General features: G+C 40.2%; 49 protein-coding genes, 3 pseudogenes and 1 riboswitch (1 of these 53 running past the window's edge). Of the genes and pseudogenes, 13 read left to right on the top strand and 39 right to left on the bottom strand.

The window, feature by feature from the left end:
• The 4 genes from RB214_RS04325 to RB214_RS04310 all read right to left on the bottom strand — a co-directional run.
• Positions 1–339 carry the start of an ATP-binding protein gene (locus RB214_RS04325; protein WP_309168455.1) on the bottom strand. Its footprint begins 1,806 nt before the window's first position, so only the first 339 of its 2,145 coding nucleotides appear in the window; its start codon is at positions 337–339; its stop codon lies beyond the left edge, outside the window.
• Between the two features lie 73 nt (positions 340–412).
• The gene (locus RB214_RS04320) at positions 413–1,222 is read right to left on the bottom strand and encodes a phosphate/phosphite/phosphonate ABC transporter substrate-binding protein (protein ID WP_309168454.1); all 810 of its coding nucleotides are present in this window, start codon (positions 1,220–1,222) and stop codon (positions 413–415) included.
• 204 nt (positions 1,223–1,426) lie between these two features.
• Positions 1,427–1,852: an START domain-containing protein gene (locus RB214_RS04315; protein ID WP_309168453.1), complete on the bottom strand. Its 426-nt coding sequence runs from the start codon at positions 1,850–1,852 to the stop codon at positions 1,427–1,429.
• A gap of 122 nt (positions 1,853–1,974) precedes the next feature.
• Positions 1,975–3,498, bottom strand: a complete 1,524-nt coding sequence (locus RB214_RS04310; RefSeq protein ID WP_024596277.1) for a CYTH and CHAD domain-containing protein — start codon at positions 3,496–3,498, stop codon at positions 1,975–1,977.
• A gap of 307 nt (positions 3,499–3,805) precedes the next feature.
• Here RB214_RS04310 and RB214_RS04305 point away from each other — a divergent pair, with 307 nt between their 5' ends.
• Positions 3,806–4,411 carry a TIGR04211 family SH3 domain-containing protein gene (locus RB214_RS04305; protein ID WP_002958928.1) on the top strand — a complete coding sequence of 202 codons (606 nt, stop codon included), beginning with the start codon at positions 3,806–3,808 and terminating at the stop codon, positions 4,409–4,411.
• 49 nt (positions 4,412–4,460) lie between these two features.
• Here RB214_RS04305 and RB214_RS04300 read toward each other — a convergent pair whose 3' ends face one another.
• The gene (locus RB214_RS04300) at positions 4,461–5,834 is read right to left on the bottom strand and encodes an IS4 family transposase (protein WP_024598303.1); all 1,374 of its coding nucleotides are present in this window, start codon (positions 5,832–5,834) and stop codon (positions 4,461–4,463) included.
• A gap of 183 nt (positions 5,835–6,017) precedes the next feature.
• On the opposite strand from RB214_RS04300, the gene RB214_RS04295 reads away from it, so the two are divergent.
• Entirely contained in the window at positions 6,018–7,211 is a 1,194-nt protein-coding gene (locus RB214_RS04295; RefSeq protein WP_309168452.1) for an HD-GYP domain-containing protein, read from the top strand.
• A gap of 53 nt (positions 7,212–7,264) precedes the next feature.
• On the opposite strand, the gene RB214_RS04290 is transcribed toward RB214_RS04295, so the two are convergent.
• The 6 genes from RB214_RS04290 to RB214_RS04265 all read right to left on the bottom strand — a co-directional run bounded on the left by RB214_RS04290 (position 7,265) and on the right by RB214_RS04265 (position 12,709).
• Entirely contained in the window at positions 7,265–8,302 is a 1,038-nt protein-coding gene (locus RB214_RS04290; RefSeq protein ID WP_309168451.1) for a general secretion pathway protein GspB, read from the bottom strand.
• Positions 8,303–8,313: 11 nt separating this feature from the next.
• Positions 8,314–9,231, bottom strand: a complete 918-nt coding sequence (locus tag RB214_RS04285; protein ID WP_165744853.1) for an ExeA family protein — start codon at positions 9,229–9,231, stop codon at positions 8,314–8,316.
• A gap of 165 nt (positions 9,232–9,396) precedes the next feature.
• On the bottom strand, positions 9,397–9,915 hold the full coding sequence (locus RB214_RS04280) for a DUF1566 domain-containing protein (RefSeq protein ID WP_182672540.1): 519 nt from the start codon (positions 9,913–9,915) through the stop codon (positions 9,397–9,399).
• A gap of 9 nt (positions 9,916–9,924) precedes the next feature.
• Positions 9,925–11,580, bottom strand: coding sequence for a DUF1566 domain-containing protein (locus RB214_RS04275; RefSeq protein WP_309168449.1), 1,656 nt, complete (start codon positions 11,578–11,580; stop codon positions 9,925–9,927).
• A gap of 69 nt (positions 11,581–11,649) precedes the next feature.
• Positions 11,650–11,982: a hypothetical protein gene (locus RB214_RS04270; protein WP_002958746.1), complete on the bottom strand. Its 333-nt coding sequence runs from the start codon at positions 11,980–11,982 to the stop codon at positions 11,650–11,652.
• 22 nt (positions 11,983–12,004) lie between these two features.
• Positions 12,005–12,709 (bottom strand): DUF2982 domain-containing protein, encoded by a 705-nt coding sequence (locus RB214_RS04265; protein ID WP_309168447.1) that lies wholly within the window; start codon positions 12,707–12,709, stop codon positions 12,005–12,007.
• Between the two features lie 246 nt (positions 12,710–12,955).
• Here RB214_RS04265 and RB214_RS04260 point away from each other — a divergent pair, with 246 nt between their 5' ends.
• The 3 genes from RB214_RS04260 (at position 12,956) to msrA (ending at position 17,732) form a co-directional block, all read left to right on the top strand.
• On the top strand, positions 12,956–14,008 hold the full coding sequence (locus RB214_RS04260) for an efflux RND transporter periplasmic adaptor subunit (RefSeq protein WP_039484841.1): 1,053 nt from the start codon (positions 12,956–12,958) through the stop codon (positions 14,006–14,008).
• Positions 14,009–14,011: 3 nt separating this feature from the next.
• Positions 14,012–17,110, top strand: coding sequence for an efflux RND transporter permease subunit (locus RB214_RS04255; protein WP_309168446.1), 3,099 nt, complete (start codon positions 14,012–14,014; stop codon positions 17,108–17,110).
• 85 nt (positions 17,111–17,195) lie between these two features.
• Positions 17,196–17,732: a peptide-methionine (S)-S-oxide reductase MsrA gene (gene msrA, locus RB214_RS04250; protein ID WP_309168445.1), complete on the top strand. Its 537-nt coding sequence runs from the start codon at positions 17,196–17,198 to the stop codon at positions 17,730–17,732.
• 236 nt (positions 17,733–17,968) lie between these two features.
• On the opposite strand, the gene RB214_RS04245 is transcribed toward msrA, so the two are convergent.
• The 3 genes from RB214_RS04245 to RB214_RS04235 form a co-directional block, all read right to left on the bottom strand.
• The gene (locus tag RB214_RS04245; RefSeq protein ID WP_309168444.1) at positions 17,969–19,819 is read right to left on the bottom strand and encodes a TonB-dependent receptor domain-containing protein; all 1,851 of its coding nucleotides are present in this window, start codon (positions 19,817–19,819) and stop codon (positions 17,969–17,971) included.
• A gap of 36 nt (positions 19,820–19,855) precedes the next feature.
• Positions 19,856–20,040: riboswitch (cobalamin riboswitch) on the bottom strand.
• A gap of 54 nt (positions 20,041–20,094) precedes the next feature.
• A complete protein-coding gene (locus RB214_RS04240) occupies positions 20,095–20,889 on the bottom strand; it encodes an ABC transporter substrate-binding protein (RefSeq protein WP_309168443.1) in 795 nt (264 codons plus the stop codon).
• A gap of 203 nt (positions 20,890–21,092) precedes the next feature.
• Complete coding sequence (locus RB214_RS04235; RefSeq protein ID WP_309168442.1) at positions 21,093–21,575, bottom strand: YajQ family cyclic di-GMP-binding protein; 483 nt, start codon at positions 21,573–21,575, stop codon at positions 21,093–21,095.
• A gap of 152 nt (positions 21,576–21,727) precedes the next feature.
• Here RB214_RS04235 and RB214_RS04230 point away from each other — a divergent pair, with 152 nt between their 5' ends.
• Both RB214_RS04230 and RB214_RS04225 read left to right on the top strand, forming a co-directional pair.
• Complete coding sequence (locus RB214_RS04230; protein WP_007581666.1) at positions 21,728–22,081, top strand: VanZ family protein; 354 nt, start codon at positions 21,728–21,730, stop codon at positions 22,079–22,081.
• The gene (locus RB214_RS04225; protein ID WP_309168441.1) at positions 22,074–22,976 is read left to right on the top strand and encodes a 2-dehydropantoate 2-reductase; all 903 of its coding nucleotides are present in this window, start codon (positions 22,074–22,076) and stop codon (positions 22,974–22,976) included. Before RB214_RS04230 ends, RB214_RS04225 begins: the two co-directional genes overlap by 8 nt.
• Before the next feature lie 25 nt (positions 22,977–23,001).
• Here RB214_RS04225 and thiI read toward each other — a convergent pair whose 3' ends face one another.
• Together thiI and RB214_RS04215 are read right to left on the bottom strand one after the other, a co-directional pair.
• Positions 23,002–24,459 carry a tRNA uracil 4-sulfurtransferase ThiI gene (thiI, locus tag RB214_RS04220; protein ID WP_309168440.1) on the bottom strand — a complete coding sequence of 486 codons (1,458 nt, stop codon included), beginning with the start codon at positions 24,457–24,459 and terminating at the stop codon, positions 23,002–23,004.
• A 97-nt stretch (positions 24,460–24,556) separates the two neighbouring features.
• Positions 24,557–25,210: a TetR/AcrR family transcriptional regulator gene (locus RB214_RS04215; protein ID WP_309168439.1), complete on the bottom strand. Its 654-nt coding sequence runs from the start codon at positions 25,208–25,210 to the stop codon at positions 24,557–24,559.
• A 198-nt stretch (positions 25,211–25,408) separates the two neighbouring features.
• Here RB214_RS04215 and coaD point away from each other — a divergent pair, with 198 nt between their 5' ends.
• Positions 25,409–25,900: a pantetheine-phosphate adenylyltransferase gene (coaD, locus tag RB214_RS04210; RefSeq protein WP_309168438.1), complete on the top strand. Its 492-nt coding sequence runs from the start codon at positions 25,409–25,411 to the stop codon at positions 25,898–25,900.
• Between the two features lie 32 nt (positions 25,901–25,932).
• On the opposite strand, the gene RB214_RS04205 is transcribed toward coaD, so the two are convergent.
• From RB214_RS04205 to argC, 7 genes are all read right to left on the bottom strand, one after another.
• Positions 25,933–26,451 carry a hypothetical protein gene (locus RB214_RS04205; protein ID WP_309168437.1) on the bottom strand — a complete coding sequence of 173 codons (519 nt, stop codon included), beginning with the start codon at positions 26,449–26,451 and terminating at the stop codon, positions 25,933–25,935.
• Positions 26,452–28,034: 1,583 nt separating this feature from the next.
• A complete protein-coding gene (locus RB214_RS04200) occupies positions 28,035–28,229 on the bottom strand; it encodes a hypothetical protein (RefSeq protein WP_101164309.1) in 195 nt (64 codons plus the stop codon).
• Between the two features lie 258 nt (positions 28,230–28,487).
• On the bottom strand, positions 28,488–30,353 hold the full coding sequence (gene argH, locus RB214_RS04195) for an argininosuccinate lyase (RefSeq protein ID WP_149602222.1): 1,866 nt from the start codon (positions 30,351–30,353) through the stop codon (positions 28,488–28,490).
• 51 nt (positions 30,354–30,404) lie between these two features.
• Entirely contained in the window at positions 30,405–31,607 is a 1,203-nt protein-coding gene (locus RB214_RS04190; protein WP_007377844.1) for an argininosuccinate synthase, read from the bottom strand.
• On the bottom strand, positions 31,604–32,536 hold the full coding sequence (locus RB214_RS04185; RefSeq protein WP_002958764.1) for an ornithine carbamoyltransferase: 933 nt from the start codon (positions 32,534–32,536) through the stop codon (positions 31,604–31,606). The genes RB214_RS04190 and RB214_RS04185 overlap by 4 nt, the downstream gene beginning before the upstream one ends.
• Before the next feature lie 7 nt (positions 32,537–32,543).
• Positions 32,544–33,311, bottom strand: a complete 768-nt coding sequence (argB, locus tag RB214_RS04180; protein WP_165744981.1) for an acetylglutamate kinase — start codon at positions 33,309–33,311, stop codon at positions 32,544–32,546.
• Positions 33,312–34,322, bottom strand: a complete 1,011-nt coding sequence (argC, locus tag RB214_RS04175; RefSeq protein ID WP_024596072.1) for an N-acetyl-gamma-glutamyl-phosphate reductase — start codon at positions 34,320–34,322, stop codon at positions 33,312–33,314. It lies immediately after the preceding gene.
• A 224-nt stretch (positions 34,323–34,546) separates the two neighbouring features.
• Here argC and argE point away from each other — a divergent pair, with 224 nt between their 5' ends.
• Both argE and RB214_RS04165 read left to right on the top strand, forming a co-directional pair.
• The gene (argE, locus tag RB214_RS04170; protein ID WP_309168436.1) at positions 34,547–35,695 is read left to right on the top strand and encodes an acetylornithine deacetylase; all 1,149 of its coding nucleotides are present in this window, start codon (positions 34,547–34,549) and stop codon (positions 35,693–35,695) included.
• Between the two features lie 130 nt (positions 35,696–35,825).
• On the top strand, positions 35,826–37,199 hold the full coding sequence (locus RB214_RS04165) for an IS4 family transposase (RefSeq protein WP_024598303.1): 1,374 nt from the start codon (positions 35,826–35,828) through the stop codon (positions 37,197–37,199).
• 45 nt (positions 37,200–37,244) lie between these two features.
• Here RB214_RS04165 and RB214_RS04160 read toward each other — a convergent pair whose 3' ends face one another.
• Entirely contained in the window at positions 37,245–38,177 is a 933-nt protein-coding gene (locus RB214_RS04160) for a hypothetical protein (protein WP_165744835.1), read from the bottom strand.
• Between the two features lie 75 nt (positions 38,178–38,252).
• A complete protein-coding gene (gene radA, locus RB214_RS04155; protein WP_076923598.1) occupies positions 38,253–39,638 on the bottom strand; it encodes a DNA repair protein RadA in 1,386 nt (461 codons plus the stop codon).
• Positions 39,639–40,002: 364 nt separating this feature from the next.
• Between radA and RB214_RS04150 the strand changes: the two genes are divergently transcribed.
• Positions 40,003–42,480 carry a PilZ domain-containing protein gene (locus RB214_RS04150; protein ID WP_309168435.1) on the top strand — a complete coding sequence of 826 codons (2,478 nt, stop codon included), beginning with the start codon at positions 40,003–40,005 and terminating at the stop codon, positions 42,478–42,480.
• Here the strand turns inward: RB214_RS04150 and serB are convergent.
• Entirely contained in the window at positions 42,477–43,505 is a 1,029-nt protein-coding gene (serB, locus tag RB214_RS04145) for a phosphoserine phosphatase SerB (RefSeq protein ID WP_309168434.1), read from the bottom strand. The two genes, RB214_RS04150 and serB, sit on opposite strands and share 4 nt — an antisense overlap.
• 152 nt (positions 43,506–43,657) lie before the next feature.
• Here serB and RB214_RS04140 point away from each other — a divergent pair, with 152 nt between their 5' ends.
• Complete coding sequence (locus RB214_RS04140) at positions 43,658–44,278, top strand: AhpA/YtjB family protein (RefSeq protein ID WP_309168433.1); 621 nt, start codon at positions 43,658–43,660, stop codon at positions 44,276–44,278.
• Here RB214_RS04140 and RB214_RS04135 read toward each other — a convergent pair.
• The 5 genes from RB214_RS04135 to RB214_RS04115 all read right to left on the bottom strand — a co-directional run bounded on the left by RB214_RS04135 (position 44,245) and on the right by RB214_RS04115 (position 50,307).
• Positions 44,245–45,012, bottom strand: a complete 768-nt coding sequence (locus RB214_RS04135) for a TatD family hydrolase (protein WP_309168432.1) — start codon at positions 45,010–45,012, stop codon at positions 44,245–44,247. The genes RB214_RS04140 and RB214_RS04135 overlap by 34 nt on opposite strands.
• A 21-nt stretch (positions 45,013–45,033) precedes the next feature.
• Positions 45,034–45,672, bottom strand: coding sequence for a pyridoxamine 5'-phosphate oxidase (gene pdxH / locus RB214_RS04130; protein WP_002958774.1), 639 nt, complete (start codon positions 45,670–45,672; stop codon positions 45,034–45,036).
• Between the two features lie 339 nt (positions 45,673–46,011).
• Positions 46,012–47,754: an arginine--tRNA ligase gene (argS, locus tag RB214_RS04125; RefSeq protein ID WP_309168431.1), complete on the bottom strand. Its 1,743-nt coding sequence runs from the start codon at positions 47,752–47,754 to the stop codon at positions 46,012–46,014.
• A gap of 60 nt (positions 47,755–47,814) precedes the next feature.
• Entirely contained in the window at positions 47,815–49,404 is a 1,590-nt protein-coding gene (prfC, locus tag RB214_RS04120) for a peptide chain release factor 3 (protein ID WP_165744826.1), read from the bottom strand.
• 255 nt (positions 49,405–49,659) lie between these two features.
• A complete protein-coding gene (locus RB214_RS04115) occupies positions 49,660–50,307 on the bottom strand; it encodes a LexA family transcriptional regulator (RefSeq protein ID WP_024603822.1) in 648 nt (215 codons plus the stop codon).
• 117 nt (positions 50,308–50,424) lie between these two features.
• Between RB214_RS04115 and RB214_RS04110 the strand changes: the two genes are divergently transcribed.
• Positions 50,425–50,613 (top strand): YdaS family helix-turn-helix protein, encoded by a 189-nt coding sequence (locus RB214_RS04110; protein WP_309168430.1) that lies wholly within the window; start codon positions 50,425–50,427, stop codon positions 50,611–50,613.
• 36 nt (positions 50,614–50,649) lie between these two features.
• Here the strand turns inward: RB214_RS04110 and RB214_RS04105 are convergent.
• From RB214_RS04105 to RB214_RS04070, 8 genes and pseudogenes are all read right to left on the bottom strand, one after another.
• Positions 50,650–51,719: pseudogene (locus tag RB214_RS04105) on the bottom strand (IS3 family transposase).
• Positions 51,720–51,936: 217 nt separating this feature from the next.
• The gene (locus tag RB214_RS04100) at positions 51,937–52,239 is read right to left on the bottom strand and encodes a putative quinol monooxygenase (RefSeq protein WP_165744824.1); all 303 of its coding nucleotides are present in this window, start codon (positions 52,237–52,239) and stop codon (positions 51,937–51,939) included.
• A gap of 78 nt (positions 52,240–52,317) precedes the next feature.
• Positions 52,318–53,470 (bottom strand): annotated as a pseudogene (locus RB214_RS04095) (IS3 family transposase).
• A gap of 284 nt (positions 53,471–53,754) precedes the next feature.
• Positions 53,755–54,951 (bottom strand): low temperature requirement protein A, encoded by a 1,197-nt coding sequence (locus tag RB214_RS04090; protein WP_165744823.1) that lies wholly within the window; start codon positions 54,949–54,951, stop codon positions 53,755–53,757.
• 170 nt (positions 54,952–55,121) lie between these two features.
• Positions 55,122–55,557 (bottom strand): annotated as a pseudogene (locus RB214_RS04085) (alcohol dehydrogenase catalytic domain-containing protein); the annotation flags it as partial.
• Positions 55,558–55,583: 26 nt separating this feature from the next.
• Positions 55,584–56,039, bottom strand: a complete 456-nt coding sequence (locus tag RB214_RS04080) for a PaaI family thioesterase (protein ID WP_024606408.1) — start codon at positions 56,037–56,039, stop codon at positions 55,584–55,586.
• A 69-nt stretch (positions 56,040–56,108) separates the two neighbouring features.
• Positions 56,109–56,519 carry a GNAT family N-acetyltransferase gene (locus tag RB214_RS04075; protein WP_050582239.1) on the bottom strand — a complete coding sequence of 137 codons (411 nt, stop codon included), beginning with the start codon at positions 56,517–56,519 and terminating at the stop codon, positions 56,109–56,111.
• Positions 56,520–56,641: 122 nt separating this feature from the next.
• Entirely contained in the window at positions 56,642–57,649 is a 1,008-nt protein-coding gene (locus RB214_RS04070) for a zinc-dependent alcohol dehydrogenase family protein (RefSeq protein ID WP_197098102.1), read from the bottom strand.
• Positions 57,650–57,671: the final 22 nt, after the last annotated feature.

Genomic DNA, 57,671 nt, shown 5'->3' with positions numbered 1-57,671 from the left:
GTTAATTTCATTCGTAAAATTAACAACCAAGCTAATATTAGCCAGCGGTTTGTCTAAAAATACCACCTGTTGAGATAACAGCATGTCGCCGTTTTCATTTGCTCCAACCCAATTCTCAAGCGGATACAATTGGTTTTTTGAATCAACATCAACAATTTTAATACTTTTCCAATTAGGGCGAGTTTGAAGTTGACTGTCTATTTCTTCATATAGCTCTGCATATTGCCTAGTTAACAACGGAGTCGTTATAGAAGTCGATAACTGCGCTAAAGAACGCTGAGCAGCCTTTGAAAGGCCATCGTTTACCCAACGCGCTTGTTCCGGTAAGGCGTAAAACATAAAAAGACAGGCCATAAGCAAGCCACAAAGCAATACCACAATAAAGCTTTGTGCTCTTAGGCTACGAAACCCACTAATTTTCAACATAAAAAGAGCGTAAGCCCCACTGAGTTAACTGCTGATACTCAGCTAAAGCTGCAATACTAGGTTTAATAATTGGGATACCTGCAAGCAAATGTTTATGCTCTGGGCTTTGCCCTATATCTAAAATAGCTTGTTGCACTTTTAACTGTATTGCAGCATCAACCCTTGGGTGGGCGACAATTGGGTGGCGACTAATTTCACGCGTTTTATAAAGAATTTTGAGTTTATTTTGTAAGCTTTCTGGTTGTTGTTTAAATGTGCCCATTACACCACCGCCCGCCATTGTTGAGTGCAGTGCTACATTTAAATATACCGATGGATGAGTTTGGACATATACAGGCTTTATTGTTAGCCCGTATAACAATGCTAAATCAGCCCTCATTAATAATGACGCACCTAATGCGTTAGGTGCAGGGAATGCTATTTCAGCGCCCTCTAGTTGGCTTAAATTATCAATATCACTGTCTTTGTTTACGAGCAAAATACCTTGCAGCTTTCGCCCTGCATCTTTTATTAGTGGTAAATATCCCTGTTTTTCGTATGCTACAACACTATGCCATGGGTTCATATATGCAAAGTCGTACTCACCATTAGCAAAGGCTTTTTCAAATACAGGAATAGACTCAACTGTAATTAGCTTTATTGTTACTCCCGTTTGCTTACTTACTTGCTTTAACAAAGGTTGCCAAATAGTATTTAGCTTTTGCGGCTCGTATTGCGGCACTACACCAAAGGTATATTCTTGAGCTAATAAGAATGGGCTGTGTATCAAACATAATATAGCCACTAAATACTTCATCAATTCTCCAAATAATAGCGTGTCATTATTGCTTAAGCGTAGTTAAAGACTACTCAACACAGCATTAAATTATTATATATTCGATATTTAGCATTGACCTGCTTTGATTACAGGTAGTTTTGGAGTGTATTTTTTATCTGTGAGCATATGATGCAAGTTCATAAATGTGGTGTAAGTACTTTTCAATCCGACCTTATTGCTTAGTCAAGTAGGTATTGCCCCATCAGGCAAAGCATATACTTGGTACTCAATATCAAGGCGGCCTTTGTCCTCACTCAGTAGCCAGCGTGCATTTAAAGTAGTAATTCTTATAACGCCATTGTTTTTGGGCTGCTTATTAGGGCGAGCACTAATAAGCAATTGGCTTTTATTTGCAGTTAACTGTGAATAACAAGAATAAGTAATGCTATCTCTATCTCTAACAGGCCAAGGGGAATTAAAATAACTGTACACTAAATTTTCTGGTGGGCTTATGTGCTTAATAACCTTTACCTGAGATATATTTTCGAGCCATTGGGGTGCGGCATCGGTATCACTAAGTAATTCTAAAAACTCATTGGTGGATACGCCTTTCACGCTCATCTGCGCTTTTACTTCAAAGGTATTATCACTGTGGCTTTGATAATACACACTTACGCCATTTTTGTTTTTATACAAATGCCATATGGGCTCAGCGTAAGTGTTAAAACTAACTAATAAAAAATAACGAATAAACACTTTTGCAACTGAATTTTATTACAAAAGCGCATCATTTATTTTTGCCAGTAAGGTTCTATGTCAAGTGAAGCAAGGCGACTTTGCTCCATGGCACTGACCAAATATTCAGACTTTTGTTCAAGCCATGACTGGATTTTAGCAAGCTGTTCGTCTTCTTGCCCTGCACATAATTGCTTTAAATACTCAAGCGTACTTAATTCATAAATACCATGAGAAATATCAAGCCAAGGCAATCTAAACTCTAGGCGCTCTTCTTTATCAAATAACGATCCTAAACAGTTACCGCTCAGTAGGCTATTTTCAAGCTGAGTTCGCAGGTTTAAATACGAAGCGACATCGAGTGTTTGCTCCTTTGGAAGCAACTCGTGCAGGTTTTTCCAGTCTTTATTAAAAAGCCTATTGGCAATAGACGATACATTTTGCTCAGCCGCTTGAAGCTCTGCTTGCCCCCAGTCTTTACGCCATTGCTTATCGATTAACCAGGTAGTTAACGACAGTAATAAACGATTATAACGTGCGCTGTGAAACAGTGCATTTATATCGTCAATGCTTGGCTGTAACTCTTTTAAGTCTCCAATGACTTGAGCAAGTGCTGGCGCCGCATTAATTTTTTTATAAAAAGCATGGCGTTTAGACGTGTACGTTTTTAATTGAATCGCGTTTTCTACCCACGCTAATTCACTTAATAACCATTTAAGTTCGGTACGTAAGTGCTCTGTACTTTCTTTAGATACTATATCGTCGTATAGCCAAAAAGTATGGCGGATTAAACTGATGCCGTCAGTTACGCGTTTAAGTGTTTTTAAACTTGGCTTATCGAAATAGCACTGCTCGTGCTTTTGTACAAAGCGAATGCCAAAGTTCATGGCTTCAACTAAAGCACGCTCTTGAGTAGTCGACTTTGGTAATTGTACAAAACCAATAGATTTGCTTGGCATTAAAGGTTTTTCATCAGCAAGTCGATAACCACGCGCGGCCTTAGAATACAAACCCAAGCGTATGCAGTTTTGGCTAACTAGTATATCTGCAAATGCAAACAGCTCATTACGACTGCCCTCAACTAGCTCAATTTCTAGCTCGCTAATAATTTCAATTTTACCCGAAGCCGCAATTTCACCTTTATCGAGTACGACTTCAATTTTAGCGCCACTTTCGGTTTCAATTAACCAAGTACGACGAATAAAGTTAGTACTAAATATTGGATACAGGTTTTTTGAGATGGCGCTTATTTGCATGCCATGAGGCCAAATATCAGCATCAAACGCCATTAAATTAGGGCGGCTTGATTCAATTGGTAAATTGTACTCTGGACGTTGGTGTAAACCACCTACCACTTCACCTGCAAGCTTTATAGTTTGCTCGCATTCGCTGTCAGAACAACGCGTTCTAAAGCCTATATCAAGCGCTCTAAGCTCTCTGCTTGGCGTATCGTAGTATGCATTTTGTAAGCTGCGAGACGGTTTATTCTTCACCGTTTTTGCAAATTGAGTAATTAACGAGGGGATCAGTGGAATAACGGCATCTGATACCAAAAATTTCAGTTCTATCTCAGTATCCATTCGGTTTGCGGATTACCTTTAAAATAAATAAGTGCTCAAAATAAACAAAGCGCCTTAACAATGCAAATTTTTTAACCTTATTTTAGGGCTTGATGACCTTTGTGGATTAAAATTCGTTCTATCTAGGAGCAATTTAATCATAGCGTGAGGCTTGTAACCTAGTGGACTCGATAACTACTCCTGCGTTACCGTACTGGGTTACAATATCAGTCTTGCTATTGATCTATTTAATCCATACTATCTAACTACTTATGTGAAATAAAAATCACGTTCATAACGGACGCAGTTAGATCAACAAGGTAGATAAATGCTAAAACATTGTTTATTAGGGCTACTTTTAACAGCCACCACATTCATGAGTTATGCACAAGAAGCACAACCTGCAAATTCAACGAATGCAAACACCGCTTATATTATCGATAATCTATACACTTTTATGCGCTCTGGGGCGAGTAAAAATTATCGACTACTCGGCTCTGTAGATGCTGGAACAAAGTTAACCTTGTTATCAAATGAAGAAAACGGCTTTATAAAAATTAAAGATGATAAAGACCGCGAAGGCTGGATAGAAACTAAGTTTATTACTAAAACAGCGGGCTTACACCAACAGTACAAAACACTAAGTAGCGAAATGAGCACTATGCAAGAAAAGCTACGTCAAGCTCAAATAGAACTTCCACAGCTACAAGAACAAAATCAAACTTTAACAGATCAAAATCTGCAGTTATCTGCTCAAATTACTAAGCTTAAAACAACGCTAGAGCAAGAGCGCACTCAAAAAGAAGCTGCTAGCTCAAAAGAGAAACGCCAGCTACTGACTTACGGTGGTGCTATTGCGTTTTTAGGCCTGTTTTTAGGTATTATATTAACGATAGTGCTGTCACGTCGTAAGCGCTACGAAGGTTGGGCGTAAAGCTCCATCCAACTAAATACAAAAAAGCCGCTTTATTGCTGTCTCTTGATCACAAGTCTGACTCAAGAGATTTTGCTAAATCGTAGCCTTCCAGGATGGCTTGTAACTTAAGCCATCCTTTCCATAACACTTTCACAGATGCACGCCCTGTGCGCTTGGTATCTTTCCAGCCTCCTAACTTTGCCAGTTCCTGATACGCCCATGACATATTTGGAGCAGTTTCAGGCAATGGTGTTTTTATTCTCTTTAACCACAATAACTTCCATGCTTTGGGAGATAACAGTTGTTCACAACTTGGAGAATCAGGCTGCTCATTGGTGAACTTTAGTTGCAATATTCGCGTCGCAATAAAGCCATTAATCGTCACCAATCTTTCCATGTTATCTTGGCTTTGAAGGCGTAAACTTTCGATATCCGTACCATCACTTTTCCAGACTTTATGGTATTCCTCTACAAGCCAACGGTGCTCATAGTAGGTGATGATAGCTAAGGCGTCTTCTTTGCTGGTGACTGGTTCACTGGTTAATAGGTGCCAGCTTAAGCCATTCTTAGCGTTTCCTCGCTCTGTACAGCCGACATAGTAAACTGGGAGGGAGTGTCCTTTCTTATTGTAAGGCGCTTTGAGTGTCACTGGCGCATAGGTGATATCCAGTGTTGCGCTTCGGGCTTTTCTTCCTCCTTTTTGTGCAATGTGGATGTGTTTGGTGCCTGCACTCATCAGCTCGCTTGCAAACGCATAGAGCTTATCCTCACCTTCTTCAATATGACGACTTTGCATCGAGCGTACGACGAATCGTTGCTGCTCGGTCAGTTTATACTGCAAGTATTCGTAGATGTCCGCTTCGCGGTCACACACCGATATCACGTTCGCCATTTGTCCTTGCAGCCGCTCTGCCATCGCTCGTGACGCTGACTCCCACTTGTAACTTTCTTTTTCTTCGTAAGAAGTCGTCGCGTGTTTTTCTCTTTTTCCAATCGTGTTGATATCACGACTCCAGCGAGACTGTTCAATTAATCCCACAACTTGCTTTGTGTCTGGCGCAAACAGTAATACGCTATGAGCTAACAAGCCTCGTTGTTTTGCTCCTCGTCCGACATGACCCAAATCATCTCGAATGGAGGAATGCTTATAAATTAGTGTGGTCGTGTCTTCTAATGCGAGCAATAAGTTATGACTTTTTGCTTGTTCAACCGTGGCTTTAAAGCCTGACTCTGCTATAGCCGTTGCGTCAATATTCTCGTTGCGAATAAAGCGGTAGGCACCTTCCATATCGGCGGGGGATTGAGTGATGTTCACAAGTGGTTTTCCTGGTTCATTTGCAAGCGTTGATGCTAACTTTACCAGACGCGCTGTTCTTCTTGGATCACCTAAGTCCGATTTACCGAATTGTTGTTTTGCCCAATGAGTATGTTCGTTAATCATAATGTGCCCTCAAACAAGATTTGAAGATCTGATCATGACATTGAGATTTAGTTCAAAAAAATCCCCGCTAATTTCTTAGCAGGGATTTGTGTATAAGAGACAGCTAAAATAGCGGCTTTTTTATTTGGTCGTTACGTATAAGTTTGTTAGTTTAAAAGTAGATTAACAACTGAAGTCGTAAAATTGAAAACCATTCCTATTACTAAGTTAGTCCCAGGTATGTTTGTGCAAAGCGTTACCAAACAAACTGGCAGTATTAAAATTAAAAACCAAGGCTGGGTTAAAACTCAAGCTGGTATTAATAACCTGATAAAAGCAGGTATTTTAGAAGTAGAAATCGACCCAGATAAAACCCTCATTGATTCAGTCCCTGAAAAAGATCCTATCGCTACACCTACAACAAAAATAAAGCGTGATCCTTGGCAAAAAATAAACAGCGCTGAGCAAGAAATGGGAAAAGCAAAAAAGCTTTATGACGAAGCAAAAACACTGCAAATAAAAGCATTTAAAGATATAAAAGCTGGCCGTGATATAGATATAGGGCCGTTTAGAGAACTGGCAAGTGGCTTTATGGATTCTGTTTTTAGAAATCAAGATGCCCTAGCCTGCCTTACCCAAATGCGCCAAAAAGATGCCTACCTACTTGAGCACTCAATTAATGTATCAATTTTAATGGGTATTTTTGCAAAACACTTAAATATAGAGAAAGACACTATTGTTGAGCTGACTACCGGCGCACTATTACACGACATTGGTAAAATAAAAATCCCTGATGAAGTGCTAAACAAACCTGGCCGCTTTACAGACGACGAATTTAAAATAATGAAAATGCATTCGCTTTTCAGTAAAGAGATATTAGAAGACTCTGGCTTAACAGGAATCGCGGTAGATATTGCAGGTATGCACCACGAAAGACTCGATGGTAAAGGCTACCCGTTTGGTAAAAAAGGTGACGAGATAAGTCAGTACGTGCGTATGGCGTCAATCGTAGATGTTTATGATGCACTTACCGCAGAACGTGTTTATAAAGCAGGCATGGAGCCAATAAAGGCGTTTAAAATATTAAAAGACGGGTGCCCAGATAGCTTTGATCCTGTGCTGCTTAATAAATTTATTCAATGTATTGGCATCCATCCGGTAGGAACGCTTGTAAGGTTATCGAGCCAAAGAGTCGGTTTGGTCACCGAGAGTAATCCGGGGGCACCACTAAAACCTGTCGTTAAAACATTTTACAGCGCTAAGCATAGCCGCTACACCGAAGTAAAAGATATTGATTTATCTAATAAAAAAACTGCAGACACTCTTGAGTCAGCGGTTAAACCTAAAGAATATAATATTGATTTAGAGCGCTTTTATAAAAATTCAATATTATCCTAAGCACTATTGAGAGCTCAATATTCTACCGAGCTCTCAACATGATAACTAAGCGCTTACTGCGGCCAGTCTTGCAAAGCTTTTAAGCTAAACTCATAACCATCAAAATCTAGCACACTTTGCTCAGGTGTAATTTCTGTGACTGTTAGAGCCCCTATACTTTCTCCTTCGTGTAATTCTCGGCCATTTAGCTTGATCCAACGTTTATCAGCACTCGATGAATATATATGCGCTTGATATTTAATATTAGGTAACATTGATTGCAAACCATCAGGTAATAACTCAACAGGCTCAACACGTGATGACGTTTTTGACGCTTGAGTAACTTCATAATCTTGGTTTTTTTCGACATCTTGTATAGCTTGCGCAAATGCATTTTTAAGAGTTGTAGGCACGGCATCAAGCTCAGGGTCACTCGTCTGTTGGGATTGGGTGCTGCCATTAATTGGCTTACCCAATACCTTATATTTACTCATATCAAGTTGAGCCGATGCGGTATTTTGATTTTGCCCAAATACCGCAGTGTTTTGTGCATTATTTGGATTGTAATTACTTTGTGGGTTAAACGCTGGCTGATTATAATTTTGAACCGGCATTACTTGTTGCATGTTTTGCTGATTATAACCTGCTGCGCTCGTGATCTGGCTCGACGGCATAGGAATATACTGACCATTTGGGGTTAATAACATTTGCTGTACACCATTGGGTGTTTGCACATGCACAAGTTGCCCTTCAATTGTTGCAGTATTTGTTGGAGCTACTTTTGCAGGCTCCAACTTAGCTACTTGCTGTTTTTCAGCTTCAGCATCTTCCTCTTTAACTTCTTTGTTAGGCGATGATTTTTCGCTTTCCACCACCTTAATTACAGCGGGTTCCGCTGCGTTTAATAAAGTCGTACTTTGAAACCACTTTCCGGCGGTAAAGCCACCCGCTACCGCAATAAAAGCAGCTAAGCTTGTACCAAATACTAATGCTAATCGTCTATAACGTTTAAGTGCTTGCTGTTGCTTTAACTGCTCAGATTGTAAGTCGTACTGTTCAGCACTCATATCTGATTGCTGCGACTGCTTTAGCGCATCTAATAAATAAGACATAACTTACCTAACTATAAAATAAATGAAAGCCCAATGCCTACGGCAAATAAAGCAGCGAATGCAAGGCTATAGGGTACAAATGACGTTGCTTTGTTAGCTTCGTTAACCGGTGCTACAAAATCCATGGGTAATGACTCATGGGCTGATTTTTTTATTATATCGCTATCAACTATCAACTGCTGCTTTGCAAAAGTCCCAACTAAAGCACGCTCACATACCAAGTTCATTAATCGTGGCACACCACCAGTTAATTGATGAACAGCTTGCATGGCATCCATCGAAAAGATTCCTTTATCACACCCTGCAATATGTAACCGATGCTTTATGTAAGCGACAGTTTGGCCTTGCGTAAGTGGTAATAAATGGTAACGAGCCGTTATCCTCTGGGCAAGTTGCCTTAATTCGTTGCGCTTCAAAAGGTCTTGCAGCTCAGGTTGACCAACCAATACTATTTGTAATAATTTTTTATGATCGGTTTCTATATTTGTCAGCAAACGTAATTGCTCAAGCACGTTAGGGGCAAGTAATTGTGCTTCGTCAATAATAAGTATAGTGTGCCCGCCCGATTTATTATTAGTCTCTAAATGCTTTTTTATAATATCGGTAAGACTTTTAAGCGTCGCATTATGAACATCGTAACTAATGTTGAGCTCATCACAAATACTGGCTAATAACTCCAGCTCTGAAAGCGCTGGGTTATGGATCATCGCTACTTGAGTGTTTTCAGGAAGCTGCTCTAACATACTGCGGGTAATTGTAGTTTTACCTGTACCTACTTCACCTGTTAATAATACAAAACCACCGTCTTCACCTAATCCATAGGTAAGGTGTGCTAAGGCTTCTTTATGTCGTTCACTTAAAAATAAGTAATGAGGGTTGGGCGAAATCGAAAAAGGTTTTTCGTTCAGGCCAAAATAGCTTAAATACACCGTGATGTTCCTTCGTAATTAAATCACGGCCTATAATGGCAAAAAAATGCGCTGAGTGACAACGTTGTAAGCGCTTTATTATTGAAATAACGTAAATTTATGTAAAACAAAAAAGTGCAGCTGTTTTAAGGCTGCACTTTTGTCTGTCTAATCTTAGTATGCATTTTACTCTTCGTAGCGCACTAACCGTAAATACACATTACTGGTTTTAGCATGTAAGCTATTCAACCCACTATCAAATTGATAAACCCACGCTGAGCTCATTGTGCTTACACCCGATGTATTTGACCAATAGTTTTGAAGCTTAGTGCCCAAAAATACGTCTTCATTAATACTCGGCTCTGTGCAACTGTGCTCTAAAATACTCGCCAATTCTTTAATGTTAGGCATTTGCCAATCATCGTAATCTGCGGTTGTATCATTTTTAGCACCGCGTAGTGCTTCTTGCCAAGTAAGAGAAGGTGTTGAGCCTTCACAAAGTTGTGTCTCTGTATTGTAAGTTTGCCCATAACTACAGCGTTGCCACATAAGGCCTGTTTCACTATCAGACACTGTGCCATCTGTATTTATAGTAAATCTATCTGTCGGTGTTGTGGTATCTGCACCGTCGTAGCACGTTTGCGCCGCTGCAATATTAAAGCTCAAACTTATAGTTGCTAGTGCATAGAGTAATTTAAATTTCATTATTTTCTCCTAACGACTTCTAACTAAACGTACATAAGCAGTATTTTCTTTTGGATAAGCAAGGTCGTTACCATCACTCATATCAATGATATACGCTTGAGATAAACTGGTACCATCAGCTGCTGTTTGAGAGGTCCAGTACGGTAAATCCACATTTTCTATATCACCTGATTGAGGAATATAAGGAAATAACGATTCGTCTATCAGCACTCTTTGCCCTTGTTTCCCGTAATCAATTAAACCTAAAAGCTCATTATAAGTTGGTAAGCGCCAGTTTGTACCACCACAGAAATCTAAGCTATTCACTTCGTTTATATAGCTTTGCACGCCGCAACTGGTATCATTTGGGCATGTGCTATTTGCAGTACTTGTATCTGTAAAAGTAGTTTCTCCTATATCCCAAAAGTAATGATTTTGCCCCTCACGCAAACTTGTATCTGGTAATACTCCTGAGGATTCAGTTTTTACTTCCCATACAAGCCCAGTAACATTATCGCGTATACAGGTAAAGTCACTACTATCATCACCAACTTCATCAGCAAACTGATTAAGTTTAGTGTAATCAAACGCTAAATTACCTTTGCCAACTTTATCTAAGCGGTTTGCATAGCTATCGCGTCCAAGCTCTGCATCTTGCGCTGGAAAGTCATCACTCTCACAATTAATACGTTGAGTATTGTTATAACACTCACCAACACCACTATCGTTGATGAATCCAAGTGCTTTGGGTGATACATCAACAAATAAGGAGTCTGTATCTGTGCGTCCTTTTGAGTCGGTTACCGTGACTTCAAAGCTCAATGTAGACTCAGTATCAACATCTGAGGCAAAAAATGTCGTTGTACATTGGTCGCTATTGCTTAATGTTTCGCTATTACCGGTAAGTTGTTGCCATTTACACTTATAGGTATCGGTAACTGTTTCGCTATTTGTTGCATCAAGCGTTACTTGTTCAAACTCTTCAACATTTTGATCTGCGCCTGCATTTGCATCCACTAACTCATTTGTTTTGTTGAGTGTCATTGAATATTGAGTGCTCGCCTCGCCACCTTCATCATCAGTGACTGTTAGCTGCCAAGACAAATTTACGTTACTTTCTAGTAAAGGATGAGAAAAGCTAAGAGTTGACTCATTAAAGCTAGCAATATCTAAATCAGGACCTGATAGCAGTTGCCACAAGTAACTATCAATTTGGCCATTATCATCAGGATCGCTCGACTCAAGAGCGCTCAAAGTAACTGTATCTTTGTATACAGAAGGAAGTGTTTCAGGAGATGTTTGGGTAACAACAGCAAGAGGAAGTTGATTATTAGAGCTCACTGAAATAGAAATTTCGTCACTAACAGCGCTACTACCGGTGCTTTGATAGCTTACTCTTAAGATTATTTCACTATCAGTTTTTACGTCAGGGGCTGTCAATGTTTGCTCAGCACCATCAAGCGGAAAACCTTCTAAGCTTGGGCCGCTAACTTGTTGCCATGAAAACGTACCATCAGCGGGGGAACCTTGTGCTGTGATGGTAAATTCAGTTTTTTCGATAATTTGTAAATCGGTTCCAGCATTAACAGATGTTTCTACAACTGTATTATCACTATCACCGCCACCTCCTCCACACGCACTCAGTAAACCACACGAAATGAGGGGGATTAAAGCAAACGCTTTCATACGCAGAACCTTATTATGTCAAATAATTACTATAGTGTAATCACTAGCAATAAAGATGCCATTAAAGTACTACATATATGTATCTTGATGAATGCGTACAAACAACTTCGTACCGATTTTACTGTAATCTATTTTGTATTCACGCCCGTCTAGAGCTTGAATAAACAGCAACTGCTTTTCTTCGCCAAATACATCAGCGCTACTTACATAAACCATTTCTAAATAACGCTCTTTTGCATCACGGCGGTTTTTAGGTAATTCTTCTTTAAATGGCTCCAGCCCATGTTGCGTTACTTTAATTCGAGGATGAATTTCAGAGTTTACAATCACTAAATCATGCTTTTTATCTTTATGTATTATGGTGTTTCGACCACTTTTTAAAAAGGCTCTGTCTTGACTCATTTTTCTTTCCTACAGTCGTAGCTTAATTACTAAGCTGCGACGCTATAAACTGACTAGGCTCGCGCTTCCACTTATTTAAGTTAGCACTAAATGCCCAAATATCTCTATCTAACACGCTGGCAGGCAATAATAAATCGTAACCTGTTAGCTGCTGAAGGTACTTAGTTCTATTAGCAAACATGGCTATAAGCCCAGTATAGCTTATCCCTTTATGGGATGTGTAATGTGTATCTTCTATTAACCATTCTGATGGGCAATTGCCATTTTTGCAATGTTTTTGAACAACTTGCATAAATAAATTACGCTGCTCTATTAATAATTTCCCTGCAATTCTAGGCGCTATGCTTGATAAAAAGTCATCTATATCATTTACCTTAACGCCAACCGCATTTAATTCTAAATAGTCAAAGCCATCTTCTACTTTGGGTATTCCACTGTGATGGAAGTTACTATGAGGCATGCTCCAAGCTCCGTACTTGTGGCAATAAACGAGCTCAGATTCGCTTAATAAAAGGCTATGGAATGGTTCTTGAGATTTTAAAAATCCAATAAAAATAGCTACAAGGCACAAACTCACTAAAAATATTTCAAGAATGCTGATCTCACCTGGTCTTAATAAGTTAAATAACATAATAAAGACCAAGCCTATAGCACCTACAACAATCGCCTCAATTGCGTTTCGCGCGCCCTGTGCCCGAAACTTAATGACATTGTCAGATTTATCCATATTGATAAAACACCATATAAAAAACAAACATAATAATGGCCCAAATTATGACCTTTCTTGTTGTTATACATAAGTTACAGCTAGTTTTAAATTTCATACATTACCGCTTTTTCCTCAACAATATAGGAACAATGAATAAATCTTATTTACTTTTACGCTTAACGCACAAATTTATGAGATACATAACCGTCTTTTCACGGTCTTATTTCGTACAATACTTACAATTCATTTTCAGGTATGAAATCAATGTACTCAAGACAATCAGGTAAAGCACTTTTTCCATTTATTATTACGTTACTTTTAATATTTAGCGTTTATTTATATTTACCCGCTAGCCACGGCGAACAAGCCGATTCATCACAAATGTCTACCCAAGTAACGGCTCATACTGTTACCTCTGAGGAAAACGCAGTGATGATAGAGGCAATCGGTAGTGCACGTGCAAACCAAGCTATTTATATAAAAAGTGCGCAAAACGATTATGTCACAGATATATATTTTAAAGATGGCGACTTAGTCAGTAAAGGACAAAAATTAGTACAGTTACAAAGCCAACAAGAGCAACTTGCAGTTAAAGAACTCGGTATTAACTTACGTGAGGAAAAACGTCAGTTAGATCGCCTTACCGAACTTTCACGTTCGCAATCAACGGCAAAGTCATTACTTGAAGAACAATTATCTCGTGTTGATGCCACTGAAGCTCAACTAGAAAGCGCTAAAACAAAGTTAAATGAAATGACTATTACCGCGCCATTTTCAGGCCTGTTAGGTAAGCGTGAAATATCAGTTGGCGCCTACGTAAGCAACACAACAATAATCACCACACTTGATGATATTAGTATTATTAAAGTTGACTTCAAAGTACCTGAAAAATATTTAGCACAATTAAACATGGGTATGAAAGTACTTACCCAAAACGATGCCTACCCAGGGCAGACATTTAACGGCAAGGTAACGCATATTAGCTCGCGTATTGATTCGGTAACACGCAGTGTTGAAGTAACTGCAAGCTTTGCTAATAAATCAGGATTACTTCGCCCTGGTATGTTACTAAATACAGCACTTGAGCTAAGCAGTAACCAAGCTTTAATGGTGCCAGAAAAAGCGGTTATCCCTTTACAAGACAAACACTTTGTTTTTCAAATTCAAGACGGAGTAGCCAATAAGGTTGAAGTGCATGTTGCTGGCAGAAATAATGGCTGGGTTGCTATCGATGAAGGTTTAAATGATGGCGAGCAAATTGTTACTGAAGGGCTAATAAAAATTCGCTCTGGTAGTAAAGTAAGCGTAAAGGGGTAATACGTGAAAATTACTGATACAAGCGTTAAACGCCCCGTTTTTGCCATAGTAATTAATTTACTGCTTCTTACTTTTGGTCTGGTTGCATTTACTATGCTGCCCCTTCGTGAGTACCCTGATATTGAAACGCCAATAGTAAATATCAGCACTGAATACACTGGCGCGTCTGCTGAGATTATAGAAACCAAAATAACGCAAATAATAGAAAATCGAATTTCCGGTATTGAAGGTATTAAAAGTATTAACTCTTCGAGCCGTAATGGGCGCTCAAACATTACCATTGAGTTTGATATTAACCGCGACATAGATGCTGCATCTAACGATGTACGCGAACGTGTAGCACGTGCGCTTGATAGTTTGCCCGATCAGGTGCGCCCACCAGAAGTGTCAAAATCAAATAGTGATGAAAGCCCTATTGCATGGTTTGTATTAAACAGTGAAACAATGGACTCGTTACAGCTCTCTGATTACGCGCAGCGTTTTATTGTTGACCGCTTAGCCGTAGTAGATGGTGTATCTAACGTGCGTATTGGTGGTGAGCGCCAATACGCTATGAAAATTTGGCTAAACCGCCAAGCAATGGCTGCACGCGGTATTACCTCAAGCGATATTGAAAATACACTGCGTACAGAAAACGTTGAATTACCTGCTGGCGAAATAGAATCAATAGATCGCGACTTTACCGTGCGTACCGCACGTAGTTATAAAGATCAGCGCGATTTTAAAAACCTTGTTATTAAACGTGGTGAAGAAGGTTATTTAGTGCGTTTAGGTGAAGTTGCCGACGTAAAATTAGAAGCTGCCGATGACGAAAGCTTATTTCGTGGTAACGGGCGCAACATGATTGGCCTAGGAATTGTAAAACAAGCTAAAGCAAACACGCTTACCGTAGTAGACAACGCACGCAGCGAACTTGAAAAAATCAAACGTAACCTACCTGAAGGCACCACAATTCAAGACAGCTACGATTCGTCTGTATTTATTAAAGAATCAATTAGTGAAGTTTACAGCACACTTGCCATCTCTATGGGTTTAGTCGTACTCGTTATATTTTTGTTTTTAGGCAATATACGAGCAACGCTTATTCCTGCGGTTACCGTACCGGTCGCACTTGTTGGTAGCTTTATGTTTTTATTAGCAATGGGCTACTCAATCAACTTACTAACTTTACTTGCCTTAGTACTGGCTATTGGTTTAGTAGTAGATGATGCCATTGTAATGCTTGAAAACATTCACCGTCGTATTGAACTGGGTGAGCCGCCATTACTTGCTGCATATAGAGGTGCGCGTGAAGTTGGTTTTGCCATAGTAGCAACCACGCTTGTACTAATATCGGTGTTTGTGCCATTGGTGTTTATGGATGGCCGTATAGGGGCATTATTTACTGAGTTTGCAATGGCGGTGAGTGCTGCCGTATTTTTCTCAAGTGTTACAGCGCTTACTCTTGCACCAGCCCTGTGTTCTAAAGTACTTAAAGTATCAGACAAACCAAATAAATTTAGCCAATGGATGGACCGCCAGTTTACTAAAATTGAAGTAAGTTACCGTAATTCGCTCTCCACTAACATAACCCGTAAATGGGGCTTAATGGTGAGCTTATTATTAGCGGGCTTTGTTAGTTACTCGTTGTTTTTACAAGTTCCCTCTGAGCTAACGCCAAAAGAAGACCGTGGCACGTTCTTTATTATGATGAGCGGCCCTGAGGGCGCAAGTTATGAAAATAATGCCGCTAATATGGCTAAAATTGAAGAACGCTTAATGCCTTACTCGCAAGCAGGTGAGCTAAGTCGCGTACTTGTTCGAGTACCTGGCTGGGGTGGCAGCGGCGGTGTTGCGATTGTTGGTATGGCCGATTGGGATAAGCGCAAACGCTCAACATGGGAAGTAATGGACGAAATAAGCGGTAAAATGCAAGAAGTTACCGATGTTCGTGCATTTGCCATTATGCGCCGTGGTATTGGCGGTGGTGGTTCATCTCGCCCTATTGAGTTTGTATTGCAAGGTAATGATTACGCTCAACTTGCCGATTGGCGTGACCGTATAATTAAGCGTGCCGAACAAAACCCAGGTTTAGTAAGAATCGATCATGATTATAAAGAAACCTTTCCGCAGTTTTTAGTCAGCATAGATAAAAACAAGGCCGCTGATTTAGGCGTTTCTGTATCTGATGTAGGCCGTACACTTGAAACAATGCTTGGCCAGCGCCGTGTTACAACCTTTATTGACCGTGGTGAAGAATACGATGTAATTTTAAAAGGGACTAAAGAAGACTTTACTAACCCTACTGACATTTCAAATATATATCTTAAATCACGAAGCGGTGAACTAGTCCCACTTGATAGCCTTATCAGCTTAAAAGAAGAAGCAACCGCATCGCGCTTAAACCGATACAACCGTATGCGCGCAATTACATTAAGCGCCAACTTAGCCGACGGTTATACGCTTGAGCAAGCGCTTAACTTTTTAAACGAAGTAGCCGCGCAAGAAAACGATATAGATGGCGCCGTAGATTACAAAGGCGAGTCGCAGCTTTATTACGAAGGCGCATCAGCGATGACCTACGTATTTATACTTGCACTCACTGTTACCTTTTTAGTACTGGCAGCGCAGTTTGAAAGCTTTATGCATCCGTTCGTCATTATGCTTACCGTACCACTTGGTTTAATGGGCGCTATGTTCGGACTTTGGGCTACAGGACTTACCTTAAATATTTACAGCCAAATAGGTATTGTCATGCTCATTGGGTTAAGTGCTAAAAACGGTATTTTGATTGTAGAATTTACTAACCAACTGCGCGATAAAGGCGTTGAATTTACTGAAGCTATTTTGCAAGCAGCAACTCAGCGTTTGCGCCCTATTATTATGACCTCGCTGACTACGGTTATGAGTTCGGTACCTTTAGTACTTGCTTCAGGTCCGGGCGCTGAAAGCCGTATGGTGATAGGTGTAGTCGTGTTTACTGGGGTTATTGTATCGACCCTACTAACTCTTTTTGTTGTACCTGCTGCATATTATGCACTTGCACGTAACACTCAATCACCTGAGTTTTTACAGCAAAAATTAGACAAACAAGCCGCTGAAAAACCTTTCGAAGAGATCTAGCCTCTTAATTGCGCCGTAACCTTGTTGTTGCGGCGCATACAATTTATGCTCGCCTTTAAACCCCATATACATTTTAGGAATACTTATGAGCTCAACAACGCAATTAGCAACATTTGGTGGCGGCTGTTTTTGGTGTATAGATGCAGCATTTAGACGTGTAAATGGCGTACTAACCGTAAGCTCTGGCTACACTGGTGGCGAAACTGACGCCCCAACATATAACTCTGTATGCTCAGGCACAACCGGTCACGCTGAGGTTGTTAAAATTGAATTTGATGCGGCTGTAGTTAGCTTTGAAACACTCTTAGCAATGTTTTTTACTTTGCATGATGCAACGCAATTAAATCGCCAAGGTAACGATATAGGCACGCAATACAGAAGCGTTATTTATTACCATGACGACGCGCAATTAAAGCAAACCAATGAAATGATAGCCCAATTACAAAACCACGTTAGCGAGCCAATAGTGACAGAGGTTAGCCCAGCTACAACGTATTATCCGGCAGAGCATTACCATCAAGATTACTATAACGAAAACCCACAGCAAGGTTACTGTAGTATTTTAATAGCACCTAAATTACACAAGTTTGCAACCGTATTTAAAGAGTTCTTAGCTGATTAATACCAATCTGCATAAGTATAGAAGCTATTTAACGATAATAAAATTGCGCTCTAACTAGGCAAAAATTTTATATCTAGTGGTTCTAAATAAAAATTTATAACGACGTTAGCGTATGATTTAATCGGTTAAACTGTTTAGAGGTCTATGCAGGTTGGTATAACTTAAAAGTAAACAGAAAATGCAAAAAGCCCGATAACTTATCGGGCTTTTGTATTTTTTATAACTAAATAATAAACTTAAAACTGGTAGCTAATCCCAGCAAATACTTGCCTGCTGGGTGCATTGTAACCTAAAAGCTCACCACTTGCGGCAAAGCCAATACCCGCAGTGAAATACTCTTTATCAGTTAAGTTTTCAATACGTGCATGTAGCGCTAGATTATCTAATAGCTGATAGTTAGCAGCAATATTAAACACAGTAAACGCTGTGATTTCTGTATCGTAGTATGAAATTGAATCGCGAGATGAGCGATATAGCATGGTTAGATTGGCGTCAAAATGTCCCCAATTTTTAGTAAGTGTATAATTAAATGCTTCAGATGGACGACGCGCCAACTCTTTACCCGTAGTTTCATCCTCTGTATCTAAAAAACTTAAGTTAGCGTTATGTTCAAACCCTAATGCGCTAAATTCAGCACTAATTTCAACCCCTTGCATAGACACACGCGCAACATTTGAAGGTACATATTTCCCCAAACTAGCGTCATATTGGTTTTCAATTAAGTTGGTAATATTATTATCAAAAATAGCAACATCGTAACGACCCCATTTTGTTGTAAGCGTAATGCCCAGCTCATTATTCACAGCCTCTTCGGGCCTAATATCGCTGTTACCTACATAATAGAGGCTATTCGTTACAAACGCATTCACCAATGATGGTGCTCTAAATGCTGTACCGTGACTTGCACGAACACTAATATATTTATTAGCTTTATAACCAACACCTGTGCTGTATGTATTAGCGCGACCGTGGTAATCGTAATCATCGGTTCTAACAACAGCACTAGCAAGCCATATGTCATCGTCATAAAAAGCACCAATAAATAATGCTTTATTGTCGCGTTTTTCATGTAATGAAGTTGCTGTAGAACCGGATAAATCTTCTTGTAATAAATTAACACCGCCACTTAATTCTAGTGTTTGAGTTAAAGTATATAGACCACGATATTCTGCTTCAAAACGTTCAGTACTATAAAAAGTATTTACTGCAGTTCCTGTTTGCTCATTTTCTTCTTGCGATAAACTGACTGAAACACCTTGATTATAATTTTGAGAGCTTTTTTCCCAACCTAATTTAGCGATGTAGTTTTCAAAATCATAAGCGTCGCTAGAGTATGCCGAGTCGTATTCGCCCTCACCTTCACTATACTGTGCCTGTGCACTAAATTGACCAAAATCTTCAGTATGATAGCTTAAGTTAAAACCAATATTTTTATTTCTATAGCCATCATCATCATGATCTTTAGTAATTGCAGCAGCAGGGTCTTTTTCAGTAACATCAAAGCCATCTGTTTCTTCATAACCTGCATTGTATTTAAAGCTCAAAGCATCTTTAGCTACCCCACCTGCTAGCTGATAGTTTGAGTAACTATTACTACCAAATGTTGCAGATAAAGTATTATTAATTGCATCACGAGTAATGATGTTAATAACTCCTGCGATTGCATCTGAACCATAAATGGCCGCGCGAGCACCTTTGATAACTTCGATACGTTCAATGCTATTAACTGGGATATTAGTAAGCGACACACTACCCGAAGTCGCATCACTTATCCTAACACCATCCACCAAAACCAATGTGTATTTTGCCGACGCGCCACGTACAAATACATCCGCTTTTTGCCCAAAGCCCCCATTACTTACAATATCAAGACCTACAACTGTATTTAAAATAGAGGGTAAATCGCGTACGTTACTTGCTTCTATTTCTGCACGGTCAATCACATTTACACTTGCTAATACATCATTGATTGACTGCTCAAACTTATTAGCTGTAACGGTTATTTTTTCAATTGATTGTTCTGCGCCAGACACAGAAAATGAAAGCGCAGCAGAAATTGCAACGCCTAGAGCTGTTTTGTTTAACATGAAGTCCCCTACCTTTGCCCACCGCAAAGATTTAAGTAAGTAAGATTGCATCAAGGCCGGTCTCCGGACTCAGTAAGCACATAAAAACATGCAATACTCTACCGTTGCGGGGGCAGTGTTGGGCTTGTAGTCATCATGAAAACACACCAACTTCCCGATTATCCTGCTAAAAAAATCATTACATGAAGTGGCTAGCAAGCACCTTGAAAATATGCCGTCATTGTGAGCATTTTGTTTACAAATGTCAATGGACGTCTATATAGCTAAAAGCTATTTCAGTTCAGTGCTGTATTATTATAGCTTGAAGGAATACCGTACTTATCAAGTAGCTTCTGAAGTTGCATTTGTGTAGTAGGTAAATTTAATATTTCATCCATTTTGCGACTAGATATTTTATTTGATTGTGAGTTAATCAAAAAATGTGTTTCATACACTGCATCTGGTACGTCACTCTTAAATAGTAAATCCATATTTAAGATATTCTGCTTTTTAAAATACTGATAAGCAATACTGTTTAAAACCCCGACTTCAGCGCGCCTTAATAGCAGCATTTTAACTACATTGAATTCATCAATTGTTAGGCTTACCTGGTGCTCTTCTCTCAAGTATTCGGCATTTGTATTAAATCCTGCAAATTGATACGAGTACCCTAAAACCCCAACTTTGGTTAATTTGTCCAGATTGTCAAAATAAGTTTGTTCTGATGCATTCTCTTTGAGTGTATAAAGTTCGTTTTTGGTGATGGTATAAAATTCAGTGTTTTCAATATTCTCCTGCGATGCTTGTGGCAACCATTGCATTGCCATTAAAAATAAAACGTCGAAGTTATTTTTTTCAACAGACAAAGTAAGCCTTTTTACACGTAAAGAAATAAGTATAAAGTTAAATTCCTCCTGTGCGTCGTTTAAAATATTAATAAACTCAGGAGCAAAGCCCTGCTTTTTTTGCGCGTTAATAATAATCGGAAAGTAGCCATCTTCGACCAATACATCAATATCAACTGACTTTGATAAGCTTGGCTTGGCAAATATAAGCAAAACAAATAACAGAAATAATTGATGGAGTCTCATTTTAATACCTTCTAGAGTGAAGTTTTTATTATATTCAATTAAATATAATAGCTTAAATATCAAAAAGTGGATTAATACATGCAGAACTACGAGAGGATAAGGTGGGAAAGTTGTAAAAAGATTAAGTAGCTTTAATCTGTCTGCAAATATAGACAAATTAAAGCACTTTTACTAAAAACAGTTTATTAAAAACAGTTTATAAATTAATCGCGGAAATTTTTAAACTGAAAAGGCTGACCTAGCTCAGCACTGCGCACTACTTGCATAGCCTCTTGAAGTTCGTCACGTTTTTTACCCGTTACACGTACTTCTTCGCCTTGAATAGCAGCTTGAACTTTAACTTTAGAGTCTTTAATGGCTTTAACTACTTTTTTAGCCATGTCCTTTTCGATACCTTGCTTTAAGCCAACGTTACGAAATACATTTTTACCTGCACGGGTAATATCTTGAAGCTCTAAGCTTGATACATCCATACCACGCTTAGATATTTTGTTAGCTAAAATATCAAATAATTGCATAACCTGAGAGTCTGCTTCAGCTTTAAGCTTAATTGTTTTGTCATTTAGCTCAATAGATGCATCAACGCCTCTAAAGTCAAAGCGAGTCTCTAGCTCACGATTTGCATTATCAACTGCGTTTTTAGCTTCGTTCATTTCTACTTCAGATACAATATCAAATGAAGGCATTGGTTTGCTCCTAACTATTTAATCTTAATTTTATGTGGCAATTATAACGCTAAAATTATAAATCTTTACATTTTTCTGCATCTTGTTCAGGTGCGATATTAAATTAGTTTGATATACTTGCGCCTCTTTTTTAAGCGATTTTAGGATTTGTCGTGACAAGGCGTGTTTATCAAGCAATTTTTTTAATCAGCATAGTAGCTTTTACCTTTTTATTTGCCAAAGAAATAAAAGGTGGCGTTGTAAATTTATTTCCTCATGTTGATAAAGTCGCCCATTTTGGGATTTTTTTTATACTAGCCATAATAATGGATAAAGCGTTTAAGCTTCCTTTATATGCGCAAATACTTTTATTGGCAGGTTATGGCGCCTCTATAGAAATAATGCAAGACGCACTTCCATATAGGCAAGCATCACTCGGTGATTTTTTTGCTGATTTTGCAGGTGCCGCAAGCTACTTTTTACTTAGAGTAATTTTTACACCTCGAAAAAAGAACCCATATGGCTAATATTTTAATTGTCGGCGATGGTGCTATTGGCTTGTTACTTAGTCATTTTCTAAGTGCGTCGCATAATGTCAGTGTTTTAACTCGCAAAAGCCCAACAAATACCCGCTTTTACAGCAGAGCTAAGGGTGCATCAAAAAAAATTGACGCAAAATTTATTTCATTAAATCAGCTAGATAAAGCAACTGAATTTGATGTAATTTTATTTACCGTTAAAGCTTTTCAAGTGCTTGATGCGTTTTCTCAAATAAAGCCACTTTTACCGACACATTGCTCTGTTGTACTTTCGCATAATGGAATGGGCAACGTTGATGAGATAAATAACCAGCTAAACACTCATCAAGCACTCTACTTTTTAACGACAAGCATAGCGGGCTTTAAATCAAACCAATATATTGTGCAACACACAGGTGAAGGACAAAGCGTTATTGGTGGCTGTAATGAGCTTGCACTTCAAAACAGTGCGCCAATAGCTGATATTTTTAAAGTAATACCCAATCTAAAGTTTACTAATAACATTCAGCAGCTTCGTTTTGAAAAGCTACTCGTCAATATTGCCATTAATCCATTAAGCGCTTTAAGTAATGTAAAAAATGGCGAATTACGTGCACCTAAGTACAATACAATAATTTTTAATGCACTCACTGAAGCATGCAATATTGCAAAGGCTCAAGGGCTTAATATCCCATTAATTAAAGCTCTCAATACCGCTTATAAAATAATGGAGTTAACCGCAAATAATTACTCATCAATGCAGCAAGATATAGCTCACAATAGAGAAACTGAAATATCAGCTATATGTGGCTATATTAGCCAACAAGGTAAACTTCACAGTATTCCAACGCCTTACAACGATGAGTTGTTAGTTAAAATTCAGGCAAAAAAAAGCGTGGTATAAACCACGCTTATATAAGCTTTTAACTTTACGGGCGATAAACTTTTACAGTTTCGAAGCCCTGTTCGTGCAGCATAAGTGCCTGTAGTTGGCTCATTACGCCTCTGTCACAATATAAATAGTAGTCAGTGTCTTTTGGTAAATCACCAAACTTAGTAGCCAAACGGAAGAACGGCAAATGCACCACTTCAACACCATCGATTGCAAGCGGTGCAGCTTCTTCTTCTTCTGGTGAGCGAATATCAATTACTACAGAGCCTGCAGGTAAATCAGCAACCGACTCAGCCTCTTTTAGCTCTTGCTTTGCTTCTACGTCAATATCGCGTACATCCATTATGCGCGCGTTATTTACTACGGTATCTAGCACATCAAAATCGAACTTTTCTTCTTCGGCTTCTATTACTTCAATTTTGGCTTTAACTGTCGGCTTTTTAGAAATAACACCACAATATTCAGGCATCGTTTCAGCCATTTCAGCTGTACCAATTTGGCGAGCAAGATTAATAATTTCTTGTTTATCATTTTGAATTAGCGGGCGTAAAATAAGCGTTTCAGTAACGCGGTCAATCACGCTTAAGTTCGCTAATGTTTGACTAGATACTTGGCCAATACTTTCACCAGTGACAAGCGCCTGAATGTTTAACTTTTCAGCCACTACACTTCCTGCTCGCATCATCATACGTTTAAGCACAACACCCATTTGGCTGTTTTCAACGTTTTCTAAAATTTCAGCAACAACAGGTTCAAAATCAACTGTTATAAATTTCACTTTATGTGTTGAGCTGTATTTTTTCCATAAAAAATAGCTCGCTTGCTTAACACCAATCTCGTGCGCTGCGCCACCTAGATTAAAGAATAAAAAGTGCGTACGTGCGCCTTTACGAATCATTTGGTAACTTGCTACGCCAGAGTCAAAACCACCCGACATAAGCGAAAGCACGTCTTCTTGCGTTGGTAGTGGAAAGCCCGCCATACCAAAATGCGTTTGCGAAACAATGTAAGCTTTATCGTCTTTTACTTCTAAGCGTATTGTTACTTCTGGACGGCTAAGCTTAACGCTTGCGCCTTCAATATGTTGATTTAGCCCACCACCAACATAACGCTCTAAATCAGTCGAGGTAAAGTCGTGTTGGCCTATACGCTTAGCACGCACACAAAAAGTTTTACCCACAATTGTGTGACCCACTAACGCTATTGTTTTTTGATAGATATCATCGAGAGTTTCAAATTGCGTCTCAGTTACTTCAATAAACTGAACGATACCAGGTATGCGTTTAAGGCTGTCGATAAAATCAAGGCGAACTTGTACATCTTCAAGCTTTGTAACAACTGAAATATTATCCCAGTTATTTCTTACTTGTACTTTTTCGTCAAGACGTCGCAATACAATTTTAATGTTATTTTCTAACACTTTAGTAAAGCGTTTACGGACCGAACGGCTTTTGATGGCTATTTCAGGATGTAGTTTGACGATAAATTTAAGCATAGTTCACTCTTAGACTGCGGGAATTCGCGCTCCCAGGCATTTGGCGCGCGATTATAGCAAAAAATTCAGCGTCTAGGAAACAACCAAAGGGCAACGGCTAAACAACAGTTGCGGCTTGTTGCGCTAACTCAGTGTATTTTTCGCGTAATAGGTTCATTTTATCAATACTTTTATCGGTACTGTACGCTCTAAATAATGTAAGTACTTTTAAAATACCGTGATATATATCTTGCTCAGCAAGGGTACCGCTTGGCCTACGAGCCTTAATATAAGGCGTCCAAAAGCTAACAGTTAACTTTAGTGTATGGGCTAAATCAATGACATCTTGCTCATCAATAGCAATCATTTCACTATCGCGAAGACCTAGAATAATTTTACGAACTTGCTCTAATAACTCTAACTGAAAATCAATGTAAGCTTGTTTTAGCTCAGTGTCTCTGGCGAGTATATCGCCAAGATTGTCGTAAAAAAAATGGTAACGCCACATCAATTCAAATAACGAATCTAAATAAGCCGTTAAATGATTAAATGCATCATCATCTTTATTAATAGGTTTAAAGTGAGTATTTAAATGATCACGATACAGCGCAAAAATATGACGGATAATGTCTTCTTTATTTTTAAAATGATAATAAAGATTACCCGGGCTCATCCCTAAGTTTGATGCAATATGATTTGTCGTTATTGCACGCTCACCATTTTCGTTAAACAACAAAATACTGGTGTGTATTATTTTATCCTTGGTATTCATATGCTAATACTCAAATTATCTATAGGCTACATTACACTCAAAAGAGGTAAACAGTATAAACAAATATGAATCATTAAAACACTCAAACCTTGGACTGACCTGCTCAAAGAAAGTAAGTGTTTATATGCTTTATTAGCTAGGCTGCTTTGTGGCATAAACACTGTTAAACTAGCGCTAAAATCATAAATAGTGAACATTATGAAAGTTATTGCAATTTACCCGGGCACCTTTGATCCACTAACCAATGGTCATACAGATCTGATTCAACGTGCAGCTAAAATGTTTGATACCGTATTAGTTGCGGTTGCGAACAACCCAAGTAAAAAACCCTGTTTTAACCTTGAAGAACGTGTTGAACTTGCAAACTCTATTTTAAGTCACTTAGATAATGTTAAGGTCATTGGTTTTTCTGGCTTATTGGCTGACCTTGCGCGCGATCACAATGCTAATGTGCTTATTCGTGGTATTAGGGCTGTATCTGATTTTGACTATGAATTTCAATTAGCTAACATGAACCGCCGCCTGAATCCTGATTTAGAAAGTGTATTTTTAACACCCGCAGAGCGAAATTCATTTATTTCATCAACGCTCGTTAAAGAAGTAGCACGTCACAATGGTGATGTAAGCGAATTTGTAGATTCTGTAATTGTCAAAGCTCTAAAAACTAAACTGGGCTGTGGTGCCCAATAACACTTCCCGAATTAGCGCATAACTTGTATGCGCTAATTTGGCTTTTGTATAGATGATGATTTTAATTTTTTAATTAACCAAACAAGTTTTAGCAAATCTTTATTGATAATTAGTATTAGCGCCATAGTGATATCAATAATAGGCATAAGAAAACCATACAGCATCCACAGCCACCAAAAGTCCCAATTGCCATAAAGAGTATTATCAATATACATGCTCATAAACAGTGAGGCATTGATACCAAGCCCTACAATAAGATAATAAAATCCGTACGGTATTTTGCGTCCTAAAAAAATACGCCACATAAAAATAACGGTAATTGTTAGTACATCAAATATAAACATCTTTAAATGCGGAGCTGCAGTAGTTATGTCCATAAATAAACTAAGTGTGTACGAAGCCATCATAATAAAGCTAAGGTGAACTCGGCTTTTATCTTGCTTATTAATGGCAATTGATAGAGTGAACAAAAAAGAAAAAACAAACAGCCATGTAATAAGTATTCCAAAATATTCGTTTACTGAATTTAATTGCCAAAATAGCTCTTCCATTTTACTAAACCTTCATTGTTGCATGTGCTTTTTAAGATAACTCAAGTAATGTTTTAACCTAATTAAACCCAATAGATCCTTATTAGTAGTAAGAACCAAAACCATTATTAAATCAGAAGTAATTTGTCCAATTACGTATAATGCCCAAAACCACCAATAGTCTAAATTACCTAAAATAATGCTATCGTAATGCATGCCATAGAAAACGAATGCATTAAAACTTAACCCTGTAATAAGGTAATAAAACGCAATAGGTATAGTTTTACTAAAAAAATTCGCCACCAAATCAAAAATACAATGGTCACTACATCAAATAAAAAAAGAGTTAGGTGGGGTGTTTCACTTTGCGGGTCCATAAAAATACTTGATGTATAAGATATCATCATAATGAAAGCTAATTGAGCACAGCCTTTATCGTGCTTGTTAATACTTGCGGATAAGTTATATAAGAAAGTGAGCACAAAAAAACATGTAGTAAAAATGGTAATATAGTCATATAAACCAGCAAGTACCCTAAGCAAATCAAGCACTGGGCGGCCTTGTAGATTTTATAATTATAAGAGGACTAAATTTTATTGAGCTTAAAAAATTTTTATTAAGCATCAGCGAGAGCATCATTAAAATATCTATTAAACTCCCTCCAATAGAATAAAAACTCCAATACCACCACTCATCTAAATGATAAAGGATATATAAATCGTAATACATTATTGATGCTAGGAGGCTGTTAGTAGCTAATCCAATTAAAATAAAATAGGCACTTGAGCAATTTTTAATTAGACTCAACTTCATAAAAACAATTATTACTGTGATGGTTAGAAAGTCATATAGAATCCAACCCAAATATGGATTGCTCAATATTATAAAGTATCCACTCAAAAGATATGAACACAGCATAATGATTGATGTAATGAGAGGGGATTTATTTTTAATATTGATACTAGATACTAAGCAATACAAAAAGGTCATTAAAAAACCCCATTCTGTAAAAGCACTTACATAGTCCATTAGGGCTTCAGTAACGTACATAAAACTAGGTTACTTTATGTGTATCGTTTGATTTGAAGTAGCTGAGGATTTTGTTTTTTAACTTATTAAGACCGAGAAAGTCTCTATCTACAATAAGTGCAACAATCATTATTACGTCTATAATATTAACTGAAACTGCGTAAATGTCCCATAATAACCACCGTTCTTTGTTTTGATGTACATATAAATCAAAATACATCAAAAGAAAAAAAGTTAAATTTATTGATAGTCCTACGATCAAGTATATGAATGAAACGGAGGTTTTTTTCTTACTGGCTAGGCTTACAGAAAGAATTAGAATAGTTAGAACATCATATATTGCCCAATCCAAATATACTGTGGTTTTTATCGACAGCCATGTAAAGAAGTAATCTGATAGTGTATAAGAAACCATCATTACAAACGAACTGAACAATAGGTTTGTATCTCTTTTCACATTTAGGGAGTAAACAAAGACATTGAAAAAAAATGCCATTAAAAACCCCCACATTGTAAATGCAGAAAGCGAAAAAAAGCCAAAAAACTCAGTTAAAAACATTTATAACCTTAATTAATCACTTAGGTTTTATAGGTATCATACCACCACCGCGCTGTAATTCTGCACCAGCTGCAGCAATAGCTTCTTGAGAAAAGCTCACTGTATCAGATTGCAGGGTTTTAGGGCTAGCAGTTTGTTCCATTGCAGGCTTTAATTGTTGTGTTTTGTTGTATGCTTGCATTTGTAATTGGCTATTAGCTGAAACTTGCATGTGATTGATCCTTGTAAAATTTTTAATTATATTTGGTGCAACTTTTAACCACATTATTATGTAGATAAATGCATTACCTGTTTTAAGCAGTGATAGCTATTTTGCTACCTATCTTATACACTGCAAACAATGCGCCAACTTTTTTTGACGCATTAAAATTCACTCAAAAATATAATCAAACTAAACAACTCCGACCAGTTTACTGCGAATATAAAAAAACGCACAGGGATAACCGTACGTTTTTTGTATCCAGGGAGTTTAAGCTACGTATTTACACGGGATCTCCGCACGTGTACTTAGCTTCAAAATATATTCCATTGCTACTTCGTCACAATTTTCTTTACGAAGGCAAAGTTCACAATCTTTCATTACTTTTTCAGGCAAAGAGTCTTTGCTACAAAAAGTAAAACGTTGTTGCTCAAAAAAATCGGGGACACGTGTTAATACAATAACTCGGTTAAGTGCCAATTTTTTGGCTTTAGCAAGTAGGTGCTCTACAAGCTGCCTACCTTGCCCCGTCACTTTACTTTTTGGGTCTATACCCAATGAGCGTATTTCAGCAAGGCCGGTATCGTAAATGTATAACGAAGCACAGCCCGACACTTTTCCATTTATTTCAGTAACTGCAAACTCGTTAATAGAGTGCACCATATCGCTTTTTGCACGAGGTAGGTTTTCGCCTACCGTTGCCCAATGCTGTATAAGTGTTGCAATTGCCTCTACATCATCTAAATTTGCATCACGTACCGTTATTTGCTGTTTTTTTTTGGCTTCTTTAACAGCATTAGTTACTTGCTCAATAGATGTACCACCAAGCGCTTGACGCGCTTTTATACACGCATCAATTTCAAGTACTGGGTAAACATCGTCTTCAAAAACAGTGTTTACTGATTTGTACTGCTCAAGTGATAGCTCCTCAAGCGTTTTACCTTCGCTAATCGCAAGCTGTACAAGTACACCCACAATGTGATGCCCCTCTCTGAATGGCACACCTTTAGCAACTAAGTAATCAGCAAGTTCGGTGGCATTAGCGTGGCCGCCTTTTGCCGCTGCTAACGTTTTATCACCATTTACTTTTACGCCTTTAATACACGCTTGCGCCATATGAATACATGCAAGCCATGTTGGCATAGCGTCAAACAGGCCTTCTTTGTCTTCTTGCATATCTTTATTGTATGCAAGTGGCAGCGCCTTTAATGTCATCATCATAGCGCTAAATGCACCAAATACACGTCCGGTTTTACCGCGAATAAGCTCGAGTGCATCAGGATTTTTTTTCTGAGGCATGAGCGATGAGCCTGACGTGACGTTATCAGCAAGCTCTATAAATCCGGCTTCACCTGAATTATAAAAAATCAGATCTTCAGACATACGAGATAAGTGAATCATCGAAATAGACGCACAACTTAAAAGATCTAACACGAAGTCACGATCAGATACGCCATCAAGGCTATTTTTTGTAGCCGCTGTAAAACCTAATCCGTGGGCTAATGCTTGGCGATCAATCGGATAAGCTGTACCTGCTAATGCACCACTGCCTAATGGGCAAAAATTCATGCGCGCTTTAGCATCTTGCAGGCGGCTTTCATCGCGCTCTAGCATTTCTACATACGCCATACACCAGTGGCTAAACAATACTGGTTGTGCGCGCTGTAAATGCGTGTAACCTGGTAATATTGTGCCAAGCTCTCGCTCTGCAAGCGCTACAAACTCGCCTTTTAGCTGTGCAATGGCATCTAATAAATGATCGGCTGTATCACGGCACCATAATCTAAAATCGGTGGCGACTTGGTCATTACGGCTTCGGCCTGTATGTAATTTTTTAGCTAAATCACCTACTTTTTCAATTAGAGCAGCTTCAACATGTGAATGAATATCTTCTGCACCTGAAGTAGCAACTGATTGTGGATCAGCTTTAACTTCTTCAAGTAGCTCATTTAATGCAGCAACTAATTTTGTATGCTCATCACTTGAAAGTACATTTACCTGTTCAAGTGCACCAGCCCATGCCACAGAGCCAATAATATCTTGCTCTGCTAACTGGTAGTCAAAGGGAAGAGAGTCGTTAAATTGCTTAAACGCCTCATCTGGACCCGTAGAAAAACGTCCGCCCCATAATGCCATGAAATCTCTCCAAACCCTGTAGTGCCCCTTTTATAAGGGGCTATAAATAATTTACTTTTTAGCCAATGCTGAAATTCTGCTTGAAAGCGAGAATAAACGAATAAAGCCTTCAGCGTGTGACTGGTCATATACATCATCTTCGCCAAATGTAGCAAATGCTTCGCTGTATAAGCTATTTGGTGATTGCTTTTGAACCGCAGTTACTTGACCTTTATATAGCTTAAGTACCACTTCACCTGTTGCCACTTTAGAAAGTGCTTCTGCACCGGCTAAAATAGAATCTTTAAGTGGTGTAAACCAACGTCCGTCATACACTAAATGTGAAAATTCACCACCTAGTACTTCTTTCCACTTACGGCTTGCTTTATCAAGCACTAGCTCGTCAATGGCTTGAAGCGCAGCCATAATTACTGTGCCACCTGGTGTTTCATAACAACCGCGTGACTTCATGCCAACTAAACGGTTTTCTACAATATCAACACGTCCAACGCCATGAGGCGATGCAATATCGTTTAATTTAACTAAACAGTCATATGGTTTAAGTTCTTCGCCATTTACAGCAACCACTTCGCCTTCAACAACTTTTAAAGTTACTAGTTCTGATTTATCTGGCGCTTGCTCTGGAGAGTTAGTCCAAGTCCATACTTGCTCAGTTGGTTGGCACCATGGATCTTCAAGCTCACCACCTTCGTGCGAAATATGCCAAGCGTTAGCATCACGGCTATAAATTTTTGTAGCAGATGCTGAACACGGAATGTCACGCTCTGCTAAGTAATCAAGTAATGATTCTCGACTTGATAAATCCCACTCACGCCATGGCGCAATTACTTTTAAATCTGGAGCAAGGGCTGCAAAACATGATTCAAAACGAACTTGGTCATTACCTTTACCAGTACAACCATGAGAAAGTGCATCAGCACCTACTTTACGTGCAATTTCAACTTGTGCTTTAGCAATAATAGGACGCGCCATAGACGTACCTAGTAAATAAGTACCTTCGTAAATCGAGCCCGTTTTAAGTGTTGGATAAATGTAATCACTTACCATTTCATCTTTTAAATCAACTACGTAACATTCTGAAGCACCTGAAGCGATTGCTTTAGCTTCTACGCCTTCAAGTTCTTCTGCGCCTTGACCTACATCCGCTACAAACGCAACAACTTCACAACCGTAGTTTTCTTTTAACCATGGCACGATAGCCGATGTATCAAGACCACCTGAATAGGCTAAAACGACTTTTTTAATTGAACTCATAGGTGTTCCTTAACAAAATTTGGATTTAGTAATGTAACTAGCAAAGCATTTTGCGCGTGCATGCGATTCTCTGCTTGTTGAATAATTTTCGATGCTGGACCATCCATTACCTCAGAGGTAATTTCAAATTCACGGTGTGCCGGTTGGCAATGTAATACCGTAGTTGCACCTGTTTGATCTAGCAATGCCTGATTTAATTGATAAGGCATATATTTTTCTTTAACTTGCTCAAGTGGTGTTGTATCACCCATTGATACCCATGTATCTGCATATACAACGTTTGCACCCACAGCCGCTTCAACACGGTCACTTACCATCACTGATGCGCCATTCATTGCCGCTATTTGCTCTGCCTTTTTAAGAATTTGCGAATCAGGCGAGCTGCCTTTTGGCGTTACAGCAACAAAATCAGTGCCAAGCGTTGCCGCTAAAAGCATTAATGAATGAGTTACATTGTTGCCCTCACCTAAGTAAGCCACTTTAAGCTCGCTCACATCGCCGTGAACTTCTTGAAGCGTTAAAAAATCAGCAAGAGCTTGGCATGGGTGGTATAAGTCACACAAACTATTTACTACCGGTACTGATGCGTATTCACCTAATGTAGTTAATGTGCTGTGCTGATTTACGCGTGCAACAATACCATCAGCCCAAGTAGAAATATTAAGTGCGAAATCTTTAATTGATTCACGTGCACCCATAGCGCCATTTTGCTGATCTAAATAAACTGCATGGCCACCAAGACGGTTAATACCTATATCAAACGATAAGCGAGTACGTAAACTTTGTTTTTCAAACAATGTTACGATTGATTTTCCCGCTAATACATTGCTGTATTTTTCTGGTTTTGCTTTTATATCTTGCGCTAACTTTAATAAATTAAGTGCGCCTTCTTGGTCTAACTCTAAACCCGTTAAAAAATTCTCAAACATAATAAACCTATGGTGTAATCTTAGTTCCGACATGCTCGCCTTGTAGCAGAGCAGTTAAATTTTCTGGCTTTTGCCAGCTGGAAATATACACACCGCGTCGTAAATGTTGGGCAGCGTGAAGGCTGGTCTTAACTTTGACCTCCATCCCGCCCACAATTACTCCATTTGTAATTAAAGTATCAATGTGTTTTGTGTCAAGTTGATGTAACGGCTGTTTATTTTCGTCAAGCACTGCTTCAACATCCGTCATAAAAATAAGCTCAGCATTTAAGTTACTAGCAATAGCCCCTGCTGCTTCATCTGCATTTACGTTGTACCAAAGCCCTTGCTCATCAAAGCCTATAGAGCTAACAATGGGTAGGCGACCGATTTTAAGTAAATCATTAACAATAGAATCGTCGTTGCTTTTACATTTACCCACTAAGCAAAGCGCTTTTAGCTTTTGAGTGGCAGTAACACCTGCCTCAAAAAGACTTAAGCCGACAGGCTTGTGCCCAGCACTAATAGCTTGAGTCATTAATTGTTTATTAGCGCAACCTGCGAGTGCTCCGACTATATAAGGCATTTGCTCTGCTGGGCTAATACGTAATCCTTGGTGTTTAGCACTGGCAAAACCCGCTTGTTTTAACCATGTATCAACTAAAGCGCCACCGCCATGTACAATCACAAACTCATCATTTGTTTGCTCATTTAATACATCAAACAACGCTTTTGCTGCATTTTCTGTATTAAGTACTGCACCACCTAGTTTAATTACCCACGTTTTTTTACTCATTTAAAACGCTCCTTTTAAACCAGTGGTATGATCTAAATTCATAGAAATATTAATACACTGCAAAGCTTGTCCAGCAGCGCCTTTTAATAAGTTATCAATAGCAGACATCACAATTAACTGCGTTCCTTGTTGCTGCCAGCCAATATCAACAAATGGCTGCTTAGCTACACCTTTAATTGAAGGTACTTTATCGCCTAATAAGCGAATTAATGGCTCGCTCGAAAGTACTTGATAAGCCGATGCAACGTTTTCCTTGGTAACGCCTGGCTTAAGCTGTACATAAATAGTTTCTAAAATACCGCGCGGAAAATTACCTAGATGCGGTGTAAACAACACTTTGTGGCCAAGGTGTTGTTCAATTTCAGGGCCGTGGCGATGGTTAAACAAACCATAAGGTGCAAGCGACACTTCACAAAAATGTGTTCCTACACTGGCTTTACGCCCTGCGCCTGTAACGCCCGAAACCGCATTAATAATAATACTTTCGCTGCTCAATAAGCCTGCTTGCTTAAGCGGTTTTAGCGCATTAAGCGCTGCTGTTGGGTAACAGCCTGCAACAGCAATTAGCTTTGCATTAGCGATAGCATCATGGTTCCACTCAGCTAGACCGTAAGCCGCTTCATTTAAAAGCTCTGGATGTTGATGCTCAAAACCATAGTAAGTAACGTAGTCGTCATTGCTTGCTAAACGATAGCCACCAGATAAATCAAATACCTTTTTACCCATAGCTAAAAATTGCGGCGCTAAATCAACACTTACTTTGTGATCGGTACATAAGCATACGTAATCAGCATCACTTTGAATGTCATCAAAAGCTGATACGCTAAGAGGAAGTAAAGGGCAGTCTAGTAAACCAAGGTGCTCTGGGTATAAATCACTTAGCAATTTATTTTTATCTAAGCTACCCTCAGATACATAACAGCCTGTTAAAGTTAAGTTTGGATGCTTAGCAACTAAACTTGCTAACTCTGCGCCGCTGTATCCGCTTGCGCCAATAATCACTACATTCATTTGTTACTCGTTATCTTAAAATTAATTACTACTTATCTATAATGTTCGCTTAAACTAGCTTAGACGCTAATTAAGTCTTTTTTATTAATGAATTTTGATTATCGTCGCATTATTTTCATGGCGTTACTTTTAATATATTTATGCTTAAAAAGTGAATTGATATTCATCATAAATACTTTTATATTGTTATGCAATTAAATTGAATAATAATTTTGGATTTTTTTATGCCTTTGCCTTCGTTTATTTCCATGTACCAACAATTGATTGCAGCCCCTTCTATTAGTGCTATTGAAGACAACCTGTGTATGAGCAATAAAAACGTAATCGAACTCCTAGCCAGTTGGTGCGAAACAATCGGTTTTACGTGTGAAATTATAGAATTAGAAGGAGGTAAAGGGCGCTATAATTTATTAGCAAAACGCGGAGAAGGTGATGGCGGATTAATGCTAGCTGGTCATACCGACACAGTGCCTTTTGATGACAGTCGTTGGAATCATGATCCATTTAAACTTACCGAACTCGATAACAAATTGTATGGGCTAGGAAGTATTGATATGAAAGGCTTTTTTGCTTTTGTATTACAAGCGATTAGTGAACTTGATGAAAAGCAGCAAACTCAGCCTATTTTAATCCTTGCCACCGCCGACGAAGAAACAACGATGGCTGGTGCACAACAAATATGTAAGCACCCGAATTTAAAACCTGCGCGTTGTATAATAGGCGAACCTACTGATATGACGCCAGTATTTATGCACAAAGGCCATATGAGTACAGCAATAAGAGTAGTTGGTCGCTCTGGCCATAGCTCCGATCCCGAACGTGGTCTTAACGCCATTGAAGTAATGCATAAAGTGATTACAAAATTGATGATCTTAAAAGAACATTTAAAGCATAAGTATTCAATAAACCACTTCGAAATCCCTTATCCAACATTAAACTTAGGTAATATTCATGGCGGCGATAACGCGAATAGAATTTGTGGTTGCTGTGAAATGCATATAGATATGCGCCCATTACCAGGTTTAAGTGTACAAGAACTACAAGCATTAGTATTCGATGCAACGAAAGAGATAAATCAGCAATACCCAAATGCGGTGAGCGTTATTGATTTACATGAACCAATACCGGCATTTAGTGGTAGCACCGACAGTGCTTTAGTAAAAATGGCTGAAAAAATAGCGGGGAAAAAAGCGGTCGCAGTAAATTACTGCACTGAAGCGCCGTTTATCCAGCAACTCGGTTGTGAAACGATTGTAATGGGCCCAGGCTCAATTAACCAAGCACACCAGCCTGATGAATTTTTAGCGATGGAAAAAATAAAACCATCACAACAAATAATCACTGATCTTATAAAAGCAAATTGCTTTAGCTAATAAGATTACAATAAAGGCGCCAATTGGCTGTCTCTTATACACAAATCCCTGCTAAGAAATTAGCGGGGATTTTTTTGAACTAAATCTCAATGTCATGATCAGATCTTCAAATCTTGTTTGAGGGCACATTATGATTAACGAACATACTCATTGGGCAAAACAACAATTCGGTAAATCGGACTTAGGTGATCCAAGAAGAACAGCGCGTCTGGTAAAGTTAGCATCAACGCTTGCAAATGAACCAGGAAAACCACTTGTGAACATCACTCAATCCCCCGCCGATATGGAAGGTGCCTACCGCTTTATTCGCAACGAGAATATTGACGCAACGGCTATAGCAGAGTCAGGCTTTAAAGCCACGGTTGAACAAGCAAAAAGTCATAACTTATTGCTCGCATTAGAAGACACGACCACACTAATTTATAAGCATTCCTCCATTCGAGATGATTTGGGTCATGTCGGACGAGGAGCAAAACAACGAGGCTTGTTAGCTCATAGCGTATTACTGTTTGCGCCAGACACAAAGCAAGTTGTGGGATTAATTGAACAGTCTCGCTGGAGTCGTGATATCAACACGATTGGAAAAAGAGAAAAACACGCGACGACTTCTTACGAAGAAAAAGAAAGTTACAAGTGGGAGTCAGCGTCACGAGCGATGGCAGAGCGGCTGCAAGGACAAATGGCGAACGTGATATCGGTGTGTGACCGCGAAGCGGACATCTACGAATACTTGCAGTATAAACTGACCGAGCAGCAACGATTCGTCGTACGCTCGATGCAAAGTCGTCATATTGAAGAAGGTGAGGATAAGCTCTATGCGTTTGCAAGCGAGCTGATGAGTGCAGGCACCAAACACATCCACATTGCACAAAAAGGAGGAAGAAAAGCCCGAAGCGCAACACTGGATATCACCTATGCGCCAGTGACACTCAAAGCGCCTTACAATAAGAAAGGACACTCCCTCCCAGTTTACTATGTCGGCTGTACAGAGCGAGGAAACGCTAAGAATGGCTTAAGCTGGCACCTATTAACCAGTGAACCAGTCACCAGCAAAGAAGACGCCTTAGCTATCATCACCTACTATGAGCACCGTTGGCTTGTAGAGGAATACCATAAAGTCTGGAAAAGTGATGGTACGGATATCGAAAGTTTACGCCTTCAAAGCCAAGATAACATGGAAAGATTGGTGACGATTAATGGCTTTATTGCGACGCGAATATTGCAACTAAAGTTCACCAATGAGCAGCCTGATTCTCCAAGTTGTGAACAACTGTTATCTCCCAAAGCATGGAAGTTATTGTGGTTAAAGAGAATAAAAACACCATTGCCTGAAACTGCTCCAAATATGTCATGGGCGTATCAGGAACTGGCAAAGTTAGGAGGCTGGAAAGATACCAAGCGCACAGGGCGTGCATCTGTGAAAGTGTTATGGAAAGGATGGCTTAAGTTACAAGCCATCCTGGAAGGCTACGATTTAGCAAAATCTCTTGAGTCAGACTTGTGATCAAGAGACAGCCAATTGGCGCCTTTATTAATACAGAACTAAGGCCTAATTACCTTTAACTTCTAAGTTAATAAACTTAACTAGTTCTTCAGGTTGCCCTACTAGCATCATAACTTGTTGGTTAATTTCCATCATAGTTTTACCTTCAGGTAGCTTTGCAGACACACTGAATGAATTTAAACCTTTCGCAAAGCTGGTTAAAGCCTCTGCAATATCTTCAGTTACAGGAGCTTGTTGTAACTGTTGCTCTAGCGTCATTTCCATTTGCTCAAGCGTCATACCTTGCTTTTCAAGCTCGCTTGAGAGTAAATCTTTTAATTTACCCTGGTTATTTAAGGCAAAGCTAACATTACGCGGCTCTAATTTACTCATTGCTTGCATAACAAGTGTTTGCTGCTGTAATTCTTGCTCATACGTCAGCGGTTGGTCACCGGCTTCTTGCTGCGCCTTGCTAATAGCTAATGAAGCATCCATTAACGCTTTTGAATTAGCTAAACCCATATCCATATTAAAACTAACAATGTCTTTTGCATCAAGCTTAACTACTACATCACTATTGCCAGACTCTTCATCGTAATCAAGTGATGAATGTAAATCGTAACTTGCCGACGCTAACATTTCGTTTGTATCAGCTGGTAATTTTAATACGAAGCTTTTATCAAACTGAAAGCTTTTTACATCAAATGATGTATGTGGTGATATTTTATCCGGCTCGTAACCAGTTATTTCAATGCTTTGAATATTAGCAACATTGTCACCTTCAGGGCTTATTACTTCCATGTTTGTTATTTCTACACTCTTTGAGATAACACTTGCCGATAAACCAGCGTATTTAAATGTAGCGCCAGTTTGCTCGCTTACTAAAGCAAGTTGCTTATCTACTTCTGCACGCACTTCTTGAGTTGCTACGTAGTTTGCGTAACTAACACCACCCACGCCTGCGGCCACAAGAGCTGCAACTATAACTAATTTTTTCATGTCATTTCCTTATTTAATTCTTTCTATAAAGTGTCTCAACTTAAGAGTAACACTGAAGAACATCACCGATAAGTGTTAATTAATCAAACTAAGTAACTCATGTACGGTTTTTACAGGGGTAATTTTAGCGCCTAGCCCTTCCATCGATTTATGGTAATTGCGAAATGGAATATATATTTCTGTAAAACCATGTTGTGCAGCCTCTTTAACACGCGGTACACCACTGTCTATTGGGCGTACATCGCCGTTTAAGCTAAGTTCTCCCATAATACACGTGGTACGAGGTACAACAAATTCGTTTAAACTGCTAAGTAACGCGGTTACTAATGCTAAATCGATGCAGGTTTCTGTCTCATCAATTCTTAAACCACCCACAATATTAAAAAACGTATCGTGAAATATTTTAGTTTTAGTATGCTTACGTAATATACCGGTCAGCATTTTTATACGATTCATATTTAAACCAACACAAACACGCTGCGGAAATTCAGCTTCTGTTTCGGTAGTTAAACATTGAATCTCAAGCAATAAATTACGATTCCCTTTACGAATACAGGTAATAGTAGAGCCAGGTGAGTCGGTGGTTGAACCCGATAAAAATATTTCACTTGGATTATCAACGCTTAACATCCCACGTTCACACATTTTAAAAATGCCAACAGTATCAATATCACCAAAGCGGTTTTTATTTGCCCTAAGTGTTCGTATTTGCCCATCGTTGGTATCTATGTGTAAAAGCGCATCAACAATATGTACAAGTGTTTGAGGGCCTGCTATTTCGTTATTTTTATTTACGTGAGCAATAATGAACATAGTTACATCATTTTGCTTACAGTACTGAGTTAATGCTTGGGCGGCGCTTTTTACTTGCGAAGGCGAACCTGGGCTACCATTTGCCGTATCGGTTACAACAGCTTGAATAGAGTCAATAACAGCAAACTTAATTTTATTTTTTTCGAGCTCTTCGATGATGGTTTCAACGCTCGTTTCTGAAAGTAAATAAAGCTCGTCCGGGTTATAGTTTAACTTTAAACGATTTACCCTGTTTTTAAACTGCGATAAAGATTCTTCTGCCGTACAGTAAAGTGACGGCATCCGCTGTGACATTCTCGCCACTAAGTCAGATAGCAAAGTTGTCTTACCCGCCCCCGGATCGCCCGAAATTATATTAACAGAGCCAGTAGTCACCCCGCCGCTTAGTACGCGATCAAGCTCGCCGATTTCAGTTAGCTGCTTTTCAGCCTCTGATGTAGCAATATCATTGATTTTTTTAGAACCACCACCAACACCACCAGCATAACCACCAACGTTTGATCGTATTGATGCTTTTTTACTATGCCCTGCTGAAGGCTTAAATTCCGCTAATGTGTTCCACGCACCGCAGCGACATTGACCCTGCCAACGTTGATAGTTCATGCCACATTCGGTACAAACAAATTCTACTTTTGCCGCTTTAGCCATTGATAACTTTACCTACTATTCTTTAAATTAAAAAAATTCTTACTATTAGGCGCTTATTTTGCCATTTCAGGCATTTACTTAGCAACAAACTCTTGCCTGCTTAAAAATCTGGCGTCACAATCAATAAATACACATGGTGTTTCTTTTTAGCTATAATTTAGGGCATACTTTTTGCTTTGTAATAGTTTAAAGTAACTTGCCAATAAAATGGCAAATAACACATACATAACAAGAGCTAAACAGTAGTAACTCAAATAATTGTACCTATATTAATAACATAGCGCGATTTAACGTTTATTGAACTTCTAATAAATGGACTTAACAGTATACCTACTTTTTCAATTAGACGGTGATGGTTTTATAAATGGCTGATGACATAATGCTCAAACACGAAGACCTCGTGAATGAGTTAAAAACATATTTAGGCAACGCTAAATTTGATTTAATTTTTAAGTCTAAAATAGCTGGGCTTACAAAGCCTGAACAGTTTTTAATGAAAATGGAAATGACACGCTTATCTCAGCCGATAGCGCGCTTTATTGACTTACGTGGTTTAGTGACTGGGCAGGTAAAGCCTTATGATCACAATGGCAAACAACATTTCATGGATGAAACAGCGATTGAAGTATTTGAAGCTGCGCTAAAACAACACGGTGGTTATACCCTTGCCGTTTATGAGGCAGTGATGAACACCGAAAATAATCATCGGGTGTTACAACGCAAAACCACAGAAAAAATTGCAGAGCAAGCCATTGATGACTCCCTTAATACAAATGTTATAAAGTTTGCCTCTTATGAAAGCCGCTCTGAAGAGCGAATGAACTATTCAATTAAAGTAACGGTTGAATACAACGACAAAAAAAGTATTGCTGCTAGCACTTCCGATATATCCCTCAGTGGTTGTAAAATAAAGCTAGCCACTCGTTATGTACTAAAAAAAGGACATTTAATCGCCTTGCGTTTGGTAGGTTTAGAGCAAGACTTTGAGCTAGGTTTAAAAAATGGCATTCAGTATGAGGTTGTCGCCGTAGAAAATATTTCTAAAGAGTTTAATCATATTCGTTTAAAACGCACCTTTATTGAAAATAATGAAGCGTTTGATAATTTTTTAGAAAGCTTTATCCACGGTAATAAACGTCGCTATAAAGTAAACCTTGATAATACGCTCGATGCTGTGGTTTCTAAGGGTTACGAGCAATACTATATTCCACGCGTCACCTCTTTATATGTGTTTTTAAGTAAAAAAGACAATGTACTTTATCCTAGCTTAAGTCTAACCACCGAAAACAACATTTTTATTCAACGTTACTTTACCGATGAACGCCAAAACCCTTGTTTATACAGTGTGCTTAATGAGCAACGCATTAATGCATTACTTTTAAAACAGGCTCCAGTTAAAGAAGATTATTTATATACTTTTACTCATATTTCAGCGGGCAAAATTTATTATTATTCTGCAACACGTAATGAGCTTGAACAAAACCCTCAGCTAAAAAACTTATTTTTAGGTTTTGGCAGTCAAAAAGACACTTGGCAGTGCTTTAAAATACAAATTATGCCAAGCCATCCAGATGACTCATTTATTCCTTTATCGTTACCAAACACTGTAAGTAAAAATATTGAAAAGCTCAATAAGCCGCCTTCTCCTCGGGTAGAAGGGTTAGTGAAAAATGTAAAATATATGGTGGTACTAACTGCTATTGGTAATAAAACTGAACAGCAACACTATCAGCAATTAAATTACGATAAAGCTTTGATTAATCAATTGAAGAGTTTTGGCCATAGCAAAAGTAAGTCTGCGCCTTATTTAGATATTGTACCTTTAGAGTATGTAAATCTTCGCTCTGATAAGCGCTACTTATATAAAACGAATGTGTCGATTAGCGTAAACGATGAGGTAGTACATGGCCTTACTCGCGACTTTTCGGTTATGGGCTTACAGCTTGAATGCAAACAACCAGTAAGCTTAAAAAAAGGCGACATTGTTTTACTCTCGTTTCCTGACTTACAAAAAATAACCAAAACATATCAGCTTAGTGAGCTAAAGTACGAAGTGATGGCTGTAAATAAGTCGTTCACTATTATTAATTTAAAAGCCAGCCGAGTTGCCGACTTACCCCATGCTGGAGTGCTGTTTTTTACGCAGTTAATTAACAGTAATAAAGATAAACTAAAAGTGTCAGAAGAAGCGCCTAAAGTGCCAGGGCTCTCTACAGCACTTAGAAATATGGTAACTAAAAGCGTTTGCCAGTTCCCACTTTATTTACATAAAGAAGGAGCGCACTTTAAAGCAGGTGCAATTGGCTTTGGCTTATACCCTAGTCCACTACATGTGCTTTTACAAAACTTTGGTTTGTTGGGTAATAAAACCGATTTATCGAGCATTATTACTGATGAGCAAATCGTTAATGTGATCACCCCACAGATAAAAGATCTTAGCCGCCAAGATCCGCCAAGCGCCTTTACACTTGTGATTAATTTTGATCCCCGTAAGGGCAGTATTTCAGAGTCTACTACCAGTTATTGCATAGCAGGTGAGGATTATAATGATTTTCAGGAACAAATAAGCAAAGGCTTAAAGTCGAATCTTATTTTTGTTATGCGCTTGTACATATCACGTACTGGACGCCCAGATACCGATTATTTATCTAACGAACTAAAATATGTGAGTCAATATGCGCTGCATAAAGCAAGGGAATTAGAAGAGGCATTGTGGTCTGTAGCGGGTGTCGGTGATATTGTCGATATCACCGAAGAAGCCTTAAGCCATTTAAAACTTGAACAGCAACAAGTTGACCAAATGGGTCGCCGCAAACTGCTTTGGCTAAACCGCCTGCGTTAAACAGTAGCCACACTATTTAATGGTATAGCTAGCATATACAGTAATTGTAATAACGAGCCTTGGCAAATAGCTGCTTGGGCTTGCTCAACCACTTTTGCTTTACCATGTACTGCTACACCTAGCCCTGCTGTTGCCATCATTTTTAAATCGTTAGCCCCATCGCCAATCGCCACTGTTTGCGACTTTATTAATCCCAGCTGTTGCTGTAATGACTCTAAAATAACGGCTTTTTGCTGTGCATCTACAATTGCGCCTAATACTTTACCTGTGAGCTTATTATCTTTAAATTCAAGCACATTAGCGTGTACTTCATCTAAATTGATTAACGCTTGTACTTGCTCTGCAAAGGGTACGAAACCACCCGACGCAATGGCTAAGTGCCACTGATGCTGTTTAAGTATTTGGCAAAGCATTTTAATACCCGGCATTAAAGGTAAATTATTTTTTAACTCATCTATTAAGCTTTTTTCAATTCCGGTAAGTTTAGCGACGCGCTGATTTAGGCTTTCACTAAAATCAAGCTTACCAGCCATTGCCAGTGCTGTTACCGAAGCAACCTCATCGTATACGTTAGCTAAGCGTGCAATTTCATCTATGCACTCAATAGTAATAGCGGTTGAATCCATATCCATTACCAATAAACCTGGCTCATACAAGTTGGGTGGGCAAGCTATTTGCACTAGCTGAAAATCAAGTGTGCTGGAAAATTGTTGTAATACTAGCGGGTTTATAGTTTTATCTGCATTTTGCGCGTAAAAACACAGTGCTGGTGCAAGCCCTAAATCAGGTTGGTATTGGCATATAGCGGTGACTTTTTGGTTATGTGTCGCTAAAAAGTCAACAATACTGGCAATGTGTTTTTCCGTAAAATCACCTGCAAATGCGATGCTAAATAACCCTAATGCTTTGTTTGGAATATAATCGAGAGGTGTAGATACACCACCACTATAGCTAAACCATTTATTTAGAGTTAAGTGTTGTAATGGTTGCTCAGCAGCTTGCTGTGCCATGTTGATTTGCGACATGGGATCTCCGTGTTTATTTTTATTTTCCTGATAGTTGGCATCTCAAAACTGCTATTCTCAACACTAAATTCGCCATCAGGTGGGGTTTAAGGTTATAGTTAGTGTAGTTGTAACATCAAATCAAAATGCTGTCAGTAGCATAAACGGTGACTATGAAAAATAACCATATTAAAAACCCTATAAGCGCATCCCAAAGAAAGCGACTCGTTCGCTTAATTCTTGCGGCTGGCTGTTTTGTATTACTAAGCTGGGTGGGTGTTAATAGTAGTTTTCAGAGCCACCAGTTACTTTACGATAGCGCCGACAGCACCGCCAAAAGCCTCACTCAGTTTATGGCTTTAAATGTTAAAACACCTTTAATCGAAAAAAATAAACCCCAGCTCAATGCAATTTGTAACGATATAAGTAAAGATGAGTTCGTGCTTTCGGCCACTATTTACGATCAACAGGGTATTTTATTAGCCAGTAGCGACAATTGGCAGTCGCATCATGTTTATGGTCAACTTTCTGATTCTCCCCCCGGAATAAGTAAGTTAAAAACACCTTTTATGGAACCTGTTATAAGCGATGATGACCGCCCTATAGGTTTTGTATCTATTACTTATTTAACTCGCGCTGCAATATCCGACAGCCATAATCATTTTCATGACTTAGGCAGACAGGTTTTATTAATGCTAGTGATTGCTTGTATTTTTACGTGGCAGTTAGGCCGTGGATTAAAGCGCTGGCAGGTAAATCGTTATATGCAAAAAACATCTGAACAAGAATCATAAAGTTGCTTTGCAAGCGTCTCTTTTTCGCTGTGTGGCTTTAAATCACATAGTGCGTCAAACACATCAGGTATATGCAATGGCGTGTTAACCTTCCCTTGGTAGCCACTTAACGGCATTGAAGGTGAATCCGTTTCAAGCACTAAGTGCTCGGGCTCAATAGCGGCAATAACAGCACGGGTTTTAGCTGCACGTTGATAGGTAATAACACCGCCTACGCCAAGCTTAAAGCCCTGTTTGATATAATACTTCGCTTGTTGGATTGAACCTGAAAATGCATGAATCACTCCCCCATTTTTTGGCTTACAAAGTTTAAACGCTTGCGCAATTAAATCATGGCTTTGCCTGTGATGTACAATGAGCGGTAAGCTTAGCTCGTTAGAAAGCTTTATTTGCTGTTCAAATAAATAAGTTTGTTTAGAGAGGTTTTCAATGCTTCTATCAAGCCCACACTCACCAATAGCCACTAACTGATGCTTATTTGTAGTTGCAAACTCGAATAACGCTTCTATGTGCGATTCTTTATGTTGATCTAAGAAGTAAGGATGTAGCCCTGCCGCTATTTTTATACTTGGATAGGTTGCTTTGAGCTCTATAAGAGTATGCGATTGAGCAAGCGTAATACCCGGTACAACAAACTGATTAACTCCCTTTGCTACACACTCGGTTATGAGCGATTCACGACTTGAATCAAACTCACTAAAATCGAGATGGCAATGAGAGTCAATAAATTGCACGGTTACTTACTCATCTATTTATTAAGGGTTTAAGCGTGTAATTTGCCAGCTATTATCTGCTTGGCGCTGATACATAAAACGATCATGTAAACGATGCGCCCCACCTTGCCAAAACTCAATTTTAGTGGGCACTACACAATAACCGCCCCAAAAATCAGGTAATGGAATTTCACCTTTAGCAAACTTGTTTTTCATATTAGCAAAGGTTTCCATTAGTACTTTACGTGATGACACCGGACGACTTTGCGCTGACGCCCACGCAGCTAATTGGCTTTCTTTAGGACGAGATAAAAAGTACTTTGCCACAGCAGAAGTTGGTAATGGTTTAGCCTCGCCATATACAATAACTTGGCGTTCCATGTGATGCCACGGAAAGTGCAAGGAAATTTTATTATTACCTTTAAGCTCTTGCGCTTTACGCGAGCCGGTATTAGTAAAAAACACAAACCCGTTATCATCTAAATGTTTTAAAAGCACAATACGCTGTGAAGGTTGACCGGTTTCATCAACGGTTGCTACAACCATTGCAGTAGGATCGGGCAATTGACTTGCTACCGCATGCTCAAGCCACGTTTCAAACTGCTTAAACGGATCATCTTGCAAGTTATCTTCGCTTAACGCGTCTTGCAGGTATTCACGACGGATATCTTCGAGTTTCATAACAAGTCCTTTAAATAAAGCCTTAGAAAACAGCTTAGAGTAGCGAGCTTAAAACAATAGATGTTGAGTAATAACAAACATTAAGATTCAGGTATATACGATAGCAATAAACGCAGAGACTCAGGTGCATTCGATAGCAATAAGTATAGAGTCTCAGGTGAATCGTTGGGTTTCGTTTCACTCAACCCAACCTACAATGTAAAACATTACATCTGCAAGTGTAGAAGTGCTGACAAGACGGAGTGCTTTTTTATGCCAAGGAGCATACATTTAGTATGTGACTTAGGCTAAAAAAGCACGACAATGCAGTCAAAGCGAACTACACGCAGCAGAAGGTGATTACATTTGCTCCATAACTTCAATACCTAGCAGATCCAATCCCGTTTCTAGTGTTTTAGAAACCAGATTACACAGCACTAAACGGCTATCGCGCACGCTTGGCTCTACGCCTTCTTTAAGTACTGGGCAGGCTTCGTAAAATGTCATGTATAAGCTTGCAAGCTCATATAAGTAACCACATAGTACGTGCGGTGTTGCTTCGCTGATCATTAAATCAAGTACTTCTTCGAGCTGCAGTAGCTTAAGTGCAAGTGCTTTTTCTTGAGGCTCAACAATTGCAACGTCTGAATTTAATGTAGCAGCATCAACGCCTGACTTACGGAAAATACTGCGTACGCGTGTATAAGCATATTGTAAGTAAGGCGCTGTTGCGCCTTCAAAACTTAGCATGCTGTCCCAGTTAAAAATGTAATCACTGGTACGGTGCTTAGAAAGGTCGGCATATTTAACTGCGCCAATACCTACTTTACGGGCAATTTCGCTGCGATCGCTATCACTTAAATCAGACTCACGTTCAGCTAATTTTGCTGCTGCGCGGTTAATTGACTCTTCTAATAAGTCAGCAAGTTTTACTGTGCCGCCAGTACGTGTTTTAAATGGTTTATTATCGGCGCCCATCATGGTGCCAAATGGACAAAACTCATAGCTTGTTTCATCACGTAATAAACCGGCTTTACGCGCAGTTAGCTCTACTTGATTAAAGTGAAGACTCTGGCGTGCATCTACAAAAATTAAGATGCGATCAGCACCTAATTTATTTGAACGGTAGTCACATGCAGCTAAATCTGTTGTTGCATATAAAAAACCACCGCCAGATTTTTGTACGATAAACGCTGATGGCTCGCCATCTTTATTAGCTAGCTCATCTAAAAACACCACTTGCGCGCCTTGCGACTCTACGGCAATGTTTTTATCTTTAAGTAGGCTAATAATATCGTTAAGCTCTGCATTGTATGCGCTTTCAGCCATAATATCGTCTTGCGTAAGTGTTACGTTTAGACGCTTGTAAACTTCTTCAGAGTGCTTTACAGACGTGGCGATGAATAACTTCCACAGTTTTTCACAGTGTGCATCGCCACCTTGTAATTTAACAACGTAATCACGGGCTTTATCAGCAAAGCCTTCTTCGTCGTCAAAGCGTTTTTTAGCATCGCGGTAAAAAGTTTCTAAATCAGCAAGCGCAACAGTATCTAAGTCAACGCCTTGACTAATTTGATCTTCTAAATGCGCGATTAACATACCAAATTGCGTACCCCAATCACCCATATGATTTTGGCGCACAACCGTATCGCCTCTAAATTCAAGCGCACGTACAATTGAGTCACCAATAATAGTTGAACGTAAATGACCTACGTGCATTTCTTTAGCTAGGTTTGGTGATGAATAATCAACAACAACTTTTTGTGGCTTAGCGTGCTCGTTTACAGCTAGTTTTGCATCATTGTTAGCCGCTTTAACGCTTTGCGCTAAAAACTCAGGCTTTAAATGGATATTAATAAAACCAGGACCCGCAATTTCAGTCTTTTGTGCAATATCGCTTACATCAAGGTTATCAATAATTTTTTGTGCAAGCTCACGCGGGTTGCTTTTCATTTTTTTAGCTGCGCCCATGGCTGCATTAATTTGGTAATCACCAAATTGTGGACGCGTGCTTTGCGTTACTGCCGGGTTTGTGTCTTCAGGTAAGCCTGCACCGACCATAGCTGCAATGGCTTTTTCAATTAAAATAGTACGAATATTCATATTTTTTTACCTTTGTAAACCCGCCAAAGCAGGTTTTCTTTTAATTCTTGTAAATGAGCTCTAGTTTTCGCGTGTATGGCTAAACGTTACTTCTGGGTAGCGCTCTACCGATAAGTTAAGGTTTACACGGCTCGGCGCAATGTAAGTTAAGTTATCACCGCCATCGAGTGCTAAATTGCTTTCGCATTTACGTTTAAATTCTTCAAACTTTTTAACGTCATCACTGCTTACCCAGCGTGCCGTATTCACGTTTACGCCTTCATAAATAGCATCAACGTTATATTCTGCTTTTAAACGTGCTACAACCACATCAAACTGAAGTACGCCTACCGCGCCTACTATTAAGTCGTTATTAATAAGTGGTCTAAATACCTGTACAGCCCCTTCTTCAGAAAGCTGTACTAAGCCTTTTAATAATTGCTTTTGCTTAAGCGGATCGCGAAGGCGAATACGACGAAATAGTTCAGGGGCGAAGTTAGGAATACCACTAAATTTAAGTTTTTCGCCTTGCGTGAACGTATCACCAATTTGAATTGTACCGTGGTTATGCAAGCCAATAATGTCGCCAGCGAAAGCATCTGCGGCACGTTCACGATCGCCCGCCATAAAGGTTACCGCATCAGAAATGCTCACTTGCTTGCCAATTCGCACGTGATTCATTTTCATGCCTTGGCTGTACTTACCCGATACAATACGCATAAATGCAATACGGTCACGGTGTTTAGGGTCCATGTTGGCCTGAATTTTAAATACAAACCCGGTAAAGTTTTCTTCAGTTGCAACAATTAGTCTGTCTTCGGTTTCACGTGGTAATGGCGTTGGCGCCCACTTAGTTAAACCATCTAACACGTGATCAACACCAAAGTTACCAAGTGCGGTACCGTAATAAACTGGCGAAAGCTCACCGGCTAAAAACAAATCTAAATCAAATTCGTTTGATGCACCAATAACAAGCTCAAGCTCATCACGTAACTGCGCAGCTAAGTCTTCACCAATGGCAATATCTAACTCTGGATTATCAAGGCCTTTAATTGTGCGAACATCTTGAATTTTATGACCTTGGCCCGTTTTATATAAAACCGCTTCATCGTTATGAATATGATAAACACCTTTGAATTCTTTACCACAACCAATTGGCCAAGTAATGGGTGCACAGGCAATATTTAGCTCTGTTTCAACTTCGTCCAGCACTTCCATTGGGTCGCGAATATCACGGTCACATTTGTTCATAAACGTAACAATAGGTGTGGTACGCAGGCGTGTAACTTCCATTAGCTTACGGGTACGGTCTTCTACACCTTTAGCCGCATCAATAACCATTAAGCACGAATCTACTGCTGTTAATGTACGGTACGTATCTTCAGAGAAATCTTCGTGTCCTGGCGTATCAAGTAAATTAACAAGTGCGTCGTTATATGGAAATTGCATTACAGACGTAGTAACTGATATACCACGCTCTTTTTCCATTTCCATCCAGTCAGATTTAGCATGCTGGTTAGAGCCGCGACCTTTTACAGTACCAGCTCTTTGAATAGCTTGTCCGAATAACAATACTTTTTCGGTAATCGTTGTTTTACCAGCATCAGGGTGAGAGATGATAGCAAAGGTCCTTCGCTTATTGATTTCATTAAGAAAATCTTGGTTTGCCATGTATAAATTCTTTTAGTTTGTACACGGATTTGTACACACTTTTGGAAGTACTCTCTTTCAGTTCTTCGCTTGTCAAATCCGTCGTGTTAATCGTAATTGGCCGCTATTTTCGCTGATCTTGACTTTATAAACAATCAATGGTTATCTAATCGGTTACCATTTACTCTCAGCGTGCGCCAATGCTCAGTTGTAGCTGTTTGCAATCGTTGCTTCTTCAGCTCATGAACAACTGTGGCTAAACCACAAATTCCTTCGCTACCAAAAATCGATGATAGCTTGTCGTACTACACCAATGATGGTGCAGTTGCCGTTGATCGGTATTGCAGGGTATTGGGGGTTCAAAGGTTTTAGGTACTTCTGTTCACCGTCAATGACCAACTGCTTAAAGGTTGCTTCTTTCGAATCATCCAAACGCGCAACAACCAATGAACCTGAAGTGCAAGGTAACTCAGGATCAACAACGATCACTGCCCCCTCAGGTATGGATTTTTTCCCGCTTGGATTTTCCATACTGTCGCCTTTTACGCGAAGTGCGAAACAACCCTCATGTGCTTTTCCAGTGACTTCACGCCACTCTTCAGCATCTTCATGGGCAAATCCCTCCGCTATTTCAGTCCAATCACCGGCCTGAACCCAGTTAATGAGAGGAATTCTTCCCTTAATGTCAGGCCCAACTTCTACATTACCGACCCCCAAGCCAATCTCGCCATCACCTGTGGCGAGCCAATGAGCATTCACGCGAAGCGCCTCCGCGATCTGCATGGTGTAACGAGACCTAGCCGATTTACCAGAGCAAATCTGGCTGATCGACTGCTGTTTGATACCAATGCGACGAGCCAACTCAGACTGAGTCACCCCAGTAAGCTGCAAGGCATGGTTTAGTCGTTCGGATAAAGTTTTCATAAGCCCGTATTCTACAAATAAAACTGTAGCCTTTCAACAATTTTAACTGTTGACTAATCTACAGTTTAAACTGTAACACTCAATCTTGTAACAGTTATTATTGTAACAGGTGACGGTATGGAAGTGTTCAACACGACACAAAAACATCTCCGCCGTGCCATTGACTTGTTCGGCGGGCAATCAGCATTAGCACAAGCCATCAACTCAAAACAGCAAAACGTCTGGTTTTGGTTGAATAAATCAGGGCGTGTTCCCGCTGAATTCGTTTTACCCATCGAACAAGCTACGCAAGGACAGGTAATGTAAATACCCCATTTAGAACACAGTCATCTCGTAGAATATTTATGCCGCATTTCGGTACTCAAACGGCGTCATATCATTGAGTGAATCGTGCGGTCGTTGATGCATAACTCAATCCAATCTTCGGCTATTTGCTTCACTTCATTCAGGTTGTTGAAGATGTAGCCGTCGAGTACATCGTCACGATAAGTTAGGTTGAACCGTTCAATGTATGCGTTCTGATATGGGCAGCCGGGCTTGATGTAATCAATCATAATGTCATGTGCTTTTGCCCAATTCACAAACACTTCCGAGGTGAATTCGCTGCCATTATCAACTCGAATTTTCTCAGGGTAAGCGTGTCACTCAGCAAGTTGGTCAAGATAGCGTATGACGCGCAGCGACGACATGCTGGTCGCAATATCGATACCTAAAACTTCGCGATTAAAGTCGTCAATAATGTTAAATGTGCGGAACCTGACTTTGTTGTGCAAGCTGTCGCTCATAAAGTCCATTGACCAGGACTTACTCCAGTGCATTTGGAGCAGCTCTGGAATGCGATTGGGTAGTCGCTTTTTACCTTTGCGTCGCAGGTTCAGTTTTAACTTAGTATAAACGCGATAAACTCGTTTGTGGTTCCAGCGGTTGCCTATAGCTTACGAAGGCGTTTGAAGCACTTCGGGAAGCCCCACCGATGGTGCCTTTCGATTAAAGCATTCAAGGCATCAATGATTTCGTCATCATCGTTCAATTTCGGCTCGTAATAGTAAGCAGTGCGACTGATACCAACCACATCACAGCTCTATTACAACGCTCGCCTTATACTGCACCTGCAACTCGCGTGCCCAGACTTTTCGTTCTGCCACAGGTGCTAGAGCTTTTTTTATGATGTCTTCTTGCATCTGTGACTTGAGGCTCAACTCAGCATACATCTGCTTAAGCCGACGGTTTTCTTCCTCAAGCTCTTTTAAGCGGCGCACATACGACGCCTCCATGCCGCCGTATTTTTCGCGTCATTTATAAAACGTTGAATTACCGATACCGTACTTACGGCAGATATCTTTCACCGGCATACCGGCTTTGGCCTCTTTTAAAATCGCCACAATCTGGCTTTCTGTCATGCGTTTGCTCATCGTAAAACTCCTTTGTTTTAGTTTAAAAGAAATTCTACGAGTGAGCTGTATTATTATACGGGGTAGCTACACTAACAATCGGTGTAAAAACTCCGATAAAAAGTATGATTAAGCCGAACACTTGTTTTGTGTTCATGAGTTCTCCTTTTTGTATCGCTAACGCCTGAGTTAAACCGCGCCGCGAACCGGCGTCGGCTTGAACGAATTGTTAGTCTTGCTAGCCAGGTAGCTTTGCCGCAAGTACATCAACGCTTTCGATGGACGGGGGCTCGGAGAACAACTCACCTGCCTTTGCCATCAACGCGGCTGCGACCTTGCCGGAGAGATGGGCCTGGCGACCCGCGTCATCCGGGAAAGCATCAAAGATTCCGAAAGTGCTTGGTCCAAGGCGAATGCCAAACCACGCAGTGGTGGCAGGCTCCTCATTGACGATGGGAAGGCCACTCATAAGGAAGCTCTCAACCTCTTTCTCTTTTCCGGGTTTCGCTTCAAGGCGAACGAACAAGGCTACTTTGACCATGGAATATCTCCTGTTGTTAAAACGACATCACGATATGCGATGTTCTCTTGTAAGCTTAGCTGGTAATGCCTGATTTTTCTAGACACCTTCTACCCTTTTAAAATATTCACGCTCAAAGTTGTTTGGCGATACTCTGTCATTTTTCGTATGACGCCGAGTTGGATTGTAAACCATCTCAATATAATGAAATACTGCCTGTTTGGCTTCAGCCCGGTTTGGATAAATACGACGGCGTATTTTTTCCTTCTTTAAATTGCTGAAGAAGCTCTCAGCAACCGCATTATCATGACAGTTACCACGTCGACTCATACTGGCTTTAATATTGTATACATCGAGTAATTTTCTGAACTGCCGACTGGAATATTGAGAGCCCTGGTCGGAGTGCAAACTGACTTGTTGCTGCGGTTTTCGTCACCAATAAGCGGCTGCAATGGCTTGCATAGCCAAGTCTTCGGGCATTCGTTCGCTCATCGACCAACCAACGATATTACGTGCGAATAAATCCATGACGACGGCTAAAAAAAGAAAGCCTTCATGTGTTTTAATGTAAGTGATGTCGGTCACCCACCATTGATTAGGGTGCTCGACGTTAAATGCGCGATTTAACGCGTTATCGGCAATAATATCGGTCTTACCTACGTAGTAGCCTCGGGGCGTGTTATAATCCCGCTGCGCACGAATGCCTTCTTTTTGCATTAAGCGTAAGATCCGATCACGGCCACAATATTGGTTGGAGTCACGAAAGTCCATGTAGATATTGCGGTAACCATGAAAGCCACCGCTTTCTATCCAAAACTGCTTAATTTTTTGCGCGAGTTTTTGGTCTTCACGCTCTCGCTCGCTGACTGGCGATTTCAGCCAATCATAATAACCGCTGGGGTGAACGTCTAACGTTCGGCACTAAACTCTCACGGGATAACGTGAACTACAAGATTTTATGAACCGGTACCGTTCTTTGACTCACCGACAAAGAACACCGCGGCTTCCTTTAACAGGTTCCTTTCTTGTTCAACACGTTTCAGCTCACGTCTCAGCCGGGCATTTTCAGCTCGTAAGTCTTGTTCTTCTTCACGCGCTTTTGTTGGCTTTGAAATTTTTTAAGCCATCCATACAGCGTTTTAGTGCTTATACCTAGACGTTCAGCAACATCATTCACACTGTAGCCATGCACTGCGACTTGATTCACTGCTTCTTGTTTAAACTCGTCCGAATATCGGATACTTTTACCCATGATTTACTTCTTATGATCATAGTTACATTTTTACCATAAAAGGGGAACATTATTGGCTCAGCTATTTTAGAAGGGGCACGCCATGCGGGAGGACGCACGGCGAACTGAGGACGAAGCGCCGGCGTGGACAGCGCCGACGGACAATCACTGATCACGAAAACAAAAAGGCCGGCTTGATGAATGCTTCCGAAAAGAATGTGGTTCTACGGCTTAATGAGCATAAGAAGAGCGCATCAAATCCCTGACGGCTATCTGTCAAATTGCATGGGCGTAGCCATGTTCCATCACAGCATTTTATCAGACCGGCGCGCATCTCTTACCGCCAGAAAAATCGGCACACCAATCTGCGAGAACAACGCCAGGGCCCAAAGGGCGTTGCTGACAATCGACGGTACGAGGGGATGAACGGCTAGCACAACCAGCGCCATGACAATGCCGAACAGCCTCAGACCGGCGCTATGGTAAGTGTCGATGGCATCAGCCACAGTTCGACGCAGCGCCCATAGCGAAGCTAAAAAAACCGCAAGGCCGACCGAGCCAAGCGCGGCGTAGCCGGGCGGATAAGGCTCCCACAGGCCGACGTAGACTTCTCCGGCCAGCGCAACGCCAATCGTCACCGCACTCCACAAAATCACGATGTGAGCAAACCAGTATCTCAGCAGCACGGCACTGGTGCGGCTCTTCGGTTTTGCATTGCCGGCGCAGTCGAAATAAGTCCAGGCCAGCGCGAAGAGGGACAAGCCGCCCATGGTCACATTGAACAGCGTACCCGCGCTGACTTTGTAGACGCCCTTGTCGGCCAGTGTGACCACCAGCTTAAAGAAGCCTTCACCCAGCAAAATCAACATCAGAAGGCCGAAGCGCTCCGAGATGTGTCCGAGTTGAGGCACAAAGCGTTCGAAGCGGAGCGTGCCCACGCGCGGCAGCATGTACTGCAGCTGGATTGCTGCCACGCCGGCGGCAAAGACCCAATAGGCGACCGGTGTGGGCAAAAAAGCCGACAGTGCGAACACCCCGGCCAACACGAAAAAATTCCGCCCCTGTTCCTGCGCCAGCGTATTGCCCGCGTTGTCGGTACAGCGCGCCCGCCAGTAAAGATAGGCCGTCAGCGCCCGATTCAACGCATAGCCCAGCGCGAAATACGTCCAGCCTTCACCGCCCACGTCGGGAATTGCCGCCGCGATGGTCATCATCGTGACAATCTTAAGTGCCATCACCACGCGATGCGGCATGTCCGTGGAGATATACAGCGAGTTATAGACCGAACTGTCTGCCCAGGCATAGAAAATCGCCAGGAACAGTCCCGTAAACACCCAGAATCCTTGCCACCCCAGATGATGGGACAGGTAATTCCCCAGAATGAAAATTGTCACTACATGGACCAGATCGAAGAAAAGTTCCACCCAGTGCACGTGGTCGTGGGTTTCATCGACATCCATGTGATGGCGCGGTCGCCGCCAGAGAAGATCGTTAATTACCATACACACCCCCTTTGCCTTATTGTTATGGCGGGGGTTCTACCCCGTTTCTACGGACAGTTTAAAACGTTTGTAAACTACCTGTCTTTATTCGCTACTCTACGTCGTATTCTTAGATTATGAAACCGCTCGATGTAAAAAATATATCGGCACAATGACCGATAGCACTCATGCTCCCCAAAAGCGCCATAAACTGTCAGGTACTGCATCCAAGCTGCTGCGCCTTCAGCAAAGGTTAGCCCTGCTGGTTTGAGTGCTACATATTCACTTGGTACGACAATCTCTTCTGCGTAGCAGCCATTCTGAGAAAGCCCCATCTGAGGGACAATACAAACCTCTTCCCCAAGGCGTAAATGATTTACCTCTTCCCCGACTTCAATGACTACCCCGGATGCTTCATAGCCGATTCGCAAAGGGAAGTCGGCCTTTTCTATAGTGGCCTCGCCTAAACATGGCATCAGCACGATTGAGCCCAACAACTTTGACCGCAATACGTACATCAGTGGCCTGCAAACTTGGACTCGCCAGCGAGTCAATAGTTAATACCTCGGGACCACCTAATTCATGGAAACGAGCAGTTCGAATTAGTTTTCTTGGGCTCTTATGCATCCTCAACAATAACCTTTTAAACGGAGTCAAGCTTTCAGAGAGTTAATTGTTTTAATATTCTCACTTCGTTCCGATGTATAGGGCGGTATAGAGTATGTACCCACAACATGTGCTACTAAATCACTCACCCCCTCAGAGTACAGAGAAACCTCCCCAACCACGAGAGTACGGCCGACTTTTATCAGAGAACATTCCGCAATGATTCGCTCATTTGCCGATGGCTTACGTAAGAAGTTGATGTTAAGGCTAGTTGTTACTGCCAATGGCACGATGCCAATTTTACCAAGTATCGCCACATAAAGTGCCACATCAGCCACACTCATTAAAACAGGCCCCGAAACCGTTCCGCCAGGACGTAATTCATCCTGACCTACATGATGAGATACAGTCGCTCCACCGTTGCTCACTGCTTCCACAACGCATTTGCTTTGTGGAAACTCCGATTTCATGAAAGCGATAACTTCTTCTTTTGTAGCTGTCATTGAGACTCCTTAAATATTTATTCACGTTTATAGGCACCTGGTGAAGCGTTACTCCAAAACTTCTATACCCTATTGTGAGCCTAGTTTCTCTTCCACCAATGCAAAGCCCTGACTTTCGTAAAGATATCGAGCTGCATTAAGCCCTGAAAAAGTCCATAAGTTGATTTGGACGAAACCCTGAGCATCGGCAAAAGCTAATGCAGAATTGAGAAGCTGTTTACCTAGTCCGAAACCTCTTAAAGAGTCGTCCACAATGAACCATCGTAAATGTGCTCGATTATGCCCAAGTTCTTCACCATCAATGGCAGCAGAAGCTGGAATTTTATCGTCCCGTTTGATCGTCCAAATCTCATTGCATGGGTTATCTAGCCTTCCAATAAATTCCGCCATGCTACTCGCCACTGAACATGCAAATTCCCGACCAAAATCAGCCACTGTCGCGTAATAATGGGCATGCATCTCCGTAACACGTGCAATCAAAATGAATGTCCCTAATCTGATCGTAAGATTCTGATTTAGTTCATTCGATTTCCGCAACAAAGCCCACGCTAATTATTATCAGGCACTGACTGAGTCGAGAGACCAGCGGAAGCTACGAACTGTTAATCAAGTTCGACCACTATTTTACCAATCTGCTGATTTGACTCCAGATAATGATGCGCTGCTACTATCTCTTCAAATTTAAAGCTTCGATCAATGACAGGCTTGAGTGTTCCCTTGGATAAACCCGAGTGGATAAATTGCTTTGCTCTGCGAAAACGCTCGATGTCTTTTATAACTTCAGTAAACACATATCCCCTAACTGTCAGACTTTTACGAAGTGCTATTTTTAAGGGAAAAGGAGTTGTTTCGGGACTTAATGCTCCGTGTACTATTATTGTTCCTTCAGGGCTCATTGCTTCAGCAATTTCAGCTATCTGCGGCCCACCGACAGCATCAAATGCGATTTTTAAATTGTTTTCTCCCAAGATGCTTATCAAGCTATCCAGCAGCGGTTCTTCTTGGGTTGCAATCACATGGGCCGCGCCAGCCTTGAGCACAGCAGCCTTTTTAGCTCCTGTTTGAGTTGTAGCGATAGGGATACCCCCTAGAGCATTCACAATTTGAATCGCAGCCAATCCAACACTGCTCGATGCGGCGGTTATCAGTACTGCATCGCCTTTTTGCACGTTAGCAATTTCGACCAAAGCGCCATAAGCTGTCAGGTACTGCATCCAAGCTGCAGCACCTTCAGCAAAGGTTAGCCCTGCTGGTTTGAGTGCCACATATTCACTTGGTACGACAATCTCTTCTGCGTAGCAGCCGTTCTGAGAAAGCCCCATCTGAGGGACAATACAAACCTCGTCCCCAAGGCGTAAATGATTTACCTCTTCCCCGACTTCAATGACTATCCCGGATGCTTCATAGCCGATTCGCGAAGGGAAGTCAGCCTTTTCTATATAGCTGCCTCGCCTAAACATGGCATCAGCACGATTGAGCCCAACAACTTTGACCGCAATGCGTACATCAGTGGCCTGCAAACTTGGACTCGCCAGCGAGTCAATAGTTAATACCTCGGGGCCACCTAGTTCATGGAAACGAACAGTTCGAATTAGTTTTCTTGGGCTCATATGCATCCTCAACAATGACTTT

It is taken from the genome of Pseudoalteromonas sp. HL-AS1 (assembly GCF_031198785.1).
Lineage (GTDB): Bacteria > Pseudomonadota > Gammaproteobacteria > Enterobacterales > Alteromonadaceae > Pseudoalteromonas > Pseudoalteromonas distincta.
The sequence above is the reverse complement of the archived record's forward strand: the minus strand, read 5'-3'. Positions and strand labels throughout refer to the sequence as shown.

Bases quoted from the DNA above. Each gene is read 5' to 3' on its own strand.
- RB214_RS04245 (WP_309168444.1), bottom strand. From the start codon at position 19,819: ATGTTAAACAAAACAGCTCTAGGCGTTGCAATTTCTGCTGCGCTTTCA.
- argB (WP_165744981.1), bottom strand. From the start codon at position 33,311: ATGAGTAAAAAAACGTGGGTAATTAAACTAGGTGGTGCAGTACTTAAT.
- RB214_RS04305 (WP_002958928.1), top strand. From the start codon at position 3,806: ATGCTAAAACATTGTTTATTAGGGCTACTTTTAACAGCCACCACATTC.
- RB214_RS04190 (WP_007377844.1), bottom strand. From the start codon at position 31,607: ATGAGTTCAATTAAAAAAGTCGTTTTAGCCTATTCAGGTGGTCTTGAT.
- RB214_RS04300 (WP_024598303.1), bottom strand. From the start codon at position 5,834: ATGATTAACGAACATACTCATTGGGCAAAACAACAATTCGGTAAATCG.
- RB214_RS04260 (WP_039484841.1), top strand. From the start codon at position 12,956: ATGTACTCAAGACAATCAGGTAAAGCACTTTTTCCATTTATTATTACG.
- RB214_RS04205 (WP_309168437.1), bottom strand. From the start codon at position 26,451: ATGGAAGAGCTATTTTGGCAATTAAATTCAGTAAACGAATATTTTGGA.
- argS (WP_309168431.1), bottom strand. From the start codon at position 47,754: ATGAATATTCGTACTATTTTAATTGAAAAAGCCATTGCAGCTATGGTC.
- RB214_RS04090 (WP_165744823.1), bottom strand. From the start codon at position 54,951: ATGGTAATTAACGATCTTCTCTGGCGGCGACCGCGCCATCACATGGAT.
- RB214_RS04275 (WP_309168449.1), bottom strand. From the start codon at position 11,580: ATGAAAGCGTTTGCTTTAATCCCCCTCATTTCGTGTGGTTTACTGAGT.
- argE (WP_309168436.1), top strand. From the start codon at position 34,547: ATGCCTTTGCCTTCGTTTATTTCCATGTACCAACAATTGATTGCAGCC.
- RB214_RS04310 (WP_024596277.1), bottom strand. From the start codon at position 3,498: ATGGATACTGAGATAGAACTGAAATTTTTGGTATCAGATGCCGTTATT.
- RB214_RS04140 (WP_309168433.1), top strand. From the start codon at position 43,658: ATGAAAAATAACCATATTAAAAACCCTATAAGCGCATCCCAAAGAAAG.
- pdxH (WP_002958774.1), bottom strand. From the start codon at position 45,672: ATGAAACTCGAAGATATCCGTCGTGAATACCTGCAAGACGCGTTAAGC.
- prfC (WP_165744826.1), bottom strand. From the start codon at position 49,404: ATGGCAAACCAAGATTTTCTTAATGAAATCAATAAGCGAAGGACCTTT.
- RB214_RS04320 (WP_309168454.1), bottom strand. From the start codon at position 1,222: ATGAAGTATTTAGTGGCTATATTATGTTTGATACACAGCCCATTCTTA.
- RB214_RS04225 (WP_309168441.1), top strand. From the start codon at position 22,074: ATGGCTAATATTTTAATTGTCGGCGATGGTGCTATTGGCTTGTTACTT.
- radA (WP_076923598.1), bottom strand. From the start codon at position 39,638: ATGGCTAAAGCGGCAAAAGTAGAATTTGTTTGTACCGAATGTGGCATG.
- RB214_RS04070 (WP_197098102.1), bottom strand. From the start codon at position 57,649: ATGAGCCCAAGAAAACTAATTCGAACTGTTCGTTTCCATGAACTAGGT.
- thiI (WP_309168440.1), bottom strand. From the start codon at position 24,459: ATGCTTAAATTTATCGTCAAACTACATCCTGAAATAGCCATCAAAAGC.
- RB214_RS04115 (WP_024603822.1), bottom strand. From the start codon at position 50,307: ATGAAAACTTTATCCGAACGACTAAACCATGCCTTGCAGCTTACTGGG.
- RB214_RS04110 (WP_309168430.1), top strand. From the start codon at position 50,425: ATGGAAGTGTTCAACACGACACAAAAACATCTCCGCCGTGCCATTGAC.
- RB214_RS04215 (WP_309168439.1), bottom strand. From the start codon at position 25,210: ATGAATACCAAGGATAAAATAATACACACCAGTATTTTGTTGTTTAAC.
- serB (WP_309168434.1), bottom strand. From the start codon at position 43,505: ATGTCGCAAATCAACATGGCACAGCAAGCTGCTGAGCAACCATTACAA.
- RB214_RS04100 (WP_165744824.1), bottom strand. From the start codon at position 52,239: ATGGTCAAAGTAGCCTTGTTCGTTCGCCTTGAAGCGAAACCCGGAAAA.
- RB214_RS04280 (WP_182672540.1), bottom strand. From the start codon at position 9,915: ATGAAATTTAAATTACTCTATGCACTAGCAACTATAAGTTTGAGCTTT.
- RB214_RS04165 (WP_024598303.1), top strand. From the start codon at position 35,826: ATGATTAACGAACATACTCATTGGGCAAAACAACAATTCGGTAAATCG.
- RB214_RS04080 (WP_024606408.1), bottom strand. From the start codon at position 56,039: ATGACAGCTACAAAAGAAGAAGTTATCGCTTTCATGAAATCGGAGTTT.
- RB214_RS04160 (WP_165744835.1), bottom strand. From the start codon at position 38,177: ATGAAAAAATTAGTTATAGTTGCAGCTCTTGTGGCCGCAGGCGTGGGT.
- RB214_RS04235 (WP_309168442.1), bottom strand. From the start codon at position 21,575: ATGCCTTCATTTGATATTGTATCTGAAGTAGAAATGAACGAAGCTAAA.
- RB214_RS04265 (WP_309168447.1), bottom strand. From the start codon at position 12,709: ATGGATAAATCTGACAATGTCATTAAGTTTCGGGCACAGGGCGCGCGA.
- argC (WP_024596072.1), bottom strand. From the start codon at position 34,322: ATGAATGTAGTGATTATTGGCGCAAGCGGATACAGCGGCGCAGAGTTA.
- RB214_RS04185 (WP_002958764.1), bottom strand. From the start codon at position 32,536: ATGTTTGAGAATTTTTTAACGGGTTTAGAGTTAGACCAAGAAGGCGCA.
- coaD (WP_309168438.1), top strand. From the start codon at position 25,409: ATGAAAGTTATTGCAATTTACCCGGGCACCTTTGATCCACTAACCAAT.
- msrA (WP_309168445.1), top strand. From the start codon at position 17,196: ATGAGCTCAACAACGCAATTAGCAACATTTGGTGGCGGCTGTTTTTGG.
- RB214_RS04200 (WP_101164309.1), bottom strand. From the start codon at position 28,229: ATGCAAGTTTCAGCTAATAGCCAATTACAAATGCAAGCATACAACAAA.
- RB214_RS04270 (WP_002958746.1), bottom strand. From the start codon at position 11,982: ATGAGTCAAGACAGAGCCTTTTTAAAAAGTGGTCGAAACACCATAATA.
- argH (WP_149602222.1), bottom strand. From the start codon at position 30,353: ATGGCATTATGGGGCGGACGTTTTTCTACGGGTCCAGATGAGGCGTTT.
- RB214_RS04150 (WP_309168435.1), top strand. From the start codon at position 40,003: ATGGCTGATGACATAATGCTCAAACACGAAGACCTCGTGAATGAGTTA.
- RB214_RS04240 (WP_309168443.1), bottom strand. From the start codon at position 20,889: ATGAGACTCCATCAATTATTTCTGTTATTTGTTTTGCTTATATTTGCC.
- RB214_RS04290 (WP_309168451.1), bottom strand. From the start codon at position 8,302: ATGTCTTATTTATTAGATGCGCTAAAGCAGTCGCAGCAATCAGATATG.